This window comes from Pseudomonas helleri (genome assembly GCF_009600315.1).
GTDB classification, from domain to species: Bacteria; Pseudomonadota; Gammaproteobacteria; order Pseudomonadales; family Pseudomonadaceae; genus Aquipseudomonas; species Aquipseudomonas helleri_A.
Genome location: NZ_WIWC01000039.1, coordinates 1 through 50,905, shown reverse-complemented (window position 1 = coordinate 50,905; position 50,905 = coordinate 1). Strand labels below are relative to the sequence as shown.

The following is a 50,905-nucleotide window of genomic DNA, read 5'->3' as shown; positions in this document are numbered from 1 at the left end:
TCCCTCCGGGAGAGGGCTAGGGTGAGGGCCGGCCGCACCTTCAATCTTCCTCTATACGAGTCGACTAGGAATTCAGTGCAGCAAGTTCAGGTCAACAATGTTCTTCAATAGCCCCCATTCAGTCCCCTCTCCCTCCGGGAGAGGGCTAGGGTGAGGGCCAGCCACTCCTTCAATCTTCCTCTATACGAGTCGACTACGAATTCAGTACAGCAAGTTCAGGTCAACAGTGTTCTTCAATAGCCCCCATTCAGTCCCCGCTCCCTCCGGGAGAGGGCTAGGGTGAGGGCCGGCCGCACCTTCAATCTTCCTCTATACGAGTCGACTAGGAATTCAGTACAGCAAGTTCAGGTCAACAATGTTCTTCAATAGCCCCCATTCAGTTCCCTCTCCCTCCGGGAGAGGGCTAGGGTGAGGGCCGGCCACACCTTCAATCTTCCTCTATACGAGTCGACTACGAATTCAGTGCACCAAGTTCAGGTCAACAGTGTTCTTCAATACCCCCCATTCAGTCCCCTCTCCCTCCGGGAGAGGGCTAGGGTGAGGGCCGGCTACACCTTCAATCTTCCTCTATATCGAGCAATAGATTTTCAAGCGCTTCTTTATACTCACCCGGCTCACTCCACAGCCCTCGCAGTTGAGCTTCGAGCATCCGTTCAGTCATGTCGCGCAGCGCGTGTGGGTTGTGCTGCTGAACAAAGTCTCGCGTATCCGGATCGAGCAAATAGGCATCAGCCAACAACGCGTACTGATGGTCATCAATCAAATGGGTGGTGGCATCAAAGGCAAACAGGTTGTCCAGCGTGGCCGCCATTTCAAAGGCGCCTTTGTAGCCATGACGCTTGACCCCGTCAATCCACTTGGGATTGGCCGCCCTCGAACGAATCACTCGATTCAATTCTTCTTTAAGCGTACGGATTTTTGGCAAATCGGGCTGACTGTGATCACCGTGATAGCTGGCCGCCTGCTCACCGCTCAAGCTTTCGACCGCCGCCAGCATGCCACCCTGAAACTGGTAGTAATCATTGGAGTCGAGCAGGTCGTGCTCACGGTTGTCCTGATTTTGCACCACGGCCTGCACCTGGCTCAGGCGCTTAGCAAACTGGCCACGGGCGGCGGTGCCTTCATCACTGGCGCCATAGGCATAGCCGCCCCAGTTCAGATACACCTCGGCCAGATCCTCTCGACTCTGCCACAACCGGCCATCAATGGCGTTTTGCACGCCCGCGCCATAGGCACCGGGTTTAGCCCCGAAAATGCGCCATCCGGCCTGACGTGCCGCCAATTCCGGGGCCAGCCCTTGGCTTTCAAGTTGCGCGCGCTCGCTGCGCACTTTCGCCGCCAGCGGGTTCAGGTCGTCCGGTTCGTCCAGCGCTGCTACCGCTTGTACAGCGGCATCAAACAATCGAATCAGGTTGGCAAACGCGTCCCTGAAGAACCCGGACACGCGCAACGTAACATCGACCCGTGGCCGATCCAGCAAACTGACTGGCAAGATCTCGAAGTCGTCGACCCGTTGACTGCCGGTCGCCCACACCGGGCGTACGCCCATCAATGCCATTGCCTGAGCAATATCATCGCCGCCGGTGCGCATGGTCGCCGTGCCCCACACTGACAGGCCAAGCTGTCGCAGGTGGTCGCCGTGATCTTGCAAATGGCGTTCAAGAATCAGGTTGGCCGACTGAAAGCCAATCCGCCAGGCCGTGGTTGTGGGCAAATTGCGCACGTCGACAGAAAAGAAGTTACGCCCCGTGGGCAACACGTCCAGTCGCCCACGACTCGGTGCACCGCTAGGCCCTGCGGGCACAAAACGGCCGCCCAAGGCGTCCAGCAAGCCTTGCATTTCCGCCGGACCGCAGGCATCCAGACGGGGTGCAACCACCTCCAGCAAGGCGTCGAAAATCGAGCGAACCTCAGTCCATCCCTCGCTGTCAGGAAGTTGCAGTTCGCCCAGCAACGCCTGTTCGATCAATTGCGCTGCGTACAACTCAAGGCGCTCACGGGTATCCCCGGCGGTGCGCCACAGCGACTCGGCAACGGCTTGCAGCTCGGGAGGTTGGCGCGCAGTCCAGGGTTCGGCCAACGCACAGTCAAGCGGATCGAAACCCAGTTCAAAGGCTTTGGCCAAGGCGCGCAATAGACTCGACTGCGCTCCCCGCCCATCACCCCGCGGGATGCGCAACAAAGCCAGCAAGGTGTCTATGCGCAAACGCCCGGCAGGCGATTCTCCGAAGATGTGCAGACCGTCACGGATTTGTGATTCCTTGAGGTCACACAAATAGGTGTCCAGCCGGGGCAGCCAGATAGCCGCATCGGCGTCGCTGTCGAGTTGTTCGTCAAGTTGCAGCTCGCGGTCGATCCGGGTTTCGCGCACCAGCTTGAGAATGTCGCGCTGCAACTCACGCGCACGGCGCGGGTCCAGCAGCTGCGCTTCGTAATACTCGTCGGCCAGCAGTTCCAGGTCACGCAAAGGCCCGTAGGTTTCAGCTCGGGTCAGTGGCGGCATCAAGTGATCGATGATCACCGCTTGCGTGCGCCGCTTGGCTTGCGCGCCTTCGCCGGGGTCGTTGACGATAAAGGGATACACATTGGGCATCGGCCCAAGGATCGCGTCCGGCCAACAGTGCTCGGACAATCCGACGCCCTTGCCCGGCAACCATTCCAGATTGCCGTGCTTGCCCACATGCACCACCGCATGCGCGCCGTACGTATGGCGCAGCCAGAAATAAAACGCCAGATAAGCATGGGGCGGCACCAGATCCGGGTCGTGATACACCGCGCTGGCATCGACCTGATAACCGCGCGCCGGTTGAATCCCGACAAAGGTCAGGCCAAAGCGCAAACCGGCAATCATCATGCGCCCGTTACGGAACATCGGATCACGGTGCGGTTCACCCCAACGCTCGGTCACTGCCTGCCGATTGGCCTCGGGCAAATCGTTGAACATCGCCAGATACTCATCGAGCTCCAGACTTTGCAGGCACGGACGCAGATCAAGGCTGTCCAGATCGTTGCTCACCCCGCCCAACAACTGCTGAATCAACTCAGTGCCGGTGTCTGGCAGTGCGCAGTCAAGCGGATAACCTTCACTTTGCAGCGCCCGCAGGATATTCAACGCGGCGGCCGGAGTGTCCAGACCGACGCCATTGCCAATGCGGCCATCGCGGGTCGGATAATTGGCCAGAATCAGGGCGATACGCTTATGCGCATTGGCCACACTTGCCAGTTCGACCCAGCGCTTGGCCAGTTCGGCGACAAAATCCATGCGCTCGGGTTGCGCTCGATAGCACACCACGTCCGACTGACTGCGCTCACTGCGCCAGGCCAGATCCTTGAAGCTGATCGGGCGGCTGATGATCCGCCCGTCCAGTTCAGGCAGCGCAATGTGCATGGCCAGATCACGGGGGCCAAGGCCCTGCTCACTGTCCCGCCAGCCGGGTTCGTTATCCTGGGCGCAAATGGCCTGGATCACCGGGATATTGCGCCGAAACGGGCGCAGGTGCGGCGCTTCAGGACTGGACTGAGCAAAGCCGGTGGTGTTCAGAATGACACCGGCTTGCACCTCATCCAGCAGGTCTTCGACCACGGCCAGACAGCCCGGCTCTTTCAGGCTGGCAACGGCAATGGGCAAGGGGTTGAGCCCCGCGGCCTGCAAACGCTGGCAAAACACGTCGACAAACGCGGTGTTGGCCGCTTGCAAGTGAGAGCGATAGAACAACAGCGCGGCCACGGGTTGCCCCGCCAGCCAGTCGGCTTGCCAATGGCTGAGCTGCGGGCTGGAATGGGCCGGGTGATAGATCGCAGTCCGCGGCAGGGTCTGGGGCTCATCCCACGCATAGTCACGGCCCAACCATTGGCTGGCGAGGCAGCGATAGAGTTGCAACGCGTTGTGCCGCCCGCCCTGTCGCAAAAAATGCCAAAGGCGTTCGCCCTGCTCGGCCGGCACGGTGCTCAAACCGCTGAGTTCCGGGTCGGGGCGATCATCGCCCGGCACCAGAATCAAGGTGACGCCGCGTTCAGCCAGTTGCACGAGGCGCTCAATGCCATAGCGCCAGTAGCCAATGCCGCCGTGCAACGACAGCAGAATCACTTTGGCGTATTGCAGCACCTGATCGACATAGAGGTCGACCGAAGCATGATTTTGCACCTGCATGGGGTTGGCCAGACGCAGGCTTGGATAATCTTCAGGCAACTGCTGCGCCGCTTCGGCCAGCAGTGCCAGGCTTGAATCGCCACTGCACAGGATCACCAGCTCGGCGGGTGTCTGGCCTAAATCGGCAATGTTATCGTCCGATACAAAGCCACCGGGCTGGGTCCTGAGCAAATGCATGGCTTATACGCTCAACGCTGTACGCAAGGTGGATTCGAGCAAGGCGGCGTCAAGGTCTTGACCGATCAACACCAGCTTGGTGGTGCGCGCCTCTTCTGCACCCCAGGCACGGTCGAAGTGCTTGTCAAAACGCGTACCAACGCCCTGAATCAGCAAGCGCATCGGCTTGCCCGGGATCGCGGCGAAACCCTTAACCCGCAGAATGCCGTGCTGGACCACCAGCGCCGTCAAAGCGTCCATCAACAGGCGCTCTTCAGCTTGCGGCAGTTCAATGGAGATGGAATCAAATGCATCGTGATCGTGATCGTCGTGGTCATCATCGCCATCGTGATGATGGTCATGGTGGCTGTGACGGCCATCAATATGGTCTTCAGAACCCGCACCCAGCCCCAGCAACACGTCCAGTGGCAAGCGTCCGCTACTGGCTTCAATGACTTTCACCGCCGGTGGCAGTTCTTCCGCGACTTCGGCGCGTACTTTGGCCAGGTCTTCAGGGCTGATCAGATCCGCCTTGTTGAGAATCACCAGGTCAGCACTGGCCAGTTGGTCGGCAAACAGTTCGTGAAGAGGCGATTCGTGGTCCAGATTAGGGTCCAGCTTGCGCTGGGCATCGACTTGATCCGGGAAAGCGGCGAATGTGCCGGCGGCCACGGCCGGGCTGTCGACCACGGTAATCACGGCATCTACCGTGCAGGCGCTGCGGATTTCCGGCCACTGGAAGGCTTGCACCAAAGGTTTTGGCAAGGCCAGGCCCGAGGTTTCGATCAGGATATGGTCAATGTCCGCACGGCGTGCCACCAGCTCGCGCATCACCGGGAAGAACTCTTCCTGCACGGTGCAGCACAAGCAACCGTTGGCCAGCTCATAAACCCGACCGTTAGCCTCTTCTTCAGTGCAGCCGATGGAGCATTGCTTGAGGATCTCACCGTCGATGCCCAACTCGCCGAATTCATTGACGATCACGGCAATGCGGCGGCCTTGAGCGTTGTCCAGCATATGGCGCAGCAAGGTGGTTTTTCCCGAGCCAAGAAAGCCGGTAACGATGGTGACGGGGGTTTTGGCCAGTGTTTTCATCGGATGCCCTTTGGCAAAGCGGCGGGCATACGGGACGACATCGCGGGCCTGAGCGCGCGGGTTTTCGCCACCGGATCACCCCGCCCGGTTGAAGTAAAATTCTGTGACGAGGCAGGTCTCCTGGCTTACGGCTGGGCAGTAGCCTGACGCTACGCCCTACTCTGCGCCTTCCCGCGTGTGACGCAGTGGCATTGCACAGTAATCGACCGTTTACAGTTGCGGGGGCAGCCGCGGCATACCGCGTTCCCTTCTTAGCTTCGCAGTGCGAAGAACCTCGAAGGCGCAAGGCTACGCAGTGCCATGTAACAGGTCAATGCCAGTCGGTATCGCGGGGCGCGTTGTGTTCTAATTGGCGCCTTTTTTCGTCTTCTGCGCTTCAAGGATCTGTCCATGCCGTCCACCCCGCAAACTCGCGTCCTGATCATTGGCTACGTGTGGCCCGAGCCACGCTCCTCGGCGGCGGGCGGGCACATGGTGCAGATTATCGAGAGCTTTTTGCAGGAAGGCTGGCACATCACCTTCAGCAGCCCTGCCGGGATTGGTGAGCACAAGGCTGATCTGGCCACACTGGGCATTGATGAAGTGACCATCGAGCTGAATAACAGCAGCTTTGACACCTTTATCACTGAACTGGCGCCCGACATCGTGCTGTTCGACCGTTTCATGATGGAGGAGCAGTTTGGCTGGCGGGTCGAAAAACACTGCCCTGCTGCGCTGCGGGTGCTGGAAACCTCCGACCTGCAAAGCCTGCGTGACGCCCGCCAGCAGCAGCTCAAGGCGCGGCTCAAGCACAGCCCCGAGCAAGACGACTTCAGCAGCCTGTTCGCCCCTGCCCCCCGCGAAACCTATGAGCACATGGCCGATGCCGATCTGGCGCAGCGAGAAGTGGCCGCGATTTACCGCAGCGACCTCAACCTCATGATTTCCGAGTACGAAATCGACTTGTTGGTGGAGCACTTCAACGTCCCCAAAGCATTGCTGCACTGGTGCCCACTGATGGTCGACCACGTGCCGCAGACTTTTGTGCCCTATGAACAGCGTCAGCACTTCCTGAGCATTGGCAACTTCCGCCACGCGCCGAACTGGGACGCGGTGTTATGGATGAAGACCCATGTCTGGCCCTTGATTCGCCAGCAACTGCCCACGGCGCAACTGCATGTGTATGGCGCCTACACCCCGCCTAAAGCCACCGCCCTGCACAATCCGGCGCAAGGTTTCCTCGTGCTCAACTGGGCCGAAGATGCGTTGGCCGTCATGAGTAACGCCCGCGTTTGCATGGCGCCACTGCGGTTTGGCGCAGGCATCAAAGGCAAAATTGCCGATGCCATGCTCTGCGGCACGCCCAACGTGACCACGCCGGTCGGTGCTGAAGGTATGCACGGTGACTTGCCGTGGGCCGGAGCCATTGAACAGAGCGCCAGCGCGATTGCCGCCGCCGCGGTTGAGCTGTACCAAAACCCGCAGGCCTGGCAGCAGGCCCAGCAACACGGGCAGAAGCTGTTGGCCGAGCGTTACTTGCAATCGAGCCACGGCCCGGCGCTGGTTGAACGCATCAACGCTTGTCGCGCCAACCTTGAGCAACACCGACGCAATAACTTCACCGGGGCGATGCTGCGTCATCACCAGCATAAAAGTACGCAATACATGTCGCAGTGGATCGAGGCGAAAAACCGTTCAAATTGATCAAAGCACTTCGTAGCAGTTGCCGAAGCCGACGTTCGGCGGCGAAACCGTCGCAATTCATCGGTTGAGGCGTTTCTGATAAAACGCGGGATCTGATTTTTACGAGCGCCTCGCAACCTGGCTCGCTGAGTGGCACTTGCAAAAATGGCACAGCGAGTGAAGGTGACGCTGGATGACCTTTAGTCTTGAGTTTGACCAGCGCGCACTCAAGGAATGGCAAATCAGCTCAAGTAGTTGAGCCCTAATGATCGTCTACGGTTTCCAAACCCGTCTGAGCAAGTACGTGTCCATAATCCAGCCTTTACGTTGCCGCGCTTCCTCACGGGCGGTTTTGATCTGTTCGCACACATCCGCCAACTTGCCGGCAATCAGGATTTCATCGACGGTGCCGATGTACGCGCCCCAGTAAATGTCGACGTCTTCCCCGACAAACGCCTCAAACGCACAGTGGGCGTCCAGCATCACCACCACGTTGTCCAAATCCTCGGCCACCAGGCGCCGCCCCGTGGTGATACGAATCGGCTGGCCAATTTCATTGAGCGGTATCCGATGACGGGCCGCTAGCGCCTGCACGCTGCTGATGCCGGGGATCACCTCATAATCGAAATGGGTGCAGCCATTGGCCCGCACCCGATCAAGAATGCGCAGCGTTCTGTCGTATAAACCCGGTTCGCCCCACAGCAGGAAGGCGCCGCACTCGCCGTCCGCCAGTTCTTCGGCGATCAGCCGTGTGAACACGTCGGCGCGCTGTTCGTGCCAGTCTTCGACCCCTTGGGTGTACGACGGCGTGGCACTGTCACGCTGCGGGTCACTGACCTGTACCACGCTGTACCTGGGCTCACAGATGTAGCGCGCACAGATTTCCAGACGCAGACGTACCAGGTCTTCGGTGGCCTGGCCCTTGTCCAATACAAAGAACACCGAGGCGCGGTTCAGCGCGTTGATCGCTTGCACAGTGATGTGCTCCGGGTTGCCCGCGCCGATACCGATCAAGAGCAGCGTTTTCATGGCAGGTGATCCTTTGATATTCGAGACTGGCAGAACGCCAGTGAAGTCGGCATGATCTGGCCCATAACAACTCTAGTAAGCACTTAGCCATGACGCGACTCGCCCGAGCGACTGACCCGTCTTATGAACTGATGGACGACCATAACGGCCTGTCGATCATCTATCGCCAACATGGTTTCCCCTGCCCGTTGGTGCGCTGGCATTTTCATAAGGAATACGAACTGCACCTGATCACCGCCAGCAGTGGCAAAGTCTTCGTCGGTGACTATATCGGCAACTTCTACCCGCAGACGCTGTTTCTCACCGGGCCCAATCTGCCCCATAACTGGATCAGCCAGATTGGCGAACATGAAGTGGTACCGGCCCGCGACATGCTGGTCAATTTCACCGACGAGTTGCTGGAAAACGCCACGCGGGTGTTTGCCGAACTAAAAGGCCTGACACCGCTGTTGGAGCGAGCTCAATACGGCATCGAATTCCGTTGCCCCGCCACCATTGCACACGCGACGGACCTGCTGCACGCCATCGCCGACTCCAGCGGCGTCACCCGCCTGGGACACTTTCTGATCCTGCTGCAACGGCTGGCCGATTGTGAGGATTACCACTTGCTGTCAGGGCTGACCTCCAACCATTTGGCAGACGAGCACACCATCGACCGGACCCACCGCGCCGTTGAGTATATTTTTAACCACTACACCCGTGAGTTGCCGCTCGAAGAAGTGGCGGACTATATGGGCATGAAACCCACCTACTTTTCCCGTGTATTCAAACAAGCCACCGGACGCTGCTTTATCGAGTTCGTTAATCGGCTGCGTATCAGCAAGTCCTGTGAGCTGCTGGCCGACGGCGAGAAGCCCGTGACAGACGTGTGCTTTGAGTCCGGCTTCAACAATATTTCCAATTTCAACCGACGTTTTCAGCAACTCAAAGGGATGACGCCGTCACATTATCGGCGCCTGGCGGTACAGCGCATGACCGAGCAAAACCTGCCGCAATCGGGCGTTCGCCTGCGCAGTGCAAAATAGTATCAATGAGAGTGCTTCCAATGATTTGTCACGACGGTGTTGGCGGGCTGTAATCGGCCCACGTGCCAGCCTCAGGCTGGCAGCTATAAAAACAATAACCGTCCTTCAAATGCCTCCCTGGCAGATGAAGAGGAGTGCTCAATGAATATTCCTGTCAAAGCGCTATGCATAGCGACCTGCATGACTGTCAGCGGCATCAGCCTGGGCGCGCAGACGCTGACCATTGCCACCGTCAACAACAGCGACATGATCCGCATGCAAAAGTTGGCGAAAACCTTCGAGAGCGAGCACCCCGACATCAAACTTAACTGGGTGGTGCTGGAAGAAAACGTCTTGCGCCAACGTCTGACCACCGACATTGCCACTCAGGGCGGTCAATTCGACGTACTGACCATCGGCATGTACGAAGCCGCACTCTGGGGCGCCAAGGGTTGGCTCGAACCGATGAACGACCTGCCTGCCAGCTATGCGCTGGATGATGTGTTCCCTGCGGTACGCGAGGGGCTGTCGGTCAATGGCACGCTGTACGCCCTGCCCTTTTACGCTGAAAGCTCAATGACCTATTACCGCACTGATCTGTTCAAGGACGCGGGCCTGAGCATGCCTGATCACCCAACGTGGGAGCAGATCGCTCAGTTCGCCAAAGTGCTGAATAAACCGGAGCAAGAGCAATATGGCCTGTGCCTGCGCGGCAAAGCAGGCTGGGGTGAAAACATTACGGTGATCACCACCCTTGCCAACGCTTTCGGCGCCCGCTGGTTCAATGAACAGTGGCAGCCAGAGTTCAACGGCCCGGAGTGGAAGAATGCCCTGAACTTTTATGTGAATACCCTAAAAGAGTCCGGCCCGCCGGGTGCGACCAGCAACGGCTTTAACGAAAACCTGGCGCTGTTCAACAGCGGCAAATGCGCCATCTGGGTCGACGCCAGCGTGGCCGGTTCGTTTGTCACGGACAAATCTCAAAGCAAAGTGGCCGACCATGTCGGTTTCGCCTTCGCCCCCCATCAAGTCACTGACAAAGGCAGTGCCTGGCAGTACTCATGGTCGCTGGCCGTTCCTGCTACGTCCAAAGCCAAGGACGCGGCCAAAACCTTCAGTACCTGGGCCACGTCCAAGGAGTACAGCGCACTGGTGGCGGAAAAAGACGGCATTGCCAACGTGCCACCGGGCACCCGCGCCTCGACCTACAGCGACGCCTATCTGGCCGCCGCGCCCTTTGCCAAGGTCACGCTGGAATCGCTGAAAGTCGCCAACCCCAAAGACCCGACGCTCAAGCCGGTGCCGTATGTAGGCATTCAACTGGTGACCATTCCCGAGTTTCAGGCCGTGGGCACCCAGGTGGGCAAGTTGTTCAGCGCTGCGCTGATCGGTCAGACCAGCGTCGATCAGGCACTCGCAGCGGCGCAACAAACCACCGAGCGCGAGATGAAACGCGCGGGCTATCCCAAGTAGTCGCTGCCAAAGGCTGCGAAGGGTTGCGAAGCAACCCGTTTTCTCAAAGCCCCAACGGACGTTTGCCTTACCGCCGGCAGCCACACCAAAACACACCAGAACACGCCCCAATTAAGGTGTAATCACCATGACAATATCGAGTGTTAGCGCTGCACTTGAGCCATCGCTGCCCACGCGCAAGCCGCGCCGGTTCGACCCCAGCGGGTTGCTGGTGTCACCTTCCGTGGCATTGCTACTGCTATGGATGATCGTGCCACTGGGCATGACGCTGTACTTTTCACTGATCCGTTACAACTTGCTTTACCCCGGCGAAAACGAGTTTGTCGGGCTAGAAAACTTCACCTACTTCCTCACCGACAGCGGCTTTTTGCCCGGCGCGACCAACACGCTGCTATTAGTCGGCAGTGTGCTGCTGATCAGTGTGGTACTGGGGGTGCTGATCAGTGCCCTGCTCGAAGCGACCGATTTTATGGGTCGCGGGATTGTGCGGGTATTGCTGATCTCGCCGTTTTTCATCATGCCCACGGTGGGCGCACTGGTCTGGAAAAACCTGATCTTTCACCCGGTCTCCGGCGTGCTCGCCGCGGTGTGGAAACTGTTTGGCGCTCAGCCGGTGGACTGGTTGGCGCACTACCCGTTGCTGTCGATCATCATCATTGTGTCGTGGCAATGGTTGCCGTTCGCCATTTTGATTCTGATGACCGCCATGCAGTCCCTCGACCAGGAGCAGAAGGAAGCCGCGCGGCTGGACGGTGCCGGGCCCATTGCGATTTTCTGGCACCTGACCCTGCCGCATCTAGCCCGCCCGATTGCCGTGGTGGTGATGATTGAAACCATCTTTCTGCTGTCGGTGTTTGCCGAAATTTTCACCACCACCAATGGTGGCCCCGGCTATGCCTCCACCAACCTGGCGTACTTGATCTACAACCAGGCGCTGGTGCAGTTCGATGTCGGCATGGCCTCGGCCGGAGGCTTGATTGCCGTGGTCATCGCCAATATCGCCGCCATCCTGCTGGTGCGCATGCTGGGCAAAAACCTGACAGACAAGCCGTGAGGGCACCGTGATGACTCTTCAACAATCCCGTCGTCTGCAAAGCGTGCTGCTCGGCACGCTGGCCTGGGCCATCGCGATCCTGATCTTCTTTCCGATTTTCTGGATGGTGCTGACCAGTTTCAAAACCGAGATCGATGCATTCGCCACACCACCGCAGTTCATCTTTACCCCGACGCTGGACAACTACGTTCACATCGAAGACCGCAGTGGCTATTTCCGCTTCGCCTGGAACTCGGTGGTGATCTCCTTCACCGCGACCGCCCTGTGCATGCTGATTGCCATCCCGGCCGCGTACTCGATGGCGTTCTACGAGACCAAGCGCACCAAAGGCACGTTGCTGTGGATGCTCTCCACGAAAATGCTGCCGCCAGTGGGCGTGCTGATGCCGATCTACCTGCTGGCCAAGAGTTTTGGCCTGCTCGACACCCGCACAGCGCTGATCATCATCTACACCCTGATCAACCTGCCGATTGTGGTGTGGATGATTTACACCTACTTCAAGGACATTCCCAAAGACATCCTTGAAGCCGCTCGGCTGGACGGGGCCACCCTGTGGCAGGAAATGGTTCGCGTCTTGCTGCCCATCAGCAAGGGCGGGCTGGCCTCAACCCTGCTGCTGTCATTGATCCTGTGCTGGAACGAAGCCTTTTGGTCTCTGAACCTGACGTCATCCAACGCTGCGCCGCTGACCGCACTGATCGCCTCCTACTCCAGCCCTGAAGGGTTGTTCTGGGCCAAATTATCGGCCGTGTCGACACTGGCCTGTGCGCCGATTCTGATTTTCGGCTGGATCAGTCAAAAGCAACTGGTACGCGGCTTGTCCTTTGGCGCTGTCAAATAATAAATCGAGTGGAGGCCCGTCATGGCCCATCTGAAAATCAACAATCTGCAAAAAGGTTTTGAAGGCTTCCCGATCATCAAAGGGATTGACCTTGAGGTGAACGACCGGGAGTTCGTGGTCTTTGTCGGTCCGTCAGGTTGTGGCAAATCCACCCTGCTGCGCCTGATCGCCGGGCTGGAAGAAGTCACCGACGGCACCATAGAGCTGGATGGCCGCGACATCACCGAGGTCACGCCAGCCAAGCGCGATCTGGCGATGGTCTTCCAGACGTACGCCCTGTACCCGCACATGACCGTGCGCAAGAACATGTCGTTCGCTCTGGACCTGGCGGGCGTGAGCAAGGCCGACGTTGAGAAGAAGGTCAATGAAGCCGCGCATATTCTTGAGCTGGCGCCACTGCTGGAACGCAAACCCAAACACCTGTCCGGCGGGCAGCGCCAACGGGTCGCCATAGGCCGGGCGATTGTGCGCAACCCCAAGATATTTCTGTTTGACGAGCCGCTGTCCAACCTGGATGCCGCATTACGGGTGCAAATGCGTCTGGAGTTGGCACGTTTGCATCAGGAATTGCAGGCCACGATGATTTACGTGACCCACGATCAGGTCGAAGCCATGACCCTGGCGGACAAGGTGGTGGTCCTCAATGCGGGCAAAGTCGAGCAGGTCGGCTCGCCGCTTGAGTTGTATCACCAGCCCGCCAACCTGTTTGTGGCGGGTTTTCTGGGCACGCCGAAAATGGGCTTTCTGAAGGGCACCATCAGCCGTATTGACGCCTTGAGCTGCGAGGTTCAACTCGACGCCGGGACGCGCATCCAATTGCCCTTGAGCGGTCCTTCATTGAGCCTTGGCAGCTCGGTCACGCTGGGCATTCGCCCCGAACACCTGAACCTTGCCAAACCTGGCGAATGCACCCTGACCGTCACCGCCGATGTCAGTGAACGACTGGGCAGCGACACCTATTGCCACGTCAACACGGCGTGTGGCGAGCCACTGACCCTGCGTATCCGAGGTGATATGGCCAGCCGCTACGGTGAGCAATTGCAGTTGCATCTGGACAGTGAGCATTGCCACCTCTTCGACGCAGAGGGGCTGGCCATGACTCGTCCACTGCGCGCTGCTGCCTAACGGAATAGCCCTCATGAAATTGAATCGACTTAACCTTGAGCATCTGACTGACCGCGTAGCCAAGCCTGTTTACCTTGCGCAGGCCACCCGGCACGGCATCGCCCATATCGGCGTTGGCGGCTTTCATCGTGCTCATCAGGCGTATTACACCGATCAACTGCTCAATGCGGGTCGCGACCTGGACTGGAGCATCTGTGGCATCGGCTTGCGCGATGAAGACCGTAAAGTCCGTGACGACCTGGCCGACCAGGATTACCTCTACACCCTGTTTGAACTGGACGACGGTGACGACAGCCAAAGCCGCATCATTGGCTCGATCAGCGACATGTTGCTGGCGCAAGACGACCTTGGCGCGGTGATCGACAAACTGGCCAGCCCTGACATTCGCATTGTCTCGTTGACCATTACCGAAGGCGGTTATTGCATCGACGACAGCAACGGCGAATTCATGGCCACACTGCCGCAGATTCAGCATGATCTGGCTCACCCCGACACGCCCACCAGCGTATTCGGCGTGCTCAGCGCCGCACTCGCTCGACGGCGCGCAACCGGCACCCCGGCATTTACCGTAATGTCCTGCGATAACCTGCCGCACAACGGGGGCGTGGCGCGCAAAGCGCTACTGGCCTATACCGCCTTGCTGGATATGGAACTGCATGACTGGATTGCTGCCCATGTGAGCTTTCCCAATGCGATGGTTGACCGCATTACGCCCATGACCAGTGACGCTCATCGGCAGCAACTGCACGACCAGTTGGGCATCGACGACGCCTGGCCGGTGGTGTGTGAGCCGTTTATCCAGTGGGTGCTGGAAGATGACTTCTGCAACGGTCGCCCGGCCTGGGAAACGGTTGGCGTGCAGTTCACCCATGACGTCACGCCTTATGAAGCGATGAAAATCAAACTGCTCAACGGCAGCCATCTGGCGCTGACGTACCTGGGGTTTCTCAAGGGCTATAGATTCGTTCACGAAACGATGAATGACCCGCTGTTTGTCGCGTATATGCGTGGGTACATGGACGAGGACGTGACACCGCAACTGGCCGCCGTGCCGGGCATTGATCTGGCCCTGTATAAGGACACGCTGGTCGAGCGGTTTTCCAATCAGGCCATTGCCGACCAATTGGAACGGGTGTGCTCGGATGGCTCGTCCAAATTCCCCAAATTCACCGTGCCCACCATCGAGCAACTGATTACCCAAGGGGCTGAGTTGAAGCGTGCAGCGCTGGTGGTGGCGGCGTGGGCGCTGTACCTAAAAGGGGTTGATGAGCTGGGGCAGACGTATGCGATACCTGATCCTCGGGCGGCGTTTTGTCAGGCGCTGGTGGCGGATGAGGCTTTGATGGTGCCGCGGTTGTTGGGGGTTGAAGAGATATTTGGCAGTGTCATCGGGCAGTCGACGGCATTTGCTGCGGCGGTTGAGTGGGGAGTGAAGAGTTTGCGGGATGTGGGGGTGAGTGGAACGCTTGAGCGGTTGGTGCGGCTGTAAAGCCCCTCACCCTAGCCCTCTCCCAAAGGGAGAGGGCACTGAATTGCGCTGAACCCGAAAACACCTCGGTCAAGTCCCCTCTCCCTCCGGGAGAGGGTTAGGGTGAGGGTGAGGGTGCTTTTGATCTTGATAAGGCCATAACCATGAACAATTTGTTTTTGGGCATCGATTGCGGAACCCAAGGCACCAAAGCGCTGGTGCTGGACAGCGAGACAGGACAAGTGCTCGGTACGGGCTCAGCCCCGCACACCCTGATTCAGGGCGACCACGGCCGCCGCGAGCAAGACACCGAGCAATGGTTAAACGCCCTCGCCCATGCCACCGCTCAAGCGCTGGCCCAAGCCAATGTTAATGGCCAGCACATCCGCGGTATCAGCGTCAGCGGCCAGCAACACGGGCTGGTTTTGCTGAACGCACACGGACAAATCTTGCGCCCGGCCAAACTCTGGTGTGACACCCAATCCACCCCCGAGAACAACCAGTTGCTGGACTGGCTTGGCGGCGACTCCGGTTGCCTTGAACGCCTGGGGCTGGTCATCGCGCCGGGTTACACCGTCTCCAAACTGCTCTGGACACGCGTGCATCACCCGCAGATCTTCGGGCAAATTGCTCATATCCTGCTGCCCCATGATTACCTCAATTATTGGCTGATCGGTCGCTGTTGCAGCGAGTACGGCGACGCCAGCGGCACGGGTTATTTCAATGTAAAAACGCGCCAATGGGATCTTGGCATCCTGCGCCATATCGACCCCGGCGGGCGACTCGAACGCGCCCTGCCCGAGCTGATCGAAGCTCATCAACCCGTCGGCACCTTGCGCCCGGAGGTGGCCCGCATACTGGATTTGAACCCTCAAGCCGTGGTTGCCAGCGGCGGCGGTGACAATATGCTGGGTGCCATCGGCACCGGCAATATCGAACCCGGCATCATCACCATGAGCCTGGGCTCATCAGGCACGGTGTACGCCTTTGATCAGCAGCCGCAGGCCCACCCGGATGCTAGCGTGGCCGGCTTTTGTTCGTCTACGGGAGGCTGGCTGCCGCTGATCTGCACCCTCAATCTGACCACGACCACCAGCGCGGTGCGCGAACTCCTGTCACTGTCCCTCAACGACTTCAATACCCTGGCCGGTCAGGCACCCATCGGCGCTGAAGGGGTGAGCATGCTGCCCTTCCTCAATGGCGAGCGCGTCCCCGCCCTGCCCCACGCCACCGGTAGCCTTCAGGGCCTGACGCTGACCAACATGACCCCGGCCAACCTCTGCCGGGCCGCGCTGGAAGGCACCACTTATGGCTTGCGTTACGGTCTGGATCTGCTGCGCGCCAACGGTGTACACAGCCAGACCATCCGCCTGGTGGGTGGCGGATCAAAAAGCCGGTTGTGGCGACAACTGGTCGCCGACATCATGAACACCCCGGTCATCTGCACGGAACAAAGTGAAGCCGCGGCGTTGGGGGCGGCGATTCAGGCAGCCTGGTGCGTGTCAGCCGGCCAGCAAACACTGGCCGATATTTGCCAGCGCTGCGTGCGTCTTGACCCCACCAGCGAAAGTCGACCCATCGCCGAAAACGTGCACGCTTACGAACAACTCTACCTGCGCTACCGTCAACAGGTCGCAGCCTTATCCGAGTAAATGTTATGTATCTGGTATGTGGTGAAGCACTGTTTGATTTTTTCGCTCAGGCCGACAGCCGCGAGCAGGCCAATCGGGTCGATTTCAAGGCGATTGCCGGCGGTTCACCCTTTAATGTGGCTGTGGGTTTACGCCGTCTGGGGGTTGAGGCCGGTCTGTTTGCCGGGCTGTCCACCGACTATCTGGGCCGTCGCTTAAAGCGCGTCCTGATGGACGAAGGGGTCAGCGAGCAGTTTCTGCTGGATGTGGACGCTCCGACCACGCTGGCGATGGTGGCGCTGGACACCAGCGGCTCACCCGCCTACAGCTTTCGAGGTGAAGGCTGCGCCGACCGGCAACTGCACGCCCACCATTTACCCGAACTCGGCCCGCAAGTGCGCGGTATCCATGTCGGGTCTTTTTCATTGGTGGTGCAACCGATAGCCGACACCTTGCTGGCGCTCGTGCAGCGCGAAAGCGGTCGACGCCTGATCAGCCTCGATCCCAATGTGCGGCTCAACCCACAACCGGACATCCAACTGTGGCGTGATCGTATCAACCAGCTGATTCCTTACGCCGACCTGATCAAAGTCAGCGATGAAGACCTGGAACTGCTGTATCCGGGGCAAGATCCCGAGCAGATTGCTCAGTCGTGGCTGAAGCAGCGTTGCCAATTGGTGTTTTTGACCCGTGGTGCGGACGGTGCCAGCGTGTTCAGTCGTGCTCATGGGCAGCATGCAATCGCCGCCACCCCGGTCAGGGTCGCCGACACCGTGGGTGCTGGCGATACCTTTCAGGCGGCGGTGATTGCCTGGCTAACCGAGCACAACCTGGACTCGGTGGCAGGGTTACAGCAACTGAGCCAGACGCAGCTTCACGACCTGCTCGATTTCGCCAGCCGGGCGGCAGCGCTGACGTGCAGCAAAACCGGCCCCGATTTACCCTATCGCGCGGATCTTTAAGCCAGACGCGGTGTTTAGAAAATCGACAGGTTGTAGCTGACGATCAAGCGCGTTTCATCCACATCGCGGGCAAACTTTGAATAGTTGGTGCGATAGGTGGCGTTACGCAGGCGAAAGCTCAAGTCCTTGAACGTGCCACCTTGCACGATGTACTTGAGCTCGCTGTCGCGTTCCCACTCTTTGCCTTCTTCGTCGCGGCCCTTGACGTTAATGTGATCGCCGTTCACATAACGAGTCATAAAGGTCAGGCCCTTGACGCCCACGGCCTTGAAATCATAGTCATAACGCAGTTGCCAGGAGCGTTCCTGAGCGTTGGCGAAGTCGTTGACCTGCAAATAGTTGACCAGATACGGGTTGCTGCCATCCAGGTACGGCATCGAGGTTTCGCCGTTCATGCGCTGCCAGCCAGCTCCAAACTTGTGCCCGCCCAGCGAGTAGGTCAGCAGCGCACCCAGCGCGCGGTTATCGATGGTCGACGCCTTGGCCGAACCGGCGTTGTCACTTTTCAGCAAACGCACATCCGCCGCCAGCACGCCGGGGCCGATCGGTTGATTGGCCAACAGGCCGACAAAGTGCTGACGATAAATGTCTTCCAGCTCGCCATATTGATACTGGGCCGTCAGTCGGTCATTCACCTTGTAATCCAGCCCGTACAGGGTGAAGTGATCGGCGGTGATATCGCAGGCATAGCGCTTGTTTTTGCAGTTCAGCCGCAAGTCCTGTGAATCGCTTGAGTCTCGCGCGGTGTAGCGATCAAGGCGCGAAGCCGTGAACGTCAAATCCTTGATTTCCTGCGAGACAAGCATGGCGCCATTGAACATGTTAGGCAGCAGACGGCCGTCGTTGTACTTGAGCAAAGGCAAGTCAGGCAGTAGCGCGCCGTATTTGAACACGGTCTCGGAAACGCGCATTTTCGCGGTCAGGCCGAACTTGGCGTATTGATCTTTGGAGCGACGCGGGTCATGGCCTGTCGAAGGCATTAGACCGCTGTTGCTGTCGGCCGGGCTGGAATCCAGTTTGATCCCCAGCATGCCCAGCGCATCCAGGCCAAACCCCACGGTACCTTCGGTATAACCCGATTGCACGTTAAGGATAAAACCTTCTGCGGTCTCTTCGCGTTTGGAAGCGCCTTGAGGGCTGGAGCTGCTGCCATCGCGAAAGTCGCGGTTGAAATACACCGTACGGGCTTCCAGCTTGGCGCTGCTGTCTTCAAAAAAACCGCCCGCTTGCGTGTTAGCGGCAAAACCGGCGCACACCGCCAGCGCACCAAACCGAGCAACCCGGCAGTGAGACAATGAAAAAGGGACAACCATGGACGAGCTCCAGCAGCGAATCATTCGCACAACAAAACCAATCGAAGGTCTACCTGATGCCTGTGGCAACACGGTTTACCTCAATCCAAAAAAAGCGCGCAATTGTACGAAAGGCGTAGCCGCAGGCTTCTACGACCTTAGTCGATCATGGCGGTTAAAAACGTCGTAGAAGCCCATGTTTATGAGAAAGAAAAACGCCCAATGCGGTGCATCGGGCGTTTAGAGGCACAAGCAGGTGTAAAACTATTTATATTCTTCGAAAAATAGCCAAATGGCGTCCAGCATGACGTTTTGCAAGGCTGACCCCTCCGCGCCAGTTTGCATATTTAGTGTGTGATAGCTTGGTGGAATCAGTCCCGCTTTTTCGGACGACCAAATTTTACCGGCATAAGGAAATTGACTACCGCCGAATACGGAATAAATTTCCCTCAACTCGCTGACACTGGGAAGCCACCCCCCTCTATCATGAGCGCCTTGATTAACACCCGACCAAGTGCCTTGACCCAGGTAAGCAACATCTATCACACCTGTAACTTGTACATAATATGACTTAATGCTACCAACACTGTCCGTCACCACAACCCACCCGCCGACGTTGTCGAGCGCCCGAACATAGCCTGTAACAGGGTCAATCAGGAGGCCTGTGCCGCTACCCCTGTTCGAATAAGTGTAAGGCGGTACTCCGCCCTGGGCTGTGCGCGTAATTGATGTGCTCGAATCATACCTAGCTTCCAAGCGGCCCTTTTCATAGATGTAAATCTTGCCATCCAGAATAACAGGCGTCTCATCAATGGTGAGCTCGGGTATTTCGGCGACAACGGTAAATGCCCAAGCGTCAGAAACTTGCCCTGCTCCATACAATGCCTTGACTGTCAGGGTGTGTGAGCCAACGGCAAGTCCTGTCAAAGTGTGCGTCCATTCTTCAGCGCTGCTGACCGTCGCGGTGCCCTTGCTGGTCACTCCGTCAAAAATCTCGACACGGCCATTTGCAAGCGCAGTGCCTTTTGCCGTTACGCTGGTATCCGAAGTGCTGCCGCCGTTGGCAATGGCCCCGCCTCCAGAGCCGATAAGCGAGGTGATAAGCGGGGCAGTTTCTGCCGTAATCGAAAACGTCCAGGCTGCAGACACCTGGCCTGCCCCATACAGCGCTTTGGCCGTCAGGCTGTGTGAACCCAAGGCTAGTCCTGTGAGAGGGAGCGTCCATATGCCAGTGTCGTTGGCTAGGGCCGTACCCTTGGTGGTAACACCGTCAAATATCTCGACTTGACCATTTGCCTGTGCCGTACCCGTTATCGTAACGGCGGTATCAGAGGTTTCACCCCCGTCAGGAATAGAAATATCTGCTGAGTCCTGAACTAACGTTATGTCAGGTGCCACAGTACTCACACGACCAACCGTCAACTCGCGTGGCTTCGATCCTTGATGCAGCCCATCCAAGGCTCGAATGACGGTGTACTCGACCGTTAATGTGCCATTCAGGTTAGCGTCAACAAACCCTTTAGGCACATCAAATGTCACGTCCTTACCCGCCTCGCTACCGCTGATAGGATTGGAATCATCAAAGCTACCGCCTGCTTCGCTTCCCGCCCAACTCAAAAGGACTTCATCGTTGACTTCTACGTTGATGTCCGCGGCTTTTATCAACACGTGGGCATAAGTACCTGTGACCGCGTCAGGATCAAGTGTGCCTGCATCGTTATCCGCTTCTACTACGAAAGGACGTGGCAGCAGGCGATCACTGGCTGAACCAATAAACAGTGTCAAAACGTCGGAATCGTAGAGCTTGGCGCCACTGCGGGTGAGGGTATAAGAGACGACTATATCCCTGCCCAGACTTTTCTCGACCCTGGCCTTGGGTACCTCAAATACGATGCCGATGCCATCGGTCCGAATATTCATGAAATCAGGGAAATCACCCTCGTTCAGTGGGCTATCCCACAACATGTCAATCCGGTCGTTGGCCAGCAGGAGCACATTGTCAGGAATCTGTACGTGGGCTTTAGTAAAGAGAGGTTCGGAAGGATCCAGGAAATCGTCGTCAGGGGCTTCCAGAACATGGGGCTTGAGCAGATTGCCGACGATCACATTTTTGACACTGTAAGTCGCCACCAATGAGTCACGTGTCCCGCCCGCAGCAAAAATCACAACATAGGAGAAAAGCACTTCAGAACCGTCGCCAAGGTTCATGAATTCAGATTTATCGACAAGAAATTCGAACGTCACGCCCACATCGGCCGACTCTAGCTCCTCACCTACGCTGCCGTGGAGAGGGGAACCGTTACTGTCTTCACCTGCCCAAGAAAGGAAAATCCGGTCATGTTCCCCCATCCCCGGATAAGCTGGCAGCGAAACTCGGGCACCTGCTCCCGGTAGGGTAGCCGGTTCGAAAACACCCGCGACAAGACCGTTCTCAAGCGTGGGGGCCGGGAGGTCGGCTTGGGTGCCAATCACTGCAAACATCACGCTGCGCGAGGTTTCCAGTTTGCCTGTGGACGTTGAGTCAACCGTGTAGAAGACAGACGTGGTAGGCCCGCCTATAAAAAGCGCAACATCTTCATTCGGCACATCAAAACGCAGCCTGCCGGTTACACTCGCAACAGGAAGCTCATAATGTGTCTCAATCGCCGCCCCTTGAGCATTGAAGCCCTTCCAGTACAACGTAACCACGTCGCCCACTGTAAAAATAGGCGCCGGCGTTCTAACCATGACCAGGCTGGAATCGCTGCCCAGTGAATCGTAATTCAGGATGCCGGCATCTACATCAACGCAATCCGGCTTTTCCAGCAGGTTTACATTAGTATCCACGTTAATCAGGGTTGCTGGCGAGTTGAGAGACCAGTTGTTAACGACATCACGAATTTCATAACTGACCGGTAACTCATCGGAATTGCCGGCGGCAAGGATGTCGGCCTCCGAGACGATGATGACAAGCGTTTGATCGACTTGCGCGAGTTCCAATGGCTTCTGCTTTAGGGGGTATCCGCCCCAGTTGAGGGTGACAACGTCACCCACAGACATGTACTCCCACGCGCTAATAGTCACGATTGCGCCGCGGGCTACGTTACCCAGATCGATATCCACTGGATCAACCGTCGGTGCCGACATGGCTTCATTGATATAGATCGTTTCAGGCAGATTAGGGCCGCTGTATGGATTGCCAGGTACCGTGGTTTTTATAAGGCACGGCATCGGATCAGAGGGGTAAGTATTTGCGGCATCTGTATAGGTATAACGAATTTCGCCGAGCCCTTCTTGCGCCTCCAACGCCACGGCAACAGGTATGGGGAAGGACGCAATAATTTCATCTGCTTTAAAAGTTCGAGTGCCCACTTGACGCTCATTGCCATCACTGCCTTTCCAATACAAATCAATCCGATCACCAGACACTGCCGGGTAGAATGGACCGCAATTGATAATCACCTCAAGTGTCGGGTCGGCTTTCAAGGCGAGGTAATTCAACCCCCCATTGATGCTTACATCATCAATGAAAGGCAGAGGATAACCGGCTTGAGGCTTGCGGATTTGCTTGATAGGTAAGGACATGATCAAAGCTCCAGTCAAAGACTCTGAGAAATGAAGGGGCATAGCCAAGTGCTAGAAATTTGATTAAGTCCCTAATTAATGCGAGCGTCTGCTGTCAGAAATTACAGGTCGAGGGTGGGAAGGAACTCGTCGCGTGAAACCCGCATCTGAACGCTGGAGCTTTGTCGTCATGGCAGCGAACTCCAACACGGAATTAAATTGGGCCATCTCTGGCTTGACTATCAGGACTTCTATGAGCGCTGTATTTTCCGCCAGTCAACTCGACACCCTAGCCCACAGCCCTTTGGGCAAGGTCTCAGGCTGGCCGCAGAGTTTACGCACCAGTGCACAACTGGTGCTGAACTCGCCCATCCCCATGTTATTGCTGTGGGGTGAGCAACTGACGCAGGTGTACAACCACGCTTTTGCCGAGTTGGCAGGCCACAAACACCCTGCCGCTTTTAGTCAACCCTTTCAGCTCTGCTGGCCTGAATACAGCGCCTACAGCCAACCGATCATTGAAGCGGTGCTGGCTGGGCACAGCCTGTCATATGTTGACCAGTATTACGTGGTACCCGACCGCCAGCATGCCACCGAGCGTTGGCTGGATCTGACCTTCAGCCCGGTATGCGACGAGCAGGGGACGGTAGTTGGCATCTTGATGATTGCAGTGCAGATATCGACCCGCCGTACTGCGCTGAAGAAAACCGCTAAAGCTCTGCGCGAGCTGAACGATACGCTGGAAGAGCGTGTCAACGAGCGGACCCAGGCCCTTGCGCAGGCCAATCAGCAGTTACAACACGAAATGCATGAGCGTGAGCGGGTTGAGGACGCGCTGCTGCATGCGCAAAAAATGGAAGCGGTTGGCCAGTTGACGGGCGGTATTGCTCACGACTTCAACAACATGCTCACTGGCATCATTGCCAGCCTGGACTTGATGAAACGCTACATCGCAGCAGGCCGCAGTGACGAAATTGACCGTTTTACCGATGCGGCCGTGTCTTCAGCGCAGCGGGCGGCAGCACTGACCCACCGTTTACTGGTGTTCTCAAGGCGCCAATCGCTGGACAGAAAACCGCTTGACCCCAACGTGCTGGTCAATTCCTTACAGGCGCTGTTCAACAGTTCCAAAGGCGCGAAGATCCAGCTGGTGCTTGAACTGGGCCAGGACATCTGGCCGGTCAATACTGATACAGGGCAACTTGAAAGTGCCTTGCTCAACCTGATTATCAACGCCCGTGATGCGATGCCCGACGGCGGCACACTGAGCGTCAAAACGACGAATAGCTTTCTCGATGGCAGCGCGATCAACAGCCTGGAGGCTGTTGAGTCGGGTGATTATGTGATGTTCGAAGTGTCTGACACCGGCACGGGCATGAGCCCGCAAACCCTTGCCAAAGCCTTTGACCCCTTCTTTACCACCAAGCCGGTGGGCGTCGGCACCGGACTTGGGCTGTCGATGATTTACGGTTTTGCCCAACAGTCAGGCGGCCATGTCAGCCTCACAAGCGAGATGGGCGTGGGTACCTGCGTGCGGGTTTACTTGCCGCGCCATGTTGACGAAACTCAGGCATAATCCGCGCCCGCGCACATTGCCCCACCGTTCCAAGGTCCCAAGACATGAAAGCTCAAGCCCGCCACATATTGGTAAAAACTGCCGAAGAAGCCGAATCATTGAAGCAACGCATTGCCAAGGGCGAAGCGTTTGATGTGTTGGCAAAGAAATTTTCGACCTGCCCGTCGGGCAAACGGGGCGGTGATCTGGGCGAAGTGCGACCGGGGCAGATGGTGGGCGTGATTGACCAGATCATTTTCAAAAAGCCGTTGCGCGTGGTACACGGGCCTATCAAGAGCAAGTTTGGGTATCACTTGGTGCAAGTGTTTTACCGCGATTGATCTACGCCCCTGCGCAACGCATCGCAGTCTTCGAGGCTCGAAGACTGCGAATATGATTGTTGGCGTTACCTGTACGCTGGCTTTACATGTACAAAATGACCAGTTCGTTGATCACTGACGGACGCTCGTTGCCCAGCACATGGGTGTTGAGTTCAAGGGTCAATTGCGTACCGCTTTTAACCTGCTCAACACGTTTGACCCGCGCTCGCGAATGAATGGTCGCACCCGCCGGCACCGGCGCCGGGAAGCGCAAACGATCCGAACCGTAGTTGACCATGTTGCTGAACCCGGTGATTTCATACCCAAGATTCAACTGCATCCGCGATTGCAGGATCTGCACCAGCGCACCGTGGGCGATGGTGCCGCCAAACGGACTTTGTTTGCGCGCACGCTCAGGGTCGGTGTGTATCCAGTAATCATCCCCCGACAACTGCGCAAACGCGTCGATCAACGCCTGATCAACCTCCACTTGGTTGCTCCACGGGCTGAACGTGTCGCTGACCAACGCCTGCAAGGCCGCAGTGTCACTGAGGGCAATCTGGCGTACGGGACTTTTTCCGCTCACCACCGTCTCAGGTTCGCGGCGCACGCCCTGCAAGGCTACCGGGTCTTTGTCCAGCCCGGTAAAACGCAACAATCGGGTGCCTTTGGCATCCACTTCAGCAAACACCGGCTGTAAAGGCATGCCGATTTTCACTTCGGTCTCGTCCAGCCCCACCAGGTTACTGTTGATCCGTACCCCTTGCTCCAGCTCGATCACCGCCAGTAGCTGCGGCATTTCGTCGGCAAAGTCCGGCAGTGTGGCAATGCGCGTCACGGTGTAGCTGTACAGCGTGGCAGCACCGCTAACTTCACGCCAGGTCAGTGCGTGGGCGAAACACGCCGGGCAATGCCGGCGCGGGTAGAACACCCAGTGATTGCAGTCATCGCATTGTTGAATCAGTAAACGCTCGGCCTTCAAGCCTTCCCAGAACGGTGCAGAAATCTCGGTCGGAATCGGCATGGGTTTGTTGTTTGACATTGAATTTATGCTCCCTGAAGGATCAAAGCGCCCTGCTCACTCATCACCCCACCGGTGCCTGAGACGTATACCGTGTCGCAGCGCGATAGCTGACGCTCACCCGCATCACCGGCAATTTGCGTCACCGCTTCGATGACTTGCGACATGCCCCCCGCCGCACCCGCCTGACCGAAGCTGAGCTGGCCACCGTGGGTGTTCATCGGGAAATCACCGCGCCAGGTCAGGTCGTGTTCGCGCACAAAACTCATGCCTTCGCCTTTGGCACAGAAACCTGCGTCTTCCAGGGTCAGCAAGGCGGTGATGGTGTAGCAATCGTAGATTTGTGCGGCATCGACGTCTTTGGGCTTGAGCCCGGCCATGTCGAATGCTCGACTCGAAGCCGGCCCGATCGGGGTTTTCACCATGTCCTCGGCGTAGGACGGCGATTTAAAGGCCAGATGCTCGCCAAAGCCTGTGATGTAGGAGGGACGTTTACGCGCCCGCGCGGCCACTTCTTTGGAGGCGATGATCAACGCCGCACCACCGGCCACCGGCATGACGATCTCCAGCACATGCAACGGGTCAGCCACCTTTTTGCTGGCCAGTACCTGTTCGATGGTCAACGGCTGACCACAAAACATGGCTTGCGGGTTGTATTGCGCGTTGGTGCGTTGGTCGACGGCAATTTTGGCCAGCGCACGCGGATCATAGCCATATTGAGCGGCATAACGCTGGGCAATCATGGCGTAACCGGTGTTTTGGCCCATGTGGCCGTAAGGCAAATCAAACTCGGCTTCCGGGGCGCCAAAGGCCGTACTGTGCCCGCCAAAGCGCATGGCCCGGGCCATCCAGCTCGGGTCTTCATCCGGCCCCATCGGCGCCATACGCGCGGGCAGCACACAAAGGACGGCCTGACACAGGCCCAGTTCGATGGCAGCAGCAGCACGCCAGACCATGCCCACCGAAGTGCAACCACCGAGGTCGACAACTTCGGCAAAGTTAAGGCGCAAGCCCAGGTACTCAGCGGCCATAGCGGGCACAAAGACCGAGGCTTCATGAAAGTGCGGGCCGTTGATGACCAGACCGTCAAGGTCCGAGGCCTTCAACCCGGCATCGCGCAGGGCCTGTGCAGCCAGGTCGGCGACTTGTTCGAGATGGAACATGCGCGGCGCCGTGGCGTATTTTTCCGGTTGGTATTGAGCGCTGCCGACAATGGCCGCGTGACCTTTAAGACCCATAGGTTTCTCTCTCTTTTTGTCAATTCATAACGCTGTTGTCGGTCAAGCAGATGAACGCTAAATCACGTAGCAGCTGACGAGTAATGCGAGGCTGCGTTCGACGATGCAATCGTCGCAAATGGTTTGACGACGGCTTTGCCGCCGATCGCAGCCTCGCAAGCTCGTCAGCTGCTACAGGTTTTGTACCCCTCGCATCAGAACGTGTACTTCATCGAGAACGTGGCGTAGTCACGGTCTGCCAACGGGCGGTGAATCGGATCGGGCGAGCCCAGGTACGCGATGTACTTGAACGACATTTCCAGGTTGCTCAAGTATTTGAACGTAGTGCCTGCACTGAGCCGCCGATCTCCGGCCACCCCGGCAATCGTGCCGGACATCGGTGCCGCGCCGCTGAAGACGTTGGAGAAGGTGAACGGCACTTCAAGGTCCCAGCCCTGGAACACCCCCGGATAGCTGAAGGAAGCACCCACGGTGTACGCACTGGAAGAGCGGGATTTCCAAGCCGAGGAGGTTTTATAGGTGTAGTCATTGGACGGCTGGATTGCGCCTGCATACGGCGGGGCAATCGGCAGGCCCACGAGGTTTGGCGCGCCCGAGACGTCATCCACATCGTCCACGCGCACGGTGACGATTTCGCCGGTCAACGTGGTCTGGCTGGCCCACGGGCGGTCTCCCAAAATACGCATGCCGGAAATCTGCAACTGCTGGCCCTTGCCACGGGTCGGCACAGGCCCCAACCCGGTATTGACCATTACCGGTGCGCCGTCACGGTAAGACCACTCCGCGCCCAACTGGTATTCGCCAATCTTGGTGGTGGCGCTGAGCCCCGTCAGTTTGATGTCTTCGAAGTACTTCACCTTGTAGCCATTGGTGGTGTACGCATACTGGCCATTGCCCAAGGCCAGCGGCTGATAGCCGACCAGCGCGGTGGCCGGGTTTTTGTCGTGATAGACCACATGGAACAGTGACAGCTCAATGTCGGTGATCGGCCGGAAGCGGATTTGTGCACCCCACTGCCCGCTGTCACGGGGATCGTCGGTGCCGGTGTAGTTGATGCGTGAACCGTTGGCCCCGAGGATAAACTCGCGGCCCGGGCCAATCACATCAGAGGTCGACAGGTAGCTGCCCACTGGCGGCAGTTCGGTGCCTTTCCACTCGTACTGCACATAACCGCCCAAGGTGAACTGCGGGTTGATGCGGTAAGAGGCCGAAACCTGCCCCACCGGCAGCAACACTTCCTTGACCTCAACCCCCGGCTGCGCGGCTTTAACCGCATCGGACGGGTTCTGTACGCCGTTCACGCCAGGGTAGTACAGACTCTCGCCCCATGATTCGATGTGTCGACCAGCCTTGACGTCGAGCATGGTGTCGTTGTCAAACCGCCAGCCGCCAAACACATAGGCGTCGAGCAGGCGTGTGCGCCCGCCGCTGAAATAGCGGGTTTGGCTGGTGAACTCATCGTTGTCGCCGGTTTTGTTGACCGTGCTGGGTGAATCGTTGTCGTTTTTGCGGTGGTAAACATCGTCGTAGAAGGTACTGGCGCGCACCACGGCGCCGTAGTTGTCTTTACGCAAAATCATCTCGCCCAGTGCGCCCACCCGGTTGGTGGTCAGGCTGTGCTGATCGAAGTTGCGGTTCGGGTCATCGACGTTGATGCCCATCAGGCGATTGCTCGGATCACCCAGACGCATGCCGATGCCATAGCTGGTGGTGACGGACCAATCGATGGTGGTGCCGTCCTCGAATTCTATTGTCTCCCCCGCCCACGCCGGGCTGGATACCAGCGCCACGGCGGCTGCCAGGCCGGTGAACTGGAAACTTTTATTGTTGTTTTTATTGATCACTCTGGCTCTCCTGATTAGCGACCCGGTGGCCGCCTCGATGGGTTCAAGCGTCATTGCATTGCACGGCGCATAGCCCCGGCTCAAAACAACTGAAGCGGGTCGAACTTCACGACTCCTGTCGCGCACCGTCGATAACGGTGCAACCCTCCTTGCTCCTCACGGACGAGCGCCCCCTCGGCCATCAGGTAATTGGCGTGGGCCAGGGTCTCGCCCACGGCCATCAATTCATCGAAACGACCAGACAGTTTTTTAAACAGCACCGCCATCATTTCCAACCCGGTCAATGGCTGCTCACAGGCCTCCAGTAACTGCTGCAAGTGATTGAGATGGTGATCGCGCAGTTGATCCAGACGCAGGTGCAGGTTGAAAAACGGTCGCTCGTGGGCCGGCAGCACCAGCACGCTGTCGGGAATCACCCGTAGCCGTTCGATCGAGTCCAGCCAGTCACGTAGCGGATTGGCTTCGGGCTCCGGCACATACACCGAAATGGTTGACGTGATACGCGGCAAGACCTGATCACCGGAGATCAGCAAGCCGTCATCGGCGGCATACAGACAGGCGTGTTCGGGGGAGTGGCCGTTGCCCATCACCACCTGCCAGCGGCGCCCGCCAATGGTCAACTCACTGCCGTGACTGATGCGGGTGAAACTGGCGGCTAATTGCGGCCTGAAATGCTCGCCCTGAATCAGCGGCAGCAATGAGGCGGCACGCTCAGCCGTGAAACCGGCCTTTTGGTAAAAGTCGAGAAACGCCCACTCAGGCTCGGCGGCTTTGGGCGGGCCGTGGTGCAAGGCATCGAACTCACCCAAGGTCATCAGCACCGGGCAACGGAAGCGCTCGGCCAACCAGCCGACCACACCGGTGTGGTCACTGTGAAAGTGCGTGCAAATCACCGCTTTGAGCGCCAGACCACCCAGCACTTCGACAAATACCTGCTCCCAGACAGCGCGACACTGTTCGCTGTTGAGCCCGGTATCGACCGCAACCCAACCGTCACCGTGGCGCAGCAAATACAGGTTGATATGGTCAAGCCCAAACGGCAGCGGCATGCGCAACCACAAGACGCCTTCAGCCACCTCTTGCACTTGGCCATTGGCGGGCGGTTGCGGCCACGGATAGCGCAGACCGTCGCGCCATTCATGGCCATTCACGTCGAGGTCACTCATGGCCACTGCCTGCGAAAGGGGCCAAACCGGCGCGTGCCAACACTTGCAACGAATAGGGTTGATAGGTGCGCGTGCTTTCATCACGCACGAACAATGGGTCGGCAAACAGGGACGGCGCATAGCCCTGACGCTGCAAATCGACCTTGCGCAGCTTGAAAGTGCTGGTCAGGTCTGCCGCCGCCGAGACCCGCACAAACATCGGCGCGGCATAACGTGGCAAGCGGGCTTCGGTCAGCGCATAAAATGCCTGCGGGTCAAACACCTCACCGGGCTGCATGAGGATCGCGGCCATGCCCGCCCGTCCTTCGTGATCCGGTACTTGCACGCCATACACGTTGATCAGTTCAAGGCCCGGCAAGTCACTGAGGGTGTCGGCCACTTCAAGGGTCGACACGTTTTCGCTTTTCCAGCGATAGGTGTCGCCAATACGGTCGACAAAATAGCAATAGCCTTCGTCGTCGTAGCGCAGAAGATCGCCCGAGCTCCAGTACGCATCGCCATCCTGAAACACGTTGCGGCGGATCTTGCTTTCGGTGGCCGCCTCGCTGGTATATCCCTCAAAACGCCCGCCACCGATGAGCGGGTGATTGACGATAAAGCCCATAGCCTCGCCCACTTCGCCCGGCTTGCAGAGCTGGTAAAAACCCTGTTCATCCCGTGGATGGCTGTCGCTTTCAACGTCGTAGCGCACCAACCGCAGATTGGTGCGGTTCCAGTCCGGCACACGGCCGCACGAGCCGACGTAATTATCGACATTGATCACGCTGGCGTTGGCCTCGGTCGCTCCCCAGCCTTCAAACACCTGAATCGGGCCGAAGCGCTCCAGCCAGCGTTGCCAGGACTCCGGCGTCAGTCCGGCGCCGAGCATAATGCGCAAGCTGTGCTCACGCTCGCCCTCCTGAACGGGCTGGTTGAGCAGGTAACGGCAAATTTCGCCGATGTATTGAAACACGGTGATCTGATGGCGGCGCACGTCCTGCCAGAATTCACGCACGCTGAACTTGCGCCGTACCACGATGCTGGCCCCGCAGCGCAAAGCGGTGGACGTCACCGATGTCGCTGCGGCGCCGTGGTAAAGCGGCAAGCAGCAATAAAACACGTCTTCGCAGGTGGTGCCCATGGTGACTTCCATCACATCGCCGGACGACAGCCAGCGCATGTGGCTGTAGCGCGCAGCTTTGGGCAAGCCGGTGGTGCCGGACGTGAAGATCAGCAAAGTGGTGCTTTCAGCCGTAATGCCGGTGCGTACGGTTTTGGGAAACGGAGTCGCGGGCGCGTGGGCGATCAGTGATGCCAGACCGACGTCTACCCGTGACGGCACCAGGCTTTCATAGGGATTTTGCGCGTCTTCAATCAGCCACAGCGGCACATCAGGCAAGCCTTCGCTGGCCAGCACATTGCTCAGGCACTCCTCGCCCACCACCAGCGCCTTGGCCGCGGTGGTCAGCAAGGCATGGGCCAGCGGCTTGCCGCTGACTTGGGTATTGATGAACGCCACCACCGCGCCCAGTTTGACCAGCCCAAACCAGCTGAAGAAGAACTGCGGGCGGTTTTCCATGGCAATCGCGCAGACATCACCGGGGCGCAAGCCTTTGGCATAAAACACATGGGCCATGCGATGGGCCTGAGCATCGACTTGGGCGTACGTGAATGACTGATCGCCGTAAATCAGGAAGGGGCGTTCAGCAAACTGTCGGGCCTGATCTTCCAGACGATCCGCCAGGGTGTAGAGGTCTGCCGGTTTAATCTGGGAGCTGGCAGCCGAGCGCAGATCAAGCAACGCCTGGGTTTGTTCGCGCGGCACAGGTTGTTGGTTGAACTGGGTCAATGAGGCTATACGGGACATGTCATTCATGACGCCACCGCTTCGGCCAGTGGGTAATCGCTGTAGCCTTCGGGGCCGGGCGAATACAGGGTCTTGCGATCAAAACGGGCCAGCGGCAAGCCGTGGCGCAGGCGCTCGACCAGATCCGGGTTGGCAATAAAGTGCCGTGCAAACGACACCGCCTCGCCCTGCCCGGCCTTTAACGCCGCCTCAGCAGTTGCGCCATCAAAACCGTCATTCAAGATCAATCCGGCGCTGCAATGGCGCTGTGCCAGAGCGAAGGCATCCAGCTCGCTCAATGGCGAGCGCATGATATGCACATACGCCAGATTCAGCGGCTCGGCCGCAATGCACAGAGCCTCGGCCGTGGCCAGCGGATCGTTGTCTTCGATGTCATTGAACGGGTTACCCGGACACAGGCGCAGGCCCACGCGGCCTGCACCAATGGCCGAAGCCATGGCCTTGAGCACTTCAGTGGGGAAGCGCATACGGTTTTCCAAACTGCCGCCGTAGCGGTCGTCGCGCAGATTGCTGCCCGAGGCCATGAATTGCATGGGCAAATAACCGCTGGTGCAGTGCAGCTCAACCCCGTCAAATCCCGCCGCGCGGGCGTTCAAGGCGGCCTGACGGTATTCGCCGATCACCGCTTCAATGTCTTCTATCGTCAGTGCTTGCGGCTCATCGGAGTCAACCAGTCCTGCGCGGTCGGTAAACAGTTGGGTGCGTGCCCGTATGGCCGAAGGGGCCACCGTGGCCGCGCCCGCGGGTTTGTTCAGAGCACTCGCAGCCCGGCCCACGTGCATCAATTGCAACACGATCAAACCGCCTTCGCCGTGTACGGCATCGGTCACGGCCTTCCAGGCGGCCATCTGTTCGGCGCTGTAAATAGCCGGTGTGCGGCAATAGCCCAAACCGCTGGCAGACGGCGCAGTGCCTTCGGCCACGATCAGCCCGGCAGATGCCCGCTGGCGGTAGTAGTCGATCATTTCAGCGGTCGGCACACCCCGATCATCGGCGCGGCTGCGGGTCATGGGCGCCATGACAATGCGGTTGGCCAGCTCAAGCTCACCCAACCGCACAGGTTCAAACAAAATGCTCATAGTGGCTCCTTAGCGCACGCGGATCTTCGGCGCGCCAGCCCCACGGCGCAGGGTGGCAAGAAAGTGTTCGACCGGTGCCGCCGTCGCCACCTGTGGCAATTGATCCTTGTCCGGGCGATTGGCCCAGAACTCGTGCCATGACGGGAATAGATCGTGAAAGGTGCCTGCGTAAGGCTCGCGCCCCGGCCAGCGCATTTTCTGCGTGCCAATCGGCGGTTTGTTGAGGTCGCTGGCGTACCAGTAGCACGGCAGACGACGACGGAAATACCAGCGCCCCTGCAGGCGCTCATAGTCATCCCAATAGAGCATTTGCATGGTCACCCACTCAGGGCCGGTCTCGTGTTCGTTCTTGGAATACACCACGCCCACGGCATGATCGGGGTCGGTAAACTCAATCAGGTGCTGGCCCAAATGATGGGAGGTGCCGTGAAACTGGTCACGCAACGTGCTGTCAACCCAGGCTTTAAGGTGCGCCCGCCCGGTTTTTTCACGCCCGACACGGATGTCTTCGGCAAACAGATTGACGTGGGCATCGAGGTCACGCATGTCCAGCGACAATGAGTATTTGCCGGCCAGCTGGCGAATTTCTTCAATCGACTCCAGCCGGTCAAGTCGGGCGAGCAAGGCGTTCTGTTCCATGTGCGGTGTCCTTAAAGCGGTCTTTGAATGCCCGAACTGATTACTCAAGAACGGTGTACAACTCGCTGCTGCGGCCACCATCGACTGGCAGGCTGGCCCCGGTGATGTACGAGGCTTCATCGCTGGCCAGAAATAGAATGGCGTTAGCCACTTCCACGGGTTGGCCGACACGTTTGAGCGGGATCAGTTTTTCGGTGTTCAGACGGGTTTTGTCATCGGTCAACATGCCCGCGGTGGCCGGGGTCTCGACCACGCCGGGAATCACCACATTGCAGCGAATGTTGTGGCTCGCACCTTCGCTGGCAGCGGCGCGACTGAAGTTGATCACGGCCGCCTTGGCGGCTGAGTAACCGGCCATCCACGGCGTGCCGAACAGGCCGCAGATCGACGCGATATTGATGATCGAACCGCTGCCCTGCACGCGCATCAGTGACATGGCCGTGCGTGTGCCCCAGAACGTGCCATCCACGGTGGTGGCGAAGTTGGAATGCCAGTCAGCGGTCGAGGTGCTGTCGATTGCGCCCCAGCTGTAGGCCATCGCGTTATTGACCAAAATATCCAGACGGCCATTGCGCTCTGCTGCTGCCGTGATGGCCGCCACATAGGCCGCTTCGTTACTGACATCGGCCACCGCGCATTCAGCGCGGCCACCGGCATCACGAATCTGTGCCGCCACCGCTTCCAGTGGCTCGATGCGCCGACCGCAGAGCACCACCAGCGCGCCCTCTTCGGCAAAGCGCAAGGCGGTGGCTGCGCCGATGCCTGAACCAGCCCCGGTGATAAACGCTACTTTGCTGTTTAAACGAGTTCCCATGCCGCTCTCCCCACCCATCTGCTGCGCTTAGATAAAGGCCATGCCGCCGTTGACCGCGAGGTTTTGCCCGGTGATAAAACTGGCGTCATCACTGGCCAAAAAGGCCGCAACGCGAGCGATTTCATCGGTTTCACCCATGCGGCCCAATGGAATGGCCTTGAGCATGCTTTGCATCCAGTCTTCGGGGATGTCGGCCATCATTGGCGTGTTGGTCGGGCCAGGCACAATGGTGTTGACGCGAATGCCATTGCTGCCCAGTTCCCGGGCCATGCTGCGGGTAAGCCCCATCACTCCGGCCTTGGCCGCGCAGTAATGGCTTGGGCCTTCGCCGGTGACGGCGGCGGTGCTGGAGATATTGATAATGACGCCGGGCGTGGCGGCCTTGAGCATCAGCTTGACCGCTTCGCGACTACAGAAGAACGTGCCGGTAAGGTTGACGCCGATGACGCGTTGCCAGTGTTCGTCCGGGGTGTCTGCGAAGGCATCGATGGAACCGATACCGGCATTGTTGACGACCACATCAAGGCTGCCGAAACGCTCCTGTACGGTGGCCATCGCGGTCGCGACCGAGTCACTGTCGGCTACGTTGCAGCTCACGGCCAGCGCCTTGTCGCCCAGCCCTTCGATGGTTTGGCGAGCGGCTTCAAGATTGATATCGGCCGCAACCACTGTTGCGCCCTGCTCGGCGAAATGCCGCACAATCGCCCGCCCCATGCCTTGCCCAGCCCCTGTCACGAACGCCACTTTATTCAGCAACTTCATAAAAAACCTCCCACCAGCCAGAGTGCGCCCCGCTCTTTAGGTGAGCGGTGTATGGGAGCAATCATTGACTGGGGGGAAAAGCTGAACATCGTCCGATAAGACTAAGCACTGGATTGCCCAGGGCATAAGCGAAGGTAAGGTTGAAAGGACACAGGGGAGGAACGAGGGCTGCGATGGGGGCAATGGCATCAACACCCTTCAATCGAGGTTTACACCCCTGACATCAACCCATACACAGTAGGCCGTGAAATATTCGCCTGACAGCGAACCACCTGCGCCACGCGGGCGTAATCACGGCCCTGCCCGGCCTTGAGGCTGAACACTCGTCCGGTAAAGTCATGGGCCCAGCGCTTTTCCTCCTGACTTTCATGGCGCCCAAGCTGAGCCATCAACTGCGACTGACGCGCGTTCAATTGTTCAAGCACGTCCTCGATTTTTACCAACCCCTTGTCAAGGGTTTCATGCAGCTCGCGCAGGGGGCCATGCTCAGCGGTGACAGGCACCACCAGGGGGGTGCCCAGAAGGTTGTCCTCTCGGGTTTCAACACGGGTAAAACCGGATTTGGCGAAGAGTTTATCTTCACCCTGTATGGACAGCTGGTCTTTGAGTCGCTGCCACTGACTGTCCACCGCCGAAAACCGCAGAGCCTCCTGAGCATTGACTTCAACATGCAACCCCGCTTGAGCCAGGCTGGCATTAAAACGTTGCAACAACTGGCGCTCACTCATGCCGTCATCCAGCACCACGGCAATGGGACCAGGCAGATGCCTGCCGGCATTGAACAGCAACGCCTCACTGCCGGAGGCCAGCACGCGGTGCAGTGACTCAAGCCCCTTGATGCTGAAACGGCTGCGCAACGGCGCTTGCAGGCTGAGGTTCAACTCGCCATCCAGACTGGCCGACGACAGGCGGCTGCGCTGATCGAGCAAATCATTAAGGCGAGCAACCGAACGGCCAATCACCTCAAGATCAGGGGCCACCTGTTTAGACGGGGCGGCCAGACTGCGGCCCACGTCGCGCTTCAACCCAGTCATGTGTTCGGCCACTTCACTCAGGTAAAAGTGAGCGGATTGCAAGGCCGAGGACTGACGATTTAATTGCAGGCTCAGCTCAGCCAGCTTGCCCGCCTGACGGGGCGCACCGCCTTGCGCGAGCGGAACGCGCTCGCGTCGCAGTGCTGTGGTGTCACGCAACTGGGCCTGCGCTCGCACGCCCACGTCATAGGCCGCAAGGTTTGAGCGCTCGTTGACAACTTTCATGACTGACCTTCCGCTTACATCAGGTCAAACAGCGAAATGGTTGCCATGCGGCTATAGACTTTCTGGCTGGCCTGCATCGACAGCTCATACGCTTGCACTGCAAGGAAGGCGCCGCCCATGTCGAGTTGGGACAGGTCGCCCTGTACTTTCTGGTTGGCCAGGGACACGTCGGCATTGCTTTCGGCAAGCAGGGTCAGGGTATTTTGGCGCCCCCCCATGTCGGTCATTGCACCCATCATGTGGCCGTGGGTCACATCAAGTTGCTCCAGCGTGTCTTTGAGTTGCTGACGGGTGGCCGGGTCGTTGGGGGCATTTTTCAGGCTGTCGACCAGGCTGTGCAAGTCATTGAGGAAGTCCGCATCAGCGCCGAGCATCTGCTGGGCCGTCACGTTATCCCCGATCAGCACACCATTGCCGACCACGGCCTGACGCTCTTCATTGTTGCCCGTCATGGTATAGGTGCCCGTGGCCGGGTCAAAAGTCACGGCAGGCACATCGTTGCGTGTGCCGGAAAACACATAGTTCCCGGCTTCGTCCCTGGCGTTGAAATAACTGACCAGACTGTCTTCAAGACTGGACAGCTGGGTGGCGATGGCCGACAGGTCCTCAGGGCTATTGCTGTCATTACCCGCCCACAGCAGCAGGTCACGAATACTGCCCATGGCATCAGAGCCTGACTGCACATAGGTCTCTTGCAATTTTAGGTTGTCCGACACTTTTCCAATGTTTTCGTTGTACTGCCCCAAGCTCGCTTGCTCACGCTGGATGAGCATCAGACGGGCGCTGGCAATCGGATCGTCAGAGGGTTTCTGAATGCGCAAGCCACTGCCGATTTGTGCTTGCAGCTGGGCAATGGCCTGGCTATTGCGGTTCATGTTGTTGTGCATCATTGCACTGGTTTGCGCGTTGCTGATTCGCATAGGGGTACGCCTTGTGGCCGGGGTTTAAACGGAAGCCAGAATGGTGTCAAACAACTCATTGGCCGTTTGCACGACTTTCATGTTGGCCTGCAACGCTTTGTTGTATTCCATGATCATTTGCGCCTCTTCGGTGTCACTGACGGCACTCACCGCATCGCGCTGACGTTGGGCTTCAACCGTCACAGCGGTGGCCGAGGTGAGGTCAGCCTGATTTTGCCGACTGGCACTGGCCACGTCCCCCAGCATCCCGCTGTAGGCTTCGCTGAGGGTCACTTCACTGCCGCCAATGGTGACTTTCTTGTTTTTCAACTCGATCAGGGCCAGCAGCACCTGGTTGTTGCCGTTGTCACCGGGCACACCGGAAAACGCCAACTCTTCGGGCGTCACGTCATTCATTTGCAGCAGGTTGCTGCTGCCCGCATTGAACGTCAGTAAGGGTTTACCAGGATTGCCATTGAGGTCGTAGCCGGTGGCCAGAGTGTCATTGATCATCCGGGTCAGCTCTTCGGCCATGTCCACCAGGTTTTCGCGGGCAGGCAGCAAGTTGTTATGTTCAACGTCATACAGCCCGCCAAATGAACCGCCCAGACTGTCCTGGCGGAGCGGAAACGTATTGCCGGCAAAACTCAACGAGACTTCCTGCTCCCCCGCCGCGTTGGTGGTGATGGACAGCTGGCCAGCCGTGCTGCCCGAGACCAGCGGCTGGCCATTGTTGAGGGAAATGGTCAGCGAACCGTCGCGGGCTTCGTGTACCCGCACATCGGTGAATTTGCTCAGTTCGCCTACCAGCAACTCGCGTTGATCGCGCAAGGCTGAACTGTCGCCGCCAGTGGACTCGGCTTCGACGATTTTTTTGTTGAGCAACGCCAGGTTGTTGGCCAGACCATTGATCTCGGTGCCCATGGCCGTGCGCTGTGCATGCAGGGCATCGAGCTGGCTGTTGATGCTGCTGTTGAGGCCATTGAAACGCTGGGTCAGGTTGCGCATTTCAGACAGTACTTGCTGACGTTGCGGAATGTCGCCGGGGCTGTCGCTGGCGGCACTCAATGCCGCGTAGAAGTTATCCAGACCGGTGCTGATGTTCGAGCCCTCGCCTCCCATGACACCCTCAAGAGAGCTGAGATAATCTTGCCCGGCCTGGTAATACTGCATGTCAGTGGTGGCCCGCCACAGTTGCTGGGTTTTGAAATCGTCGCTCATGCGCCGCACGTTGGTGACAGCGACACCGCCGCCGACCTGTTGATTGCTGGTGCCGGACAGCGAGCCCAACTGTACGGTCAAACGGCTATAGCCGGGGGTGAACATGTTGGCAACGTTCTGCGCCGAGGTGTTGAGCGCAATTTGCGCGGCATTCATTCCGGAATAACCAATCTGGCTCATAAAACTCACGATTCAATCTCCTTGCGCACCAGACGCATGTTCGGGGCAAATGCCGCAGAACTGAATGCAGCCGCCGTGCTGATAGTGGAAGTAGCAACTTGATCTTCTAAAGCGACTGGATCGGGCAAGGGCTTAAGGCCGATTGTCTTCATGGGCAAATCAGCGCGGGCTGGCGGCATGACTGCGGCCGCCAGAGGGACTGCTGCCGGCTCAAGATCCGCCAGAATCGAGCGGGTGTAGTTGCGCGTTTCTGCGAACGGAATGCGCTCCACCCACTGGCTGACGCTGATCGGGCCCCGTCGCGGGTCGCCGTTGACCTTCAGCCATTCATCCACCCGCCCCGGCCCGGCGTTATAGGCGGCTACGGCAAGCACCGTAGCGCCCTCGTAGCGCTTGATCAGTTTGTCCAGATAGGCGACGCCCAAGCGCTTGTTGTAAGCGCCGTCGGTGATCAGGCGCTGCTCGCTGTATTCCACGTTCAGTTCATGGGCCATTTCTCGCGCGGTGTCCGGCATCAACTGCATCAGCCCGCGCGCGCCTTTGGACGATACCGCCGCAACCTGCCCGGCGGACTCATGGGCGATCACCCGCTCAACCAGTGCCATGAGTGCGGCGGCACCCCGGGTGACGGTGGCGACGCCGCGCTGCCAGGTGTTCACAATCGGGGTCAACAGGCTGTCGGCCATCGGTGGTGCGGCAGGGGCTGGTGGCATGTCCCGATGCCCGGCGTGCACAGAGTCCGCAGCAGCGGCTTCGCCCCGCGACAACTGTTTGACCAGCAGGTCGGCGATGCCCGTTTGCCGATGTGTGGCCAAGGTTTGCGCCATGGCTTCATCATGCATCTCGCGCAGGGTATCGCCTTGTCGGCTGCGCATTGAGCTGCCTTCTGACAACACGTCGCCCGCCTTGCGCATTTGTTTGAGCATTTGCTGCAAGAACATCGCTTCAAACTGCTCGGCAGCGTCTTCTAGCCGGGCTTGGCGCACGATGGCAATGTCTTGAGGGGATGCAGGCTGAGGCTTGGGTGTGGCAGGAGGGATGCTCATGGTCAATGGGCCTTAAATCACGATCAGTTCAGCGTTCAGGGCACCGGCGGTTTCGAGCGCCTGAAGAATGCTCATTACATCATCCGGGGTGGCCCCCAGGCTGTTGACGGTTTTGATGATGCTTTGTAAATCGGCACCGTCAGGCCAGGCAAACATCGGGTTGCGCTGTTGATTGACGGAGACATCCGAACGCGGCACCACCGCCGTTTCACCACCCGAGAATGCACCGGGCTGACTGACTTGCGGGGTTTCGCTGATCGTCACGGCCAGGTTGCCGTGGCTCACAGCGGCCGCTTTGACACGCACGCCCTGGCCGACCACCACGGTGCCGGTACGGCTGTTGAACACCACCTTGGGCCGGGTTCGGCCTTCCTGCACGTCAATGGACTCAAGCAAGGCCATGTAGCTGATGCGCTGGTTGCTCGGCAACGGCGCACGCAACGACACTTGCGTCCCGCTCAAGGCGGTGGCGGTTCCGGGGCCGAACTGCTGGTTAACAGCTTGAGCTACGTGGCTGGCCGTCTGAAAACTGGGTTGGCGCAGGTTAAGCATGACCTCGCTGCGCTCACTGAAATCACTGGCAATCATGCGTTCGATGGTGGCGCCGTTGGCGATCAAACCGGTGTTGGCACTGTTGATCGAAACGCTGGAACCACTGCGCCCTTCTGCCTTTACCCCGCCCACCACCAGCGCGCCCTGCGCCAGGGCATACACTTCACCGTCCACGCCCAGTAACGGGGTCATGAGCAACTGCCCCCCGCGCAGGCTTTTCGCATCCCCCAGCGAAGACACGGTGACATCCACCGTTTGGCCGGGGCTGTAAGACGGCGGGATTGACGCCGTCACGGTGACCGCCGCGACGTTTTTGAGCTTGGGGTCCACATTGGGCGGCAAGTTGATGCCGAACTGTTTGATCAGGTTGGCCACTGACTGATTGGTGAACTTGACCTGACTTTTATCACCGCTGCCATCCAGCCCCACGACCAGGCCATAACCGATCACCTGATTGGCGCGAACCCCCTCAACGTCAACCAGATCCATCAAGGGGGTGGCTAGCAACGGCATGTGCGACAAGAGGCTATAGAGCGTCAACAGGGTTAACAGAGCGCAGCGCATAAATAAGCTTTCTACTCACAGGGGGAAAATGGGGTGGGTGAAAAAACGCGTCAACCAGCCCGCCGAATTACTGTCATTGAGCACACCCCGCCCGGCATAGGAAATCCGCGCATTGGCCACGCTTTGCGATGACACCTGGTTGTAGCGGTTGATGTCATCGAGGCGCACCAGCCCGGCCAGACGAATGAACTCGTCGCCCTGATTCAAGCGCAGTGATTTCTCACCTTTGACCAGCAACGTGCCGTTGGGCAGCACCTTGTGAACCGTCACGGCAATCGAGCCGCGCAACGTGTTTTGCTGCGAGCTTTTGGCCGATCCATTGAAGTCGCGCTCGGCATCTACCTGAGTTTCCAGACCGGAATAGGCTTTACCCAGCACGGTGGGCGTATCGATGCCGATGCTTGAGGATTTGCCAAAGCTGGTGCCCGCGCTTTTGCTCGACTGAGTCGACTCATCAAGGACGATGGTCAGAATGTCGCCGACCCGTAACGCGCGCTTGTCCTGATACAACGAGCCTGCGTAACCGGGCCGATAAAGCCCGCCACCCTTGGCAGGCGGCACGCTGTAATCCAGAGGTAAAGGCTCATAGGCGCTGGAGTCCTCGTCGGGCAATAACTCCGACAGGCTTTGGCAACCGGCAAGGGCCAGCCCCAGCGCGCACAGGATGAAATTACGCATTGAACTGCTCAGACCGTCTGATTAAGGAACTGCAACATGCCGGATGACGCATCCAACACTTTGGCATTGGCTTCATAAGCCCGCTGAATGGCCATCATCGAGACCATGGCCTCGACCACTTGAACATTTGATCCTTCCAGCTGACCCTGCTTGATAACACCTAAGCCATCCTCACCGGCGATGCCCTCGACAGGCTCCCCGCTGGCAACGGTTTCCTGATACAGGTTGCCGCCCAGCGCCTGCAACCCCGACGGGTTGGCGAAGTTGACCAGCATGATCTGGCCAATTTCGACCGGGCCTGCACCGCCCGGCAGTTCGGCGGTGACAATCCCGTCGGTGCCCACCTTGAAGTTTTTATGGCCCACCGGCAGTTCGATGGGCGGCGACAGAGGCAAGCCCTGCGTATTCACCAACATGCCCTCGGCATTGAGCTGTAACTGACCGCTTTCGGTGTAGTAAATATCGCCATTGGCGGACTCGACCTGAAAGAACCCTGGCCCGCTGATGGCCAGATCCATCGGTTGCCCGGTGGTTTGCGTGCTGCCTTCGGTGAAGACTTTTTGCGTACCCACCACCCGCACCCCGCTGCCCAACTGGATACCCGACGGCACCGTGTTGACCGCATCGGCCTGGGCGCCGGGCGGCACTTCAATGGTGTAGAACAAGTCTTCAAACACCACGCGATCGCTTTTGAAACCGGTGGTGTTGACGTTCGCCAGGTTATTGGCGACGGTGGACATGGCTTTGTCCTGGGCGGCAAGCCCGGTTTTGCTGATCCAGAGTGCAGAGCTCATGGGGTATGTCCTGTCAGTTTCAAACGCGAATCATGCTGTTACCCGCCGACGACAAGTCTTCGGCAGCTTTCATCATCTTGACCTGGGTTTCGAACAGCCGGCTCAGGCTCATGGTGCCCACCAACTGATCAATCGCCGAGACGTTGCTGGACTCCAGAAAGCCTGCGGCCAGCACGACGTTGTCGTCTGCCGCCGCCGGAGCGCCATCTAGCGTGACCAACAACCCGGCACTGTTTTTTTGCAATTGCCCGGCCGCGAGGTCGACACGTTTGATCTGGTCGACTTCAACCATCAGAGGTTCACCGCGGGGCAACACCGAAATCCGGCCATCGACCGCAATATGCACCGTGTCGAACTCCGGCAACTGAATCGGACCACCCTCGCCCAACACCGCGCGACCGTTGATGGTCAATTGCATGTCGGCATCCACCTGCAAACTGCCGTGGCGGGTATAGGCTTCGCCTTCATCGCCCTGAACGGCGATCAAACCGGCACCCTTGATGGCGAAATCCAGATCGCGGCCTGTGGCCATCAACGCACCCGGCGCCATGTTCACGCCGTTGCCTTGAACCCGGGTCAGGTGCCGGCTTTCATAGCCATAGCCTTGAACCGGCACACTCTCGGCCTGTTCAAGGTCGGCTCGAAAACCCGGCGTGTTGACATTGGCCAGGTTGTTGGAGCGCACACTCAGCGCGGTCATCGTTCGACTGGCGGCGGTCATTGCCGTATAGCCCAAGCGGTCCATGGGTCAGCCTCAGATAGCGTTAAACAGCACTTGGGTCAGTTCCTTGTCAGTGGACAGCACTTTGCTGTTCGCCTGATAGTTGCGCTGACCTTCCATAAGCCCGACCAATTGCTGGGTCATGTCGACGTTGGAGCTTTCCAGCGCCCCGGCCGTCAATTCGCCAAACAATCCGGTGCCCGGAGGCCCGATCAACGGGTTGCCAGACTCGCCGGTGGCACTCCAGCGCGTTGCGTCTTCGTTTTTCAGCCCGTTGGGATTAGCAAAGTTGGCCAGCACCACCTGCCCTTGCAGCAGCCGCTCGCCATTACTGTAGGTGGCGTAGACCATGCCGTCTTTCTCGACGGTCACGCCAGTGTTTTCACCTGCGGCATACCCGCTCGGGTCATTGGTCGTGACCACAAAGTCCGAGGCGCTCTGGGTGCTGCGGGTGTAGTCGATGTCGATGCTCATGGCCTCGACACCGGGCAAGGGGAACGAAATATTGACCGGGCCCAACGGCGTCACTAACCCCCCGCGTTCATCGAAGACCATCGGCTCAGGGCCACCGACGATGGTTTTGTCCACGGCGTAATGGACTTCCCAAGTGTTGTCCCCGGTTTTCACGAAATACTGGGTCAATGTGTGCTGTTTGCCCTGGGAGTCATACACCGCTGTGGTCTGGCTGTCGGTATAGGAGTCCAGATTGTCAGGATCGAACGGCGTGACCGTGACCGGCTCCTTGCCTGCATCCAGGTTGGTGACAAATTCAATCCCGTCAGTGGCCTTGGCGGGCAGATTGCCAGTCTGCAAACGCAGATCGCCCACCGTGCCGACCTGCAAGTTACCCGCCGCATCCACCGTATAGCCCTGCAAATACTGGCCGCTGGCGTCCACCAGATAGTTATCACTGTCTTTGCCAAAAGCACCGGCGCGGGTGTAGCTGATGTCGCCGCTGGCACTGCGGGTCACAAACAGTCCGCCGCCCGAGATGGCCAGGTTAAGGCTGTCGCCCGTGCCGACGTGGGCGCCGCCCAGGCTCATGCTCTGGGTATGGCCCAGTACGCTGACCCCCATGGCCTGAGTGCCCGAGTACAAACTGCCGAATTCGGTACGCGATGATTTGAAACCGGTGGTGCCCACGTTGGCGATGTTATGGCTGATGGTGTTGAGCTGTTCGGTCACAGCATTCAAACCGGTAAGTGCAATGTTAAAACTCATGGCGCGGGCCTTGTATAGATTGGCTGAGTGAGCGTTGCCCAGGGGTTTGCCCAGGCAGCATCAGGTTGCTGAACATTGAAGCTTCACTGAATTCAGTAATTTCATAGAACGGCACATCACCCACACCGGCGATGTTCAACACCGGCCCGTCACTGCTCAGGCGCACGTTGTTGACCTTGCCCTTGGCCTCCACGACAAAGGTCTCGTCCGTATTGGATTTGACCTCAATCTCATACTTGCCGGGCTTGAGCCCCAGCGCTACAGGGTCAATTTCGAACTCCACCCGGCCCGGCCCACTGGCAGGCAAGGCAATTTCGGTCTTTACACCGTTTTCATCGGTGAGGGTCACCATCAACTCATTGGCGCTGTGTTCCAGTTCAATCTGGGCCTCGACCTTCTGGTCAGTAAGGTCCAGCTCTTCGACCCGAACCTTGACCATCTGTCCCACCAGGCTGGCAGCGCTGAGGTATTGCAGGTTCTCCAGCAACACCATGTTGTTTTGCGTCAAGGCCGACATTTTTTCCAGGCTCTGAACCTGAGACATGGATGCGAACTGGCTCAGGAACTCGCTGCTGTCCACCGGCTTGGTCGGGTCCTGATTGCGAATTTGCGCCACCATCAACTGAATGAAGGTGTTCTGGATTTCATCGGCGTCAGAGTTGCCATTGACCTGATCACCGGGTGGCGGCGTACTGCGCGTGTCGTTCTGGATCTGGCTCATCAGGCTTCTCCCAGTTTCAGCAGCCCTTGCTGCATGCTTTTGATCCGGTTGAGGACTTCGACCCCCGTTTCGAAACTGCGGGTGGCCGACATCATGTCGGTCATTTCTTCGATCTCGTTCACGTCGGGATAGAACACATGGCCACTGCGGTCGGCCAAGGGGTGGTCAGGTTCATAGCGTTTGTGCGGCTCGCGGCCGGAGGCAACGACATCCAGCACCTGAACATGCGCCCCGCCCATGCCGACACCGCGTGTCAACTGGTCGTTGCCATACAGGGCGGCAAATACCGGTTTGCGCGACTGGTAAACATCCCCGGCATTGCCCGCCGCCGAGTCGGCATTGGCGAGGTTGCTGGCCACCGTGTTCAAGCGTACGGTTTGAGCATTCATCGCAGAGCCGGCAATTTTGTAAATAGCGTCAAAAGCCATAATGATCAGCGTCCTTCGATGGCCTGTTTGAGGCCTCGAAATTTCATGGAAAGAAACGTCAGACTGGTTTGAAAGTCCGCTGCACTTTTGGCAAAGGCGGCCTGTTCCACACTCAACTCCACTGTGTTGCCGTCCTGAGAAGGCTGGGCGGGCACCCGGTACTTCAGTTCAGCGCCGAACCCTTCAGCGAGCGAAGGTGACGATCCGTGCCGGCGCATCTCGCCGGCAAAATCCAGATCCCGCGCCTGAAACCCGGGCGTGTCTTCATTGGCCAGGTTGGCTGCCAGAATCTCACTGCGCTGCATATGCAAACCCAGTGCGCGCATGTGCACCCCCATCGCGTCTTCTATCCGTATACTCATTGCCCGACACCTTTGATCAATGTTCAGCTCGCAAGCATGATTTGCAGGAACCGTGCCCGGTTTCCGAAACCATTCCAGTCCATTGATTTCAAAGGCTTTTATGAACAAAAGAGACTGCTCTGATGCCGTATCACTTCCGCCTTTAGGGCGGTGCGCCCAACGATGCGGAAACGGGATTTCCGCTTTCGCTGCGATCAGTTTGATCGCCCTGTTGCTGAGGCCCGAAGCCGTGAGTGCGGACGACACATTCAGCGCCCAAATTAACGACGCCGTTCATCGCTACTTCACCCAGCGACTCAGCGAAAAGGCCTCTGCTGAAGCGTGGAATGGACTGCGATTCACGCATAAAGTGTTTGCATTGCCCGCCGACTTGCCGCAACGAGCCTGCCCGCAACCGTTGCAGGTTGAGACCGAACAACAGCCTTCATCGGTGCTGGGTCGCAAGCGAGTACGCCTGACGTGCGTCGGGCAACCCGATTCATCCATCACCGTTACAGCTCAGGCAACGGTATTCATCAGGGCCGTAGTGGCGACTCAAATTCTTGAACGTGAAGAGCCCATCACCGGGGCCATGCTGGCAGTGCGCGAAGTCTCGCTGGGCAAGCAGGATCAGGCGTATTTCAACCGGATCAATCAGGTCGAGGGTTTGAGTGCCAAGCGTCGAATTCGCGCCGATCAGGCGCTGACTCAGGAGATGTTGACCTCACCCTGGCTGGTGCGTCGTGGAGAGCGAGTGGTCATGCAGGCGCGCCATGGCGCCATACAGGCGAACACCGATGGAGAGGCGCTGGCTGATGGCCGCAAGGGCGACGTTATTCGGGTAAAAAACGTGACCAGCGGCAAGGTCATTGAAGCTCAAGTAACGGGTACCGGAGTGGTGAGCAGTACGTTTTAACCTGTGAAACGTTGACCTGTAGCCGCTGCCGAATGCTGCGATCGAGCGCGAAGCGTTCGCACAATGGGACGCCTCGGCAGGTCAGGATTTACGACGGCTTCGCCGCCGATCGCAGCCTCGCGGAGCTCGTCAGCTGCTACAGGGATTCCCCCCCGTAGCAGTTGACGAGTTGTGCGAGGCTACGTTCGACGATGCAATCGTCGCAGAGCGCCCAAGCCCTACACCCGCCAGGCCCTGCGCCATTGCTCACGGCCGATCTCATCAAGCATCCAGTCCTGGCGCACCCGTTCACGCAAGGCATCTCCAGCCCGCTCAGTCGCATCAAGGTCATTGATATGCATGCGAATGGCATCCACCCAGTCACGAAAGCGATTCCTGACCCGCGTGACCGGCAAATCCCCGCGAAAGGTCACACTGTCACTGCACACCACCGCATATCCACACATGCCGTATTCCAACAGCCGCAAATTGCTTTTGCAGGTGTTGAACAGGTTATCTTCCAACGGGGCCACTGCCAGATCCAGATTAAGCCGGGCCAGCGCCGCCGGGTACAGATCAATCCGTACGCCGGGGTGAAACTCCCTCACATAAGGACGCAGCCGGTCTGGGCACATGCCCATAAACACCCAGTCCACCTCATCTGCCAGCGCCTTGATCACGTCCACGATCATTTCCAGGTCGCCCGTATGTCCTGCGCCGCCTGCCCAGCCGACCCTTGGCTTGGTTGACGTTCTTCGCGCACTGACAGGCAGCTCACCCCACCAGCCAGTGTCCAGGCGATTGTTTACAACCACAATGTCGTGATGAAAACCGCTCAACGCTTCCGCCAACGCCTCTGTGGATACAACGAAACGATCCACATAAGACAACCCTCTACGCAGCGAGCGCATCACATCTTTGGGCATTTGGGCCTTGTGCACACTTTTGACAGGCAGATTGGGTAAATAGTCGTCCAGCTCATACACCTTGAAGGCACGACTGAATGCACTGATCTGCCGCGCTGCTGCCAGATCGGCCTCCCTGAGAGGACGTTGCATGATCAGCGTGTCCGGCGCATAACGCTCAAGGTGCAACACGCTCGGCACGCCAAACGTCAAGGCGCCGTCAACCACCCCTTCACGCTTGAGGGCATTCAATGGCTGAATGACCCGATAGTGACCGCAACCGTGCACATCACAGGGCTGCGCGAGAATCACCGGCATAGGTTTCCAGGCCAAAGGTCGCCACGACAACTGGGCATCGGCCAGTTTGAAACCGCCGGCATCGTTCAATGACAAATTCTGGTTATAGGCAGGATCGCTGGTCAAAAATTCGGCCCAGCGCTGTTGAAAGACTTCGCGCACAGCGTCCGGGATCGCTGGCTGTGCAACGTCGTTGATGATCGCCGCATGGGGTGTCCATACGTTCAAGTAACCCAACTGCCCCACCCGCAAGCACAGATCGACATCGGCACCACCCTGCGCAAAAGCCTGCAGGTCCAACCCGCCTACGTCATCGAACACCGCTTTGCGAATCAATAAGCAGACATCCGACACCGCGCTGTAGTTTTGGTCCACCCACAAACGGTTCATATAGCCCGGCGAGTTTATGGACTGCCCGACAAAGGCATGGCCGGCATGACCCTCAAGACCGAGGATAATCCCACCATGCGTGATTTTGCGTGAGGTCGATATCGCCTTGGCACCGACAACACCGACTTCCGGCCGCTGCCCATGATTGAGCAGCTCATCAAGCCATTGCCTTTGCATGAGCACCGTATTTGCTCGCAGCAGCAACAGATAATCGCCCCGCGCCTGCGCGGCTGCCAGGTTAATGGCCGCCGCGTGCGTCAGCGGCCGAGGCGCAGGGATGACCTGCAATCGATCCCCCATCAGCGCCTTGATGCCCTGCAACCATAGCGGTGCGTCCGGATGAGCGCAGGCATTGTCGACCAGCACCACCTCGTAATTCGGGTATTGGGTGTATTCCATCAGGCTGATCAGGCAGCGCTGAATGGCCTCCAGATCCGTTGCCAACACCAGCACCACCGATACACGGGGTTGTAGCGGGTGACCATAGGCAATTTTGAAATGCCCTTGCCGTGGGGTCGTCAACACCGCCTGCTCATACCCGCGTGCCTGCAAATGCTTCATCAACGCCGCAGCCAGATGAGGACTGTCGGGCAGACAAGGGATCTGATTGATGACCAATGGCTCACTGACATGACCGAACCCGACCAAACCATGCTGATCAATCATGCGCAGAATCAATTCAAACTCGAGTGCGCCCGCGTATTCAGGATTGAAGCCACCCGCGACTCGCACTGCCTCACAACGCAACAACCAATTACGCGCCAGGATGCCCGGCAAACTGAGCAGGTAATCCAGATTGAAGTCGGGGCGCAAGGCCACACTCAACTCACCTTCAGCCCCCTGCACCCACGCATCGCCATAAATGGCCCGGCAATCCGGATCATCCAGCAGTTCCAGGCCGCCTATCAACAGGCCGCAGGGTGTCAGGAGATCACCCGCGTCTATCAGCATCAGCCAAACGCACTGAGTGTGCTCAATAACCGTGTTGATCTGGGCGATAAAATCCGGCGGCTGACACTCGAAATACTCAACGTCAGCGTGCATCGACTCCCGGCAAATCCGGGGACTTATCACATATCCTTGCGCCGCCCCATAGCGTTTACGCACGCATTCCAGGCTGTCGAGCGTCGTCTCAACCGCTTGCACATCGCCCGAGCGGTCCAGCACCACAATAGCTATGCCCGGCCCACCGTTGTAATGCGCCAATCGCTCATCGACAAGCCGAGCCTGCAAAGGGCTGAGCACCCGTGCCGCCCTCCAGTCACGCTGCCGAGCTTGACTGATCACATCCTCACGGATTTCCATCAATCGTTGATAAATGTCCACCGATTCAACGCTGTCAGCGCATCCTAGCGCGGCCACCCGCACCCGCCGTGTACCGGATGTTTCCTGGTACCAGCCCAGCGCCCGAATCTGCTCACGAAAGATGTCATGCCCCTGATTTCCAATGCCCGGCAGGTCGCGGCCTTGCTGACTGAATTGCTCACTTGAAACCCGGAACATGCACAGCGGTTTGGCCAACAGCGCAAGATTGCCTTTTTGTAAAAGCTTTACGTAAAGACTCAGGTCACCTACCCAGTCAATCCCGTGGCCATTGAGCGACATCAACTGATCACCGAACGCCATCAGGTCATCCCGGCGACATAACACACAACTGGGCTCGCCAATAAAGTTCAGCGTGTGATCGACCAACCAGGACACCAGTTCTTTGCCATTAAGCTGCACATCCATCGGGAACAACGGTGTCGTGGCCAGAATATCGGGCATGGGCTGCCCCTCACTGTCGATACGGGTGCGCCGCGACGAGGCCATTGAAATGCCGGGGTTATCCTCCATCACAGCGACCAACTGCTCTACACAATCGGGATGTAAAACATCATCGTCATGAAGAAACTTGACGTAATGCCCGCGTGCCAACCGAATGCACTCGACGGTGTTATGCAGTTCAAACAAGGCGTTCGGGTTACGTTGGTAGCGGATTGGAATAGCCGTTGTTTCAGCAACCCGCTCCACGACACTGGCGATCAACGGGCTTGCACTGTCGTCGCACACGACTATTTCCAGAGCTTCGTAGGTTTGCTGGCAAGCACTGAGCAGCGCGGTTTCAAACCAGGTCGGTTTATAGGCGGGAATGACAACACTGACGAGTGGGCGAGCAGGCATCAGTTCGTTCCTTTTTTGATAAACACAACGCTGGCTGGATTGCCCACCATGGTTGCGCCTGCCGGCACATCGCGCAGCACTACGGCGCCCATGCCAATCACGGCGTCATCGCCCACGGTGATGTTGCGTGCCAGCAGTGCGCCGGAATGGATAACGACGCCATGGCCAATGGTGACGTAGCCCGCAATGACACAGCGAGGGCTGATGTGGACGTAATCGCCGATGGTCACGTCGTGGCCGACGAGGGTTTGCTGCTCAATGAAGCCATGATCGCCCACACGGCAATCCACCCCGAAGCTGACGTCATAACCAAAGAAGGTCGCGCCGTGGCTGGTGCGTAAATCCAATTGGCAGCGTGTGCGTATGGAGATGAAGTGTGCGCCTTTGGCTACCAAGGGTTCGACTTGCAGTCGGCGGCTGGCAGGATTGCCCACCGCACTGATAAACACATGCTGTGGTTGAGGGCAGAATGTGTGGGGATAGCCCAGCCAGGGGAAAGCGCTGTTGGCGGCTATGGCGTCAGGGCCACGTTCGTCCAGAAAGCCTGCGATTAGCCATTGGGTTCCATGGGCGAGGTCGGCGGCCAGTTGGGTCAGGGCCTGACGCCCTAACCCGCCGCCGCCCACGATGATCAGTTGCTTCATGTTCACTCCTGAAATGGCCCACGAGTACCGAGCCGGCGATACGGTGTTTTTTATCTATTTGTTTTTTGCTGTTTGCTGTTTGCTGTTTGCTGTTGCATTAGGCGTCATCACTGTTGCCACCTAAACAGTGGGAACGACACGAGGCCCCTCACAGGAGGCTGAGCGCAGGTGCTGTTATGGGGGTGGCGAGGCAGGACGCCGAGCCAGCCGCGATCGG

39 protein-coding genes, 1 pseudogene and 1 riboswitch are annotated in these 50,905 nt (G+C 58.4%); of the genes and pseudogenes, 12 read left to right on the top strand and 28 right to left on the bottom strand.

Annotated features, from left to right (window positions below; all coding sequences use genetic code 11):
• Positions 1 to 556: 556 nt before the first annotated feature.
• Both cobN and cobW read right to left on the bottom strand, forming a co-directional pair.
• The gene (gene cobN, locus GHN86_RS18870) at positions 557 to 4,327 is read right to left on the bottom strand and encodes a cobaltochelatase subunit CobN (protein WP_153379440.1); all 3,771 of its coding nucleotides are present in this window, start codon (positions 4,325 to 4,327) and stop codon (positions 557 to 559) included.
• Between the two features lie 3 nt (positions 4,328 to 4,330).
• Positions 4,331 to 5,401 (bottom strand): cobalamin biosynthesis protein CobW, encoded by a 1,071-nt coding sequence (cobW, locus tag GHN86_RS18865; protein ID WP_153379442.1) that lies wholly within the window; start codon positions 5,399 to 5,401, stop codon positions 4,331 to 4,333.
• Between the two features lie 92 nt (positions 5,402 to 5,493).
• Positions 5,494 to 5,693, bottom strand: a riboswitch (cobalamin riboswitch).
• 98 nt (positions 5,694 to 5,791) lie between these two features.
• On the opposite strand from cobW, the gene GHN86_RS18860 reads away from it, so the two are divergent.
• A complete protein-coding gene (locus GHN86_RS18860; RefSeq protein ID WP_153379444.1) occupies positions 5,792 to 7,084 on the top strand; it encodes a glycosyltransferase in 1,293 nt (430 codons plus the stop codon).
• 252 nt (positions 7,085 to 7,336) lie between these two features.
• On the opposite strand, the gene cobF is transcribed toward GHN86_RS18860, so the two are convergent.
• Complete coding sequence (gene cobF, locus GHN86_RS18855; protein WP_153387109.1) at positions 7,337 to 8,092, bottom strand: precorrin-6A synthase (deacetylating); 756 nt, start codon at positions 8,090 to 8,092, stop codon at positions 7,337 to 7,339.
• An 89-nt stretch (positions 8,093 to 8,181) separates the two neighbouring features.
• Here cobF and GHN86_RS18850 point away from each other — a divergent pair, with 89 nt between their 5' ends.
• The 8 genes from GHN86_RS18850 (at position 8,182) to GHN86_RS18815 (ending at position 17,650) form a co-directional block, all read left to right on the top strand.
• Positions 8,182 to 9,117, top strand: a complete 936-nt coding sequence (locus GHN86_RS18850) for an AraC family transcriptional regulator (protein WP_153379447.1) — start codon at positions 8,182 to 8,184, stop codon at positions 9,115 to 9,117.
• A gap of 141 nt (positions 9,118 to 9,258) precedes the next feature.
• On the top strand, positions 9,259 to 10,569 hold the full coding sequence (locus GHN86_RS18845; RefSeq protein WP_153379449.1) for an ABC transporter substrate-binding protein: 1,311 nt from the start codon (positions 9,259 to 9,261) through the stop codon (positions 10,567 to 10,569).
• A 127-nt stretch (positions 10,570 to 10,696) separates the two neighbouring features.
• On the top strand, positions 10,697 to 11,623 hold the full coding sequence (locus GHN86_RS18840) for a carbohydrate ABC transporter permease (RefSeq protein ID WP_153379450.1): 927 nt from the start codon (positions 10,697 to 10,699) through the stop codon (positions 11,621 to 11,623).
• Between the two features lie 7 nt (positions 11,624 to 11,630).
• The gene (locus tag GHN86_RS18835; protein WP_323369991.1) at positions 11,631 to 12,464 is read left to right on the top strand and encodes a carbohydrate ABC transporter permease; all 834 of its coding nucleotides are present in this window, start codon (positions 11,631 to 11,633) and stop codon (positions 12,462 to 12,464) included.
• Positions 12,465 to 12,485: 21 nt separating this feature from the next.
• A complete protein-coding gene (locus tag GHN86_RS18830) occupies positions 12,486 to 13,589 on the top strand; it encodes an ABC transporter ATP-binding protein (protein WP_153379454.1) in 1,104 nt (367 codons plus the stop codon).
• 13 nt (positions 13,590 to 13,602) lie between these two features.
• The gene (locus GHN86_RS18825; protein WP_153379456.1) at positions 13,603 to 15,078 is read left to right on the top strand and encodes a mannitol dehydrogenase family protein; all 1,476 of its coding nucleotides are present in this window, start codon (positions 13,603 to 13,605) and stop codon (positions 15,076 to 15,078) included.
• Between the two features lie 143 nt (positions 15,079 to 15,221).
• Positions 15,222 to 16,709: a xylulokinase gene (gene xylB / locus GHN86_RS18820; protein ID WP_153387107.1), complete on the top strand. Its 1,488-nt coding sequence runs from the start codon at positions 15,222 to 15,224 to the stop codon at positions 16,707 to 16,709.
• Between the two features lie 5 nt (positions 16,710 to 16,714).
• Positions 16,715 to 17,650 (top strand): carbohydrate kinase family protein, encoded by a 936-nt coding sequence (locus tag GHN86_RS18815; protein WP_153379460.1) that lies wholly within the window; start codon positions 16,715 to 16,717, stop codon positions 17,648 to 17,650.
• A 14-nt stretch (positions 17,651 to 17,664) separates the two neighbouring features.
• Here GHN86_RS18815 and GHN86_RS18810 read toward each other — a convergent pair whose 3' ends face one another.
• Together GHN86_RS18810 and GHN86_RS18805 are read right to left on the bottom strand one after the other, a co-directional pair.
• Entirely contained in the window at positions 17,665 to 18,963 is a 1,299-nt protein-coding gene (locus GHN86_RS18810) for an OprD family porin (protein ID WP_153379462.1), read from the bottom strand.
• A gap of 243 nt (positions 18,964 to 19,206) precedes the next feature.
• On the bottom strand, positions 19,207 to 22,506 hold the full coding sequence (locus GHN86_RS18805) for an Ig-like domain repeat protein (protein ID WP_153379464.1): 3,300 nt from the start codon (positions 22,504 to 22,506) through the stop codon (positions 19,207 to 19,209).
• A gap of 232 nt (positions 22,507 to 22,738) precedes the next feature.
• On the opposite strand from GHN86_RS18805, the pseudogene GHN86_RS18800 reads away from it, so the two are divergent.
• Both GHN86_RS18800 and GHN86_RS18795 read left to right on the top strand, forming a co-directional pair.
• A pseudogene (locus GHN86_RS18800) lies at positions 22,739 to 24,037 on the top strand (sensor histidine kinase); the annotation flags it as partial.
• 68 nt (positions 24,038 to 24,105) lie between these two features.
• A complete protein-coding gene (locus GHN86_RS18795; RefSeq protein WP_003445327.1) occupies positions 24,106 to 24,381 on the top strand; it encodes a peptidylprolyl isomerase in 276 nt (91 codons plus the stop codon).
• A gap of 82 nt (positions 24,382 to 24,463) precedes the next feature.
• Here GHN86_RS18795 and GHN86_RS18790 read toward each other — a convergent pair whose 3' ends face one another.
• The 21 genes from GHN86_RS18790 to flgB all read right to left on the bottom strand — a co-directional run bounded on the left by GHN86_RS18790 (position 24,464) and on the right by flgB (position 45,415).
• Positions 24,464 to 25,402, bottom strand: a complete 939-nt coding sequence (locus GHN86_RS18790) for an OB-fold domain-containing protein (RefSeq protein WP_153379468.1) — start codon at positions 25,400 to 25,402, stop codon at positions 24,464 to 24,466.
• Positions 25,403 to 25,407: 5 nt separating this feature from the next.
• Positions 25,408 to 26,619 carry a thiolase family protein gene (locus tag GHN86_RS18785; RefSeq protein WP_153379470.1) on the bottom strand — a complete coding sequence of 404 codons (1,212 nt, stop codon included), beginning with the start codon at positions 26,617 to 26,619 and terminating at the stop codon, positions 25,408 to 25,410.
• Positions 26,620 to 26,813: 194 nt separating this feature from the next.
• Complete coding sequence (locus GHN86_RS18780; protein WP_323369367.1) at positions 26,814 to 28,463, bottom strand: DUF1302 domain-containing protein; 1,650 nt, start codon at positions 28,461 to 28,463, stop codon at positions 26,814 to 26,816.
• An 80-nt stretch (positions 28,464 to 28,543) separates the two neighbouring features.
• Positions 28,544 to 29,629, bottom strand: a complete 1,086-nt coding sequence (locus tag GHN86_RS18775) for an MBL fold metallo-hydrolase (RefSeq protein WP_153379474.1) — start codon at positions 29,627 to 29,629, stop codon at positions 28,544 to 28,546.
• Positions 29,622 to 31,484, bottom strand: coding sequence for a long-chain-acyl-CoA synthetase (locus GHN86_RS18770; RefSeq protein WP_153379476.1), 1,863 nt, complete (start codon positions 31,482 to 31,484; stop codon positions 29,622 to 29,624). The genes GHN86_RS18775 and GHN86_RS18770 overlap by 8 nt, the downstream gene beginning before the upstream one ends.
• Positions 31,481 to 32,554, bottom strand: a complete 1,074-nt coding sequence (locus GHN86_RS18765) for an alkene reductase (RefSeq protein ID WP_153379478.1) — start codon at positions 32,552 to 32,554, stop codon at positions 31,481 to 31,483. The genes GHN86_RS18770 and GHN86_RS18765 overlap by 4 nt, the downstream gene beginning before the upstream one ends.
• A gap of 9 nt (positions 32,555 to 32,563) precedes the next feature.
• Positions 32,564 to 33,193: a nuclear transport factor 2 family protein gene (locus tag GHN86_RS18760; protein WP_153379480.1), complete on the bottom strand. Its 630-nt coding sequence runs from the start codon at positions 33,191 to 33,193 to the stop codon at positions 32,564 to 32,566.
• 40 nt (positions 33,194 to 33,233) lie between these two features.
• The gene (locus GHN86_RS18755) at positions 33,234 to 34,007 is read right to left on the bottom strand and encodes an SDR family NAD(P)-dependent oxidoreductase (RefSeq protein WP_153379482.1); all 774 of its coding nucleotides are present in this window, start codon (positions 34,005 to 34,007) and stop codon (positions 33,234 to 33,236) included.
• Positions 34,008 to 34,034: 27 nt separating this feature from the next.
• Complete coding sequence (locus GHN86_RS18750) at positions 34,035 to 34,769, bottom strand: SDR family NAD(P)-dependent oxidoreductase (protein ID WP_153387105.1); 735 nt, start codon at positions 34,767 to 34,769, stop codon at positions 34,035 to 34,037.
• Between the two features lie 209 nt (positions 34,770 to 34,978).
• Positions 34,979 to 36,028, bottom strand: a complete 1,050-nt coding sequence (locus GHN86_RS18745) for a hypothetical protein (protein WP_153379486.1) — start codon at positions 36,026 to 36,028, stop codon at positions 34,979 to 34,981.
• Between the two features lie 14 nt (positions 36,029 to 36,042).
• Positions 36,043 to 36,948, bottom strand: coding sequence for a flagellar hook-associated protein FlgL (flgL, locus tag GHN86_RS18740; protein WP_153379488.1), 906 nt, complete (start codon positions 36,946 to 36,948; stop codon positions 36,043 to 36,045).
• 24 nt (positions 36,949 to 36,972) lie between these two features.
• Positions 36,973 to 38,337, bottom strand: coding sequence for a flagellar hook-associated protein FlgK (gene flgK, locus GHN86_RS18735; protein ID WP_323369369.1), 1,365 nt, complete (start codon positions 38,335 to 38,337; stop codon positions 36,973 to 36,975).
• Positions 38,334 to 39,374: a transglycosylase SLT domain-containing protein gene (locus GHN86_RS18730; RefSeq protein WP_153379489.1), complete on the bottom strand. Its 1,041-nt coding sequence runs from the start codon at positions 39,372 to 39,374 to the stop codon at positions 38,334 to 38,336. The genes flgK and GHN86_RS18730 overlap by 4 nt, the downstream gene beginning before the upstream one ends.
• Before the next feature lie 12 nt (positions 39,375 to 39,386).
• Positions 39,387 to 40,490, bottom strand: coding sequence for a flagellar basal body P-ring protein FlgI (locus GHN86_RS18725; protein WP_153379492.1), 1,104 nt, complete (start codon positions 40,488 to 40,490; stop codon positions 39,387 to 39,389).
• A 15-nt stretch (positions 40,491 to 40,505) separates the two neighbouring features.
• Entirely contained in the window at positions 40,506 to 41,168 is a 663-nt protein-coding gene (gene flgH / locus GHN86_RS18720) for a flagellar basal body L-ring protein FlgH (RefSeq protein ID WP_153379494.1), read from the bottom strand.
• A gap of 8 nt (positions 41,169 to 41,176) precedes the next feature.
• Complete coding sequence (flgG, locus tag GHN86_RS18715) at positions 41,177 to 41,962, bottom strand: flagellar basal-body rod protein FlgG (RefSeq protein ID WP_153379496.1); 786 nt, start codon at positions 41,960 to 41,962, stop codon at positions 41,177 to 41,179.
• 19 nt (positions 41,963 to 41,981) lie between these two features.
• Complete coding sequence (locus GHN86_RS18710; RefSeq protein ID WP_153379498.1) at positions 41,982 to 42,707, bottom strand: flagellar basal body rod protein FlgF; 726 nt, start codon at positions 42,705 to 42,707, stop codon at positions 41,982 to 41,984.
• A 9-nt stretch (positions 42,708 to 42,716) separates the two neighbouring features.
• The gene (flgE, locus tag GHN86_RS18705; protein WP_153379500.1) at positions 42,717 to 43,904 is read right to left on the bottom strand and encodes a flagellar hook protein FlgE; all 1,188 of its coding nucleotides are present in this window, start codon (positions 43,902 to 43,904) and stop codon (positions 42,717 to 42,719) included.
• Entirely contained in the window at positions 43,894 to 44,625 is a 732-nt protein-coding gene (locus GHN86_RS18700; RefSeq protein WP_153379502.1) for a flagellar hook capping FlgD N-terminal domain-containing protein, read from the bottom strand. Before GHN86_RS18700 ends, flgE begins: the two co-directional genes overlap by 11 nt.
• A complete protein-coding gene (flgC, locus tag GHN86_RS18695; RefSeq protein WP_153379504.1) occupies positions 44,625 to 45,053 on the bottom strand; it encodes a flagellar basal body rod protein FlgC in 429 nt (142 codons plus the stop codon). The genes GHN86_RS18700 and flgC overlap by 1 nt, the downstream gene beginning before the upstream one ends.
• A gap of 5 nt (positions 45,054 to 45,058) precedes the next feature.
• Positions 45,059 to 45,415 carry a flagellar basal body rod protein FlgB gene (flgB, locus tag GHN86_RS18690; RefSeq protein WP_153379506.1) on the bottom strand — a complete coding sequence of 119 codons (357 nt, stop codon included), beginning with the start codon at positions 45,413 to 45,415 and terminating at the stop codon, positions 45,059 to 45,061.
• Positions 45,416 to 45,644: 229 nt separating this feature from the next.
• On the opposite strand from flgB, the gene flgA reads away from it, so the two are divergent.
• Positions 45,645 to 46,310 carry a flagellar basal body P-ring formation chaperone FlgA gene (flgA, locus tag GHN86_RS18685; protein ID WP_194286231.1) on the top strand — a complete coding sequence of 222 codons (666 nt, stop codon included), beginning with the start codon at positions 45,645 to 45,647 and terminating at the stop codon, positions 46,308 to 46,310.
• A gap of 218 nt (positions 46,311 to 46,528) precedes the next feature.
• On the opposite strand, the gene GHN86_RS18680 is transcribed toward flgA, so the two are convergent.
• Together GHN86_RS18680 and GHN86_RS18675 are read right to left on the bottom strand one after the other, a co-directional pair.
• Positions 46,529 to 50,044, bottom strand: coding sequence for a glycosyltransferase (locus GHN86_RS18680; RefSeq protein WP_153387103.1), 3,516 nt, complete (start codon positions 50,042 to 50,044; stop codon positions 46,529 to 46,531).
• Positions 50,044 to 50,688 carry an acetyltransferase gene (locus tag GHN86_RS18675; protein WP_153379512.1) on the bottom strand — a complete coding sequence of 215 codons (645 nt, stop codon included), beginning with the start codon at positions 50,686 to 50,688 and terminating at the stop codon, positions 50,044 to 50,046. Before GHN86_RS18675 ends, GHN86_RS18680 begins: the two co-directional genes overlap by 1 nt.
• Between the last annotated feature and the right edge of the window lie 217 nt (positions 50,689 to 50,905).

Bases quoted from the DNA above. Each gene is read 5' to 3' on its own strand.
- flgB (WP_153379506.1), bottom strand. From the start codon at position 45,415: ATGAGTATACGGATAGAAGACGCGATGGGGGTGCACATGCGCGCACTG.
- GHN86_RS18745 (WP_153379486.1), bottom strand. From the start codon at position 36,028: ATGAAAGTTGTCAACGAGCGCTCAAACCTTGCGGCCTATGACGTGGGC.
- GHN86_RS18860 (WP_153379444.1), top strand. From the start codon at position 5,792: ATGCCGTCCACCCCGCAAACTCGCGTCCTGATCATTGGCTACGTGTGG.
- GHN86_RS18830 (WP_153379454.1), top strand. From the start codon at position 12,486: ATGGCCCATCTGAAAATCAACAATCTGCAAAAAGGTTTTGAAGGCTTC.
- GHN86_RS18785 (WP_153379470.1), bottom strand. From the start codon at position 26,619: ATGGGTCTTAAAGGTCACGCGGCCATTGTCGGCAGCGCTCAATACCAA.
- cobN (WP_153379440.1), bottom strand. From the start codon at position 4,327: ATGCATTTGCTCAGGACCCAGCCCGGTGGCTTTGTATCGGACGATAAC.
- GHN86_RS18845 (WP_153379449.1), top strand. From the start codon at position 9,259: ATGAATATTCCTGTCAAAGCGCTATGCATAGCGACCTGCATGACTGTC.
- GHN86_RS18710 (WP_153379498.1), bottom strand. From the start codon at position 42,707: ATGGACCGCTTGGGCTATACGGCAATGACCGCCGCCAGTCGAACGATG.
- flgC (WP_153379504.1), bottom strand. From the start codon at position 45,053: ATGGCTTTTGACGCTATTTACAAAATTGCCGGCTCTGCGATGAATGCT.
- flgG (WP_153379496.1), bottom strand. From the start codon at position 41,962: ATGAGCTCTGCACTCTGGATCAGCAAAACCGGGCTTGCCGCCCAGGAC.
- GHN86_RS18810 (WP_153379462.1), bottom strand. From the start codon at position 18,963: ATGGTTGTCCCTTTTTCATTGTCTCACTGCCGGGTTGCTCGGTTTGGT.
- GHN86_RS18765 (WP_153379478.1), bottom strand. From the start codon at position 32,554: ATGAGCATTTTGTTTGAACCTGTGCGGTTGGGTGAGCTTGAGCTGGCC.
- GHN86_RS18730 (WP_153379489.1), bottom strand. From the start codon at position 39,374: ATGAGCATCCCTCCTGCCACACCCAAGCCTCAGCCTGCATCCCCTCAA.
- GHN86_RS18770 (WP_153379476.1), bottom strand. From the start codon at position 31,484: ATGAATGACATGTCCCGTATAGCCTCATTGACCCAGTTCAACCAACAA.
- GHN86_RS18815 (WP_153379460.1), top strand. From the start codon at position 16,715: ATGTATCTGGTATGTGGTGAAGCACTGTTTGATTTTTTCGCTCAGGCC.
- GHN86_RS18750 (WP_153387105.1), bottom strand. From the start codon at position 34,769: ATGAAGTTGCTGAATAAAGTGGCGTTCGTGACAGGGGCTGGGCAAGGC.
- GHN86_RS18680 (WP_153387103.1), bottom strand. From the start codon at position 50,044: ATGCCTGCTCGCCCACTCGTCAGTGTTGTCATTCCCGCCTATAAACCG.
- flgH (WP_153379494.1), bottom strand. From the start codon at position 41,168: ATGCGTAATTTCATCCTGTGCGCGCTGGGGCTGGCCCTTGCCGGTTGC.
- cobW (WP_153379442.1), bottom strand. From the start codon at position 5,401: ATGAAAACACTGGCCAAAACCCCCGTCACCATCGTTACCGGCTTTCTT.
- flgL (WP_153379488.1), bottom strand. From the start codon at position 36,948: ATGCGAATCAGCAACGCGCAAACCAGTGCAATGATGCACAACAACATG.
- GHN86_RS18725 (WP_153379492.1), bottom strand. From the start codon at position 40,490: ATGCGCTGCGCTCTGTTAACCCTGTTGACGCTCTATAGCCTCTTGTCG.
- GHN86_RS18805 (WP_153379464.1), bottom strand. From the start codon at position 22,506: ATGTCCTTACCTATCAAGCAAATCCGCAAGCCTCAAGCCGGTTATCCT.
- cobF (WP_153387109.1), bottom strand. From the start codon at position 8,092: ATGAAAACGCTGCTCTTGATCGGTATCGGCGCGGGCAACCCGGAGCAC.
- GHN86_RS18790 (WP_153379468.1), bottom strand. From the start codon at position 25,402: ATGTCAAACAACAAACCCATGCCGATTCCGACCGAGATTTCTGCACCG.
- xylB (WP_153387107.1), top strand. From the start codon at position 15,222: ATGAACAATTTGTTTTTGGGCATCGATTGCGGAACCCAAGGCACCAAA.
- GHN86_RS18775 (WP_153379474.1), bottom strand. From the start codon at position 29,629: ATGAGTGACCTCGACGTGAATGGCCATGAATGGCGCGACGGTCTGCGC.
- GHN86_RS18840 (WP_153379450.1), top strand. From the start codon at position 10,697: ATGACAATATCGAGTGTTAGCGCTGCACTTGAGCCATCGCTGCCCACG.
- flgE (WP_153379500.1), bottom strand. From the start codon at position 43,904: ATGAGTTTTAACATTGCACTTACCGGTTTGAATGCTGTGACCGAACAG.
- GHN86_RS18700 (WP_153379502.1), bottom strand. From the start codon at position 44,625: ATGAGCCAGATCCAGAACGACACGCGCAGTACGCCGCCACCCGGTGAT.
- GHN86_RS18675 (WP_153379512.1), bottom strand. From the start codon at position 50,688: ATGAAGCAACTGATCATCGTGGGCGGCGGCGGGTTAGGGCGTCAGGCC.
- GHN86_RS18795 (WP_003445327.1), top strand. From the start codon at position 24,106: ATGAAAGCTCAAGCCCGCCACATATTGGTAAAAACTGCCGAAGAAGCC.
- GHN86_RS18850 (WP_153379447.1), top strand. From the start codon at position 8,182: ATGACGCGACTCGCCCGAGCGACTGACCCGTCTTATGAACTGATGGAC.
- GHN86_RS18755 (WP_153379482.1), bottom strand. From the start codon at position 34,007: ATGGGAACTCGTTTAAACAGCAAAGTAGCGTTTATCACCGGGGCTGGT.
- GHN86_RS18825 (WP_153379456.1), top strand. From the start codon at position 13,603: ATGAAATTGAATCGACTTAACCTTGAGCATCTGACTGACCGCGTAGCC.
- GHN86_RS18760 (WP_153379480.1), bottom strand. From the start codon at position 33,193: ATGGAACAGAACGCCTTGCTCGCCCGACTTGACCGGCTGGAGTCGATT.